At 67.4% G+C, this 55,341-nt stretch carries 64 protein-coding genes and 1 tRNA gene (2 of these 65 running past the window's edge); 11 read left to right on the forward strand and 54 right to left on the reverse strand.

Annotation, left to right across the window (positions count from 1 at the left end; genetic code table 11):
* The 6 genes from coaA to AB0436_RS23525 all read left to right on the forward strand — a co-directional run.
* Window positions 1-327 carry the end of a type I pantothenate kinase gene (gene coaA, locus AB0436_RS23500; RefSeq protein ID WP_366469908.1) on the forward strand. It extends 675 nt beyond the left edge of the window, so 327 of the gene's 1,002 nt are visible here — the last part of the coding sequence; the start codon falls outside the window, past its left edge; its stop codon occupies window positions 325-327.
* A gap of 18 nt (window positions 328-345) precedes the next feature.
* A complete protein-coding gene (locus tag AB0436_RS23505) occupies window positions 346-1,287 on the forward strand; it encodes a DUF389 domain-containing protein (RefSeq protein ID WP_366469909.1) in 942 nt (313 codons plus the stop codon).
* A gap of 297 nt (window positions 1,288-1,584) precedes the next feature.
* Entirely contained in the window at window positions 1,585-2,268 is a 684-nt protein-coding gene (locus AB0436_RS23510) for a hypothetical protein (protein WP_366469910.1), read from the forward strand.
* Window positions 2,269-2,424: 156 nt separating this feature from the next.
* Window positions 2,425-2,700 carry a hypothetical protein gene (locus tag AB0436_RS23515; RefSeq protein WP_366469912.1) on the forward strand — a complete coding sequence of 92 codons (276 nt, stop codon included), beginning with the start codon at window positions 2,425-2,427 and terminating at the stop codon, window positions 2,698-2,700.
* A gap of 217 nt (window positions 2,701-2,917) precedes the next feature.
* Window positions 2,918-3,199, forward strand: a complete 282-nt coding sequence (locus tag AB0436_RS23520; protein ID WP_366469913.1) for a hypothetical protein — start codon at window positions 2,918-2,920, stop codon at window positions 3,197-3,199.
* Window positions 3,200-3,291: 92 nt separating this feature from the next.
* Window positions 3,292-3,645 (forward strand): hypothetical protein, encoded by a 354-nt coding sequence (locus AB0436_RS23525; RefSeq protein WP_366469914.1) that lies wholly within the window; start codon window positions 3,292-3,294, stop codon window positions 3,643-3,645.
* Window positions 3,646-3,735: 90 nt separating this feature from the next.
* On the opposite strand, the gene AB0436_RS23530 is transcribed toward AB0436_RS23525, so the two are convergent.
* The 5 genes from AB0436_RS23530 to AB0436_RS23550 all read right to left on the reverse strand — a co-directional run bounded on the left by AB0436_RS23530 (window position 3,736) and on the right by AB0436_RS23550 (window position 9,241).
* Entirely contained in the window at window positions 3,736-4,668 is a 933-nt protein-coding gene (locus AB0436_RS23530) for an alpha/beta hydrolase (RefSeq protein WP_366469916.1), read from the reverse strand.
* Between the two features lie 198 nt (window positions 4,669-4,866).
* A complete protein-coding gene (gene glmM / locus AB0436_RS23535; protein WP_366469917.1) occupies window positions 4,867-6,225 on the reverse strand; it encodes a phosphoglucosamine mutase in 1,359 nt (452 codons plus the stop codon).
* A 131-nt stretch (window positions 6,226-6,356) separates the two neighbouring features.
* On the reverse strand, window positions 6,357-6,884 hold the full coding sequence (rpsI, locus tag AB0436_RS23540; RefSeq protein WP_365851754.1) for a 30S ribosomal protein S9: 528 nt from the start codon (window positions 6,882-6,884) through the stop codon (window positions 6,357-6,359).
* Window positions 6,885-6,928: 44 nt separating this feature from the next.
* The gene (rplM, locus tag AB0436_RS23545) at window positions 6,929-7,372 is read right to left on the reverse strand and encodes a 50S ribosomal protein L13 (protein WP_366469918.1); all 444 of its coding nucleotides are present in this window, start codon (window positions 7,370-7,372) and stop codon (window positions 6,929-6,931) included.
* 249 nt (window positions 7,373-7,621) lie between these two features.
* Window positions 7,622-9,241 (reverse strand): ATP-binding cassette domain-containing protein, encoded by a 1,620-nt coding sequence (locus AB0436_RS23550; protein WP_366469919.1) that lies wholly within the window; start codon window positions 9,239-9,241, stop codon window positions 7,622-7,624.
* Between the two features lie 95 nt (window positions 9,242-9,336).
* Between AB0436_RS23550 and AB0436_RS23555 the strand changes: the two genes are divergently transcribed.
* On the forward strand, window positions 9,337-10,185 hold the full coding sequence (locus tag AB0436_RS23555; RefSeq protein WP_366469920.1) for a hypothetical protein: 849 nt from the start codon (window positions 9,337-9,339) through the stop codon (window positions 10,183-10,185).
* Window positions 10,186-10,232: 47 nt separating this feature from the next.
* Here the strand turns inward: AB0436_RS23555 and truA are convergent, their stop codons facing one another.
* From truA to AB0436_RS23720, 33 genes are all read right to left on the reverse strand, one after another.
* On the reverse strand, window positions 10,233-11,084 hold the full coding sequence (gene truA / locus AB0436_RS23560; RefSeq protein ID WP_366469921.1) for a tRNA pseudouridine(38-40) synthase TruA: 852 nt from the start codon (window positions 11,082-11,084) through the stop codon (window positions 10,233-10,235).
* An 89-nt stretch (window positions 11,085-11,173) separates the two neighbouring features.
* Window positions 11,174-11,668 (reverse strand): 50S ribosomal protein L17, encoded by a 495-nt coding sequence (gene rplQ / locus AB0436_RS23565; RefSeq protein ID WP_327295852.1) that lies wholly within the window; start codon window positions 11,666-11,668, stop codon window positions 11,174-11,176.
* 220 nt (window positions 11,669-11,888) lie between these two features.
* Window positions 11,889-12,911: a DNA-directed RNA polymerase subunit alpha gene (locus AB0436_RS23570; protein ID WP_365851760.1), complete on the reverse strand. Its 1,023-nt coding sequence runs from the start codon at window positions 12,909-12,911 to the stop codon at window positions 11,889-11,891.
* Window positions 12,912-13,048: 137 nt separating this feature from the next.
* Complete coding sequence (gene rpsK / locus AB0436_RS23575) at window positions 13,049-13,453, reverse strand: 30S ribosomal protein S11 (protein WP_125496499.1); 405 nt, start codon at window positions 13,451-13,453, stop codon at window positions 13,049-13,051.
* A gap of 96 nt (window positions 13,454-13,549) precedes the next feature.
* Window positions 13,550-13,930 carry a 30S ribosomal protein S13 gene (gene rpsM, locus AB0436_RS23580; protein ID WP_164264459.1) on the reverse strand — a complete coding sequence of 127 codons (381 nt, stop codon included), beginning with the start codon at window positions 13,928-13,930 and terminating at the stop codon, window positions 13,550-13,552.
* A 191-nt stretch (window positions 13,931-14,121) separates the two neighbouring features.
* Window positions 14,122-14,235, reverse strand: a complete 114-nt coding sequence (gene rpmJ, locus AB0436_RS23585; RefSeq protein ID WP_003956441.1) for a 50S ribosomal protein L36 — start codon at window positions 14,233-14,235, stop codon at window positions 14,122-14,124.
* Between the two features lie 62 nt (window positions 14,236-14,297).
* Window positions 14,298-14,519: a translation initiation factor IF-1 gene (gene infA / locus AB0436_RS23590; RefSeq protein WP_014047798.1), complete on the reverse strand. Its 222-nt coding sequence runs from the start codon at window positions 14,517-14,519 to the stop codon at window positions 14,298-14,300.
* A 155-nt stretch (window positions 14,520-14,674) separates the two neighbouring features.
* Window positions 14,675-15,529, reverse strand: a complete 855-nt coding sequence (gene map / locus AB0436_RS23595) for a type I methionyl aminopeptidase (RefSeq protein WP_366469922.1) — start codon at window positions 15,527-15,529, stop codon at window positions 14,675-14,677.
* A gap of 109 nt (window positions 15,530-15,638) precedes the next feature.
* Window positions 15,639-16,304, reverse strand: a complete 666-nt coding sequence (locus tag AB0436_RS23600; RefSeq protein WP_366469923.1) for an adenylate kinase — start codon at window positions 16,302-16,304, stop codon at window positions 15,639-15,641.
* The gene (gene secY / locus AB0436_RS23605; protein ID WP_366469924.1) at window positions 16,304-17,617 is read right to left on the reverse strand and encodes a preprotein translocase subunit SecY; all 1,314 of its coding nucleotides are present in this window, start codon (window positions 17,615-17,617) and stop codon (window positions 16,304-16,306) included. The genes AB0436_RS23600 and secY overlap by 1 nt, the downstream gene beginning before the upstream one ends.
* A 213-nt stretch (window positions 17,618-17,830) precedes the next feature.
* A complete protein-coding gene (gene rplO, locus AB0436_RS23610) occupies window positions 17,831-18,286 on the reverse strand; it encodes a 50S ribosomal protein L15 (protein ID WP_365851764.1) in 456 nt (151 codons plus the stop codon).
* Between the two features lies 1 nt (window position 18,287).
* Entirely contained in the window at window positions 18,288-18,470 is a 183-nt protein-coding gene (rpmD, locus tag AB0436_RS23615) for a 50S ribosomal protein L30 (RefSeq protein ID WP_093594204.1), read from the reverse strand.
* Window positions 18,470-19,072, reverse strand: coding sequence for a 30S ribosomal protein S5 (rpsE, locus tag AB0436_RS23620; RefSeq protein WP_366469925.1), 603 nt, complete (start codon window positions 19,070-19,072; stop codon window positions 18,470-18,472). The genes rpmD and rpsE overlap by 1 nt, the downstream gene beginning before the upstream one ends.
* Before the next feature lie 46 nt (window positions 19,073-19,118).
* Window positions 19,119-19,502: a 50S ribosomal protein L18 gene (gene rplR / locus AB0436_RS23625; protein ID WP_327295855.1), complete on the reverse strand. Its 384-nt coding sequence runs from the start codon at window positions 19,500-19,502 to the stop codon at window positions 19,119-19,121.
* Between the two features lie 3 nt (window positions 19,503-19,505).
* Entirely contained in the window at window positions 19,506-20,045 is a 540-nt protein-coding gene (gene rplF / locus AB0436_RS23630; protein ID WP_328537214.1) for a 50S ribosomal protein L6, read from the reverse strand.
* Between the two features lie 21 nt (window positions 20,046-20,066).
* Window positions 20,067-20,465, reverse strand: coding sequence for a 30S ribosomal protein S8 (gene rpsH / locus AB0436_RS23635; RefSeq protein WP_164264452.1), 399 nt, complete (start codon window positions 20,463-20,465; stop codon window positions 20,067-20,069).
* Window positions 20,466-20,676: 211 nt separating this feature from the next.
* The gene (locus AB0436_RS23640) at window positions 20,677-20,862 is read right to left on the reverse strand and encodes a type Z 30S ribosomal protein S14 (RefSeq protein ID WP_024491590.1); all 186 of its coding nucleotides are present in this window, start codon (window positions 20,860-20,862) and stop codon (window positions 20,677-20,679) included.
* 2 nt (window positions 20,863-20,864) lie between these two features.
* A complete protein-coding gene (gene rplE, locus AB0436_RS23645) occupies window positions 20,865-21,422 on the reverse strand; it encodes a 50S ribosomal protein L5 (RefSeq protein WP_365851765.1) in 558 nt (185 codons plus the stop codon).
* Window positions 21,422-21,745 carry a 50S ribosomal protein L24 gene (gene rplX, locus AB0436_RS23650; protein WP_365851766.1) on the reverse strand — a complete coding sequence of 108 codons (324 nt, stop codon included), beginning with the start codon at window positions 21,743-21,745 and terminating at the stop codon, window positions 21,422-21,424. The genes rplE and rplX overlap by 1 nt, the downstream gene beginning before the upstream one ends.
* Before the next feature lie 2 nt (window positions 21,746-21,747).
* Complete coding sequence (gene rplN / locus AB0436_RS23655) at window positions 21,748-22,116, reverse strand: 50S ribosomal protein L14 (RefSeq protein WP_003966950.1); 369 nt, start codon at window positions 22,114-22,116, stop codon at window positions 21,748-21,750.
* Window positions 22,117-22,216: 100 nt separating this feature from the next.
* Window positions 22,217-22,513 (reverse strand): 30S ribosomal protein S17, encoded by a 297-nt coding sequence (gene rpsQ, locus AB0436_RS23660; RefSeq protein WP_365851767.1) that lies wholly within the window; start codon window positions 22,511-22,513, stop codon window positions 22,217-22,219.
* Window positions 22,513-22,737, reverse strand: a complete 225-nt coding sequence (gene rpmC, locus AB0436_RS23665; protein WP_028812369.1) for a 50S ribosomal protein L29 — start codon at window positions 22,735-22,737, stop codon at window positions 22,513-22,515. Before rpmC ends, rpsQ begins: the two co-directional genes overlap by 1 nt.
* Window positions 22,737-23,156: a 50S ribosomal protein L16 gene (gene rplP / locus AB0436_RS23670; protein WP_164264448.1), complete on the reverse strand. Its 420-nt coding sequence runs from the start codon at window positions 23,154-23,156 to the stop codon at window positions 22,737-22,739. Before rplP ends, rpmC begins: the two co-directional genes overlap by 1 nt.
* 5 nt (window positions 23,157-23,161) lie before the next feature.
* Window positions 23,162-24,019 carry a 30S ribosomal protein S3 gene (rpsC, locus tag AB0436_RS23675; RefSeq protein ID WP_365851769.1) on the reverse strand — a complete coding sequence of 286 codons (858 nt, stop codon included), beginning with the start codon at window positions 24,017-24,019 and terminating at the stop codon, window positions 23,162-23,164.
* Window positions 24,019-24,366, reverse strand: coding sequence for a 50S ribosomal protein L22 (gene rplV / locus AB0436_RS23680; RefSeq protein ID WP_006604878.1), 348 nt, complete (start codon window positions 24,364-24,366; stop codon window positions 24,019-24,021). The genes rpsC and rplV overlap by 1 nt, the downstream gene beginning before the upstream one ends.
* Window positions 24,367-24,407: 41 nt before the next feature.
* Window positions 24,408-24,689: a 30S ribosomal protein S19 gene (gene rpsS / locus AB0436_RS23685; protein ID WP_164264446.1), complete on the reverse strand. Its 282-nt coding sequence runs from the start codon at window positions 24,687-24,689 to the stop codon at window positions 24,408-24,410.
* Between the two features lie 12 nt (window positions 24,690-24,701).
* Window positions 24,702-25,538 (reverse strand): 50S ribosomal protein L2, encoded by an 837-nt coding sequence (gene rplB, locus AB0436_RS23690; protein WP_365851770.1) that lies wholly within the window; start codon window positions 25,536-25,538, stop codon window positions 24,702-24,704.
* Between the two features lie 39 nt (window positions 25,539-25,577).
* A complete protein-coding gene (rplW, locus tag AB0436_RS23695; RefSeq protein ID WP_327295858.1) occupies window positions 25,578-25,901 on the reverse strand; it encodes a 50S ribosomal protein L23 in 324 nt (107 codons plus the stop codon).
* Window positions 25,901-26,551 carry a 50S ribosomal protein L4 gene (gene rplD / locus AB0436_RS23700; protein ID WP_366469926.1) on the reverse strand — a complete coding sequence of 217 codons (651 nt, stop codon included), beginning with the start codon at window positions 26,549-26,551 and terminating at the stop codon, window positions 25,901-25,903. Before rplD ends, rplW begins: the two co-directional genes overlap by 1 nt.
* A 7-nt stretch (window positions 26,552-26,558) precedes the next feature.
* The gene (gene rplC / locus AB0436_RS23705; RefSeq protein WP_250299280.1) at window positions 26,559-27,203 is read right to left on the reverse strand and encodes a 50S ribosomal protein L3; all 645 of its coding nucleotides are present in this window, start codon (window positions 27,201-27,203) and stop codon (window positions 26,559-26,561) included.
* 13 nt (window positions 27,204-27,216) lie between these two features.
* Window positions 27,217-27,525 carry a 30S ribosomal protein S10 gene (gene rpsJ, locus AB0436_RS23710; protein ID WP_003948644.1) on the reverse strand — a complete coding sequence of 103 codons (309 nt, stop codon included), beginning with the start codon at window positions 27,523-27,525 and terminating at the stop codon, window positions 27,217-27,219.
* 799 nt (window positions 27,526-28,324) lie between these two features.
* Entirely contained in the window at window positions 28,325-28,531 is a 207-nt protein-coding gene (locus AB0436_RS23715; protein WP_366469927.1) for a DUF397 domain-containing protein, read from the reverse strand.
* The gene (locus AB0436_RS23720) at window positions 28,528-29,400 is read right to left on the reverse strand and encodes a helix-turn-helix transcriptional regulator (RefSeq protein WP_366469928.1); all 873 of its coding nucleotides are present in this window, start codon (window positions 29,398-29,400) and stop codon (window positions 28,528-28,530) included. Before AB0436_RS23720 ends, AB0436_RS23715 begins: the two co-directional genes overlap by 4 nt.
* 144 nt (window positions 29,401-29,544) lie before the next feature.
* Between AB0436_RS23720 and AB0436_RS23725 the strand changes: the two genes are divergently transcribed.
* Window positions 29,545-29,979 carry an ATP-binding protein gene (locus AB0436_RS23725; protein WP_366469929.1) on the forward strand — a complete coding sequence of 145 codons (435 nt, stop codon included), beginning with the start codon at window positions 29,545-29,547 and terminating at the stop codon, window positions 29,977-29,979.
* Window positions 29,980-30,261: 282 nt separating this feature from the next.
* On the opposite strand, the gene gdhA is transcribed toward AB0436_RS23725, so the two are convergent.
* Window positions 30,262-31,653: an NADP-specific glutamate dehydrogenase gene (gdhA, locus tag AB0436_RS23730; protein ID WP_366470044.1), complete on the reverse strand. Its 1,392-nt coding sequence runs from the start codon at window positions 31,651-31,653 to the stop codon at window positions 30,262-30,264.
* A gap of 405 nt (window positions 31,654-32,058) precedes the next feature.
* Here gdhA and AB0436_RS23735 point away from each other — a divergent pair, with 405 nt between their 5' ends.
* Entirely contained in the window at window positions 32,059-34,056 is a 1,998-nt protein-coding gene (locus AB0436_RS23735) for a PIG-L family deacetylase (protein ID WP_366470045.1), read from the forward strand.
* A gap of 139 nt (window positions 34,057-34,195) precedes the next feature.
* Here the strand turns inward: AB0436_RS23735 and tuf are convergent, their stop codons facing one another.
* From tuf to AB0436_RS23805, 14 genes are all read right to left on the reverse strand, one after another.
* The gene (gene tuf, locus AB0436_RS23740) at window positions 34,196-35,389 is read right to left on the reverse strand and encodes an elongation factor Tu (protein WP_366469930.1); all 1,194 of its coding nucleotides are present in this window, start codon (window positions 35,387-35,389) and stop codon (window positions 34,196-34,198) included.
* A 150-nt stretch (window positions 35,390-35,539) separates the two neighbouring features.
* Window positions 35,540-37,669 carry an elongation factor G gene (gene fusA / locus AB0436_RS23745; protein WP_366469931.1) on the reverse strand — a complete coding sequence of 710 codons (2,130 nt, stop codon included), beginning with the start codon at window positions 37,667-37,669 and terminating at the stop codon, window positions 35,540-35,542.
* Window positions 37,670-37,707: 38 nt separating this feature from the next.
* A complete protein-coding gene (gene rpsG / locus AB0436_RS23750; protein WP_365851787.1) occupies window positions 37,708-38,178 on the reverse strand; it encodes a 30S ribosomal protein S7 in 471 nt (156 codons plus the stop codon).
* Between the two features lie 2 nt (window positions 38,179-38,180).
* Window positions 38,181-38,552 carry a 30S ribosomal protein S12 gene (rpsL, locus tag AB0436_RS23755; RefSeq protein ID WP_003948652.1) on the reverse strand — a complete coding sequence of 124 codons (372 nt, stop codon included), beginning with the start codon at window positions 38,550-38,552 and terminating at the stop codon, window positions 38,181-38,183.
* A 328-nt stretch (window positions 38,553-38,880) separates the two neighbouring features.
* On the reverse strand, window positions 38,881-42,780 hold the full coding sequence (locus tag AB0436_RS23760; protein ID WP_366469932.1) for a DNA-directed RNA polymerase subunit beta': 3,900 nt from the start codon (window positions 42,778-42,780) through the stop codon (window positions 38,881-38,883).
* Between the two features lie 128 nt (window positions 42,781-42,908).
* A complete protein-coding gene (gene rpoB / locus AB0436_RS23765; RefSeq protein ID WP_366469933.1) occupies window positions 42,909-46,391 on the reverse strand; it encodes a DNA-directed RNA polymerase subunit beta in 3,483 nt (1,160 codons plus the stop codon).
* A 594-nt stretch (window positions 46,392-46,985) separates the two neighbouring features.
* Window positions 46,986-47,369 carry a 50S ribosomal protein L7/L12 gene (gene rplL, locus AB0436_RS23770; RefSeq protein ID WP_366469934.1) on the reverse strand — a complete coding sequence of 128 codons (384 nt, stop codon included), beginning with the start codon at window positions 47,367-47,369 and terminating at the stop codon, window positions 46,986-46,988.
* A gap of 81 nt (window positions 47,370-47,450) precedes the next feature.
* Entirely contained in the window at window positions 47,451-48,008 is a 558-nt protein-coding gene (rplJ, locus tag AB0436_RS23775; protein WP_365851792.1) for a 50S ribosomal protein L10, read from the reverse strand.
* A 319-nt stretch (window positions 48,009-48,327) separates the two neighbouring features.
* Entirely contained in the window at window positions 48,328-49,224 is an 897-nt protein-coding gene (locus tag AB0436_RS23780; RefSeq protein ID WP_366469935.1) for a DUF1396 domain-containing protein, read from the reverse strand.
* 142 nt (window positions 49,225-49,366) lie between these two features.
* Window positions 49,367-50,089, reverse strand: coding sequence for a 50S ribosomal protein L1 (rplA, locus tag AB0436_RS23785; protein WP_365851794.1), 723 nt, complete (start codon window positions 50,087-50,089; stop codon window positions 49,367-49,369).
* Between the two features lie 89 nt (window positions 50,090-50,178).
* Entirely contained in the window at window positions 50,179-50,613 is a 435-nt protein-coding gene (gene rplK, locus AB0436_RS23790; RefSeq protein ID WP_365851795.1) for a 50S ribosomal protein L11, read from the reverse strand.
* A 164-nt stretch (window positions 50,614-50,777) separates the two neighbouring features.
* A complete protein-coding gene (gene nusG / locus AB0436_RS23795; RefSeq protein ID WP_366469936.1) occupies window positions 50,778-51,650 on the reverse strand; it encodes a transcription termination/antitermination protein NusG in 873 nt (290 codons plus the stop codon).
* Between the two features lie 73 nt (window positions 51,651-51,723).
* On the reverse strand, window positions 51,724-52,008 hold the full coding sequence (secE, locus tag AB0436_RS23800) for a preprotein translocase subunit SecE (RefSeq protein ID WP_365851797.1): 285 nt from the start codon (window positions 52,006-52,008) through the stop codon (window positions 51,724-51,726).
* A 107-nt stretch (window positions 52,009-52,115) separates the two neighbouring features.
* Window positions 52,116-52,188 (reverse strand) — tRNA-Trp (locus AB0436_RS23805).
* 225 nt (window positions 52,189-52,413) lie between these two features.
* On the opposite strand from AB0436_RS23805, the gene AB0436_RS23810 reads away from it, so the two are divergent.
* Both AB0436_RS23810 and AB0436_RS23815 read left to right on the forward strand, forming a co-directional pair.
* Window positions 52,414-53,640 carry a pyridoxal phosphate-dependent aminotransferase gene (locus AB0436_RS23810; RefSeq protein WP_366469937.1) on the forward strand — a complete coding sequence of 409 codons (1,227 nt, stop codon included), beginning with the start codon at window positions 52,414-52,416 and terminating at the stop codon, window positions 53,638-53,640.
* Between the two features lie 148 nt (window positions 53,641-53,788).
* On the forward strand, window positions 53,789-54,838 hold the full coding sequence (locus AB0436_RS23815) for an adenosine deaminase (protein WP_366469938.1): 1,050 nt from the start codon (window positions 53,789-53,791) through the stop codon (window positions 54,836-54,838).
* Here AB0436_RS23815 and AB0436_RS23820 read toward each other — a convergent pair.
* Window positions 54,828-55,341 carry the 3' portion of a TetR/AcrR family transcriptional regulator gene (locus AB0436_RS23820; RefSeq protein ID WP_366469939.1) on the reverse strand. It continues 86 nt past the right edge of the window, so the window shows 514 of its 600 coding nt (coding positions 87-600); its start codon lies beyond the right edge, outside the window — the gene reads right to left on this strand; the stop codon is at window positions 54,828-54,830. The genes AB0436_RS23815 and AB0436_RS23820 overlap by 11 nt on opposite strands.

A 55,341-nucleotide genomic window follows, 5' to 3' on the forward strand; every position in this document is an offset into this window, starting at 1 on the left:
GGCAGCGACGGCCGCACCCGGGTGGGGCTTGCCGACTACTTCGACTTCTCGGTGTATGTCGACGCACGCGCCGAGGACATCGAGAGCTGGTACCTGAACCGCTTTCGCAGGCTGCGGGAGACGGCGTTCCAGGACCCTTCCTCGTACTTCCGGAAGTACACCCAGGTCTCGGAGGACGAGGCGCTGGACTACGCGCGCACCATGTGGCGCACCATCAACAAGCCGAACCTGGTGGAGAATGTGGCCCCGACCCGCAGCCGTGCCACCCTCGTGGTGCGCAAGGGGGCGGACCACAAGGTCCAGCGGATCTCGCTGCGCAAACTGTGAGCCGAGGAGTTCCCGAGCGTGCTGCATCTGCGTCTGATCGTCCCCACCGACCGGACGAACGAGGTCGTACGGGCGGTGGAGGCCACCGTCGGGACCGCGCATCTGGTGGTGCTCCCCGGGGCGGCCCGTGACCCGGCCGGCGACCTGGTGCTGTGTGATGTGGCCCGCGAGGCCGGTGACGAGCTGATCGGGCAGCTGCGGAAGCTCCGGATCGACCAGGACGGGGCCATCTCCGCCGAGGAGGTGGAGCTTTCGCTGTCGCGCCGGGCCGACGAGGCCGAGCAGGCGGCACCGGGCGAGGGCGCGGACGCGGTGCTGTGGGACCAGTTGACGGAAGCCACCAGCGAGGAGTCCACGCTCACCATCACCTATCTGGCGTTCCTGACCATAGCCACGATGATCGCGGCCTGCGGTGTGGTGCTGGACAACGCGATCCTGATCGTGGGCGCGATGGCGGTGGGCCCGGAGTTCGGCCCGCTCGCCGGGGTGTGCACGGCGGTGGTGCGGCGCGCGCCACGGCTGGCCTGGCGCTCACTGATCGCGCTGGTGGTCGGCTTCGTGTTCGCGATGGTGGTGACGGTGGGCTTCAGCTCGTTCATGAACGCGGTCGGTCTGTTCACCGAGCACCAACTCAACGGCAAGCGGCCCAACACCGGCTTCGTGTACGCGCCCGACTGGTTCTCCGTCGTCGTCGCGGTTCTGGCCGGCGTGGCCGGGGTGTTGTCGCTGACGTCCGCCAAGTCGGGAGCACTGGTCGGGGTGGCGATCTCGGTGACCACCGTGCCGGCCGCGGCCAACGCGGCGGTGGCGCTCTCGTACGGGGACTTCGGCCAGACCCAGGGCTCCCTGAAGCAACTGCTGCTGAACCTGCTGGGGATTCTGCTCGCCGGGACCCTCACGCTGCTCGCCCAGAAACGGCTGTGGGCGAGTCAGCTGGTACGCAAACGGGCGCAGGCGTAGCCGAGCCTGCCGACCGCGTCAAGGCGCCCGCGCCCGAGCGTTCGGCCACGCGTGGGGTTTTGGCGGCATCAGGTTGACCGGCCCGGCGACGGCGGAGGGCTCGAACGGGGGCGCCACCGCCACAGGCGGAGCAGGGCGGAAGTCCGCGTGGACGGTCCCCGGACAGCGCCGTTGACCTTCCGACACGAAGCGGCGCGGGATAAATCCCACCGGTAACTACTGTTAGCGTTCACGCACTCACGGCGGGTGACAGCAACCCGCATGTACCCATGCACCCAGTCGAAGGGCCAACGTTTCATGCGCAAGCTTCAGCAGGTGGCGGCCGTCACCTTCGCGATCGGCAGCCTGTCCGCCTTCGGAGCCGGCGTCGGCTTCGCCGATGCTCCCGCCCCCGCCCCCCAGGGCCAGGCCATGTCGCAGCCCGACATGGCACCCCAGCAGCAGGCCCCCCAGCAGGACCCGCAGGCCGCACCGCAGCAGGCACCCCAGCAGGCCCCGCAAGCCGACCCGCAGCAGGCACCGCAGCAGGCACCGCAGCAGGCACCCCAGCAGGACCCGCAGGCCGCACCGCAGCAGGCGCCCCAGCAGGCCCCGCAAGCCGACCCGCAGCAGGCGCCCCAGCAGGCACCGCAGGCCGCTCCCCAGCAGGCCCCGCAGCAGGCGCCCCAGCAGGCCGCTCCCCAGCAGGCCCCGCAGGGAGCCCAGGTCTCCCCGCAGGTCTCGCCGCAGATCTCGCCCGACGTGTCTCCGGTGGCGACGCTCCCGCAGCGCCTCCCGCAGTCCGGCCCGCAGCAGGCACCGCAGGCCGCGCCCGCGTCGGCACCCCGGTCCGCGCCGCAGGAGCAGAACAACGTCTTCCACCCGTACCAGGAGTGCAGCCCGCAGACGGTGCTCAACGCCAACTTCCCGGTCGCGCTGCTCGGTTACGCCTCGACCCAGGGCGACACCTGCACCCAGGTCAACGACGCCTTCAAGGACTGAGTCCACTCAGCCCCGAACGCCCCACCCCGTGGCAGGCGTTCCACGCCACGGACCCCGGCGCGGCGTTGAGCCTTACTGGACATTCTCCTCTAATGTCACAAACTGTACGTACACGGTCGCTAACGGACCGCATCGCACTACCCAAACGGAGAAGAAATGCGCAAGTTCCAGAAGGCTGCCGTCGTGGCCGCCATGCTCGGCAGTGTCGCCTTCCTCGGCGCCGGCACCGCTTCCGCCCACGACGACGGCGGTCCGGACATCGGCGTGAAGCAGAGCGCCTCGTGCAAGTCGCACGACCTGAACCTCGACGTCCTCGGCGAGGTCGGCGTCCTCAACGGCCTGCTGGGCAACGCCCTCAACGGTGAGGGCGACCCGGGCGCCCAGGCCACCAGCCAGGGTTCGTCGATGGGCTGCAACAACAGCGCCCTCTGAGCATCAGCGGGCAGTTGACCGCCTGAAGCGCGGTACGGCGGCGGGTCACCCTTCGAGGGCGGCCCGCCGCTTTCGCGTGCGCTCGGTCGAATGGAGTGCGCCATCTCCGCGCACCAGCGCGCCGTTGACCGGTGCGGAGCGTTGTGGCGTTAACCTCTCGTAGCTGAAGGTACTCATTCCATCACGGAATGTAGTGAGCTCGACAAACGGAGAAAAAATGCGCAAGTTCCAGAAGGCTGCTGTCGTGGCCGCCATGCTCAGCAGTGTCGCCTTCCTCGGCGCCGGCACTGCTTCCGCCAACGACGGCGGCCCGAGCATGGACGTCCAGCAGAGCACGTCCTGCAAGTCGCACGACCTGAACCTCGACCTGCTCGGCGAGGTCGGCCTCCTCAACGGAGTGCTGGGCAACGCGCTCAACGGCGAGGGCAACCCCGGCGCCCAGGCCACCAGCCAGGGTTCGACCATGGGCTGCAACAACAGCGCCCTCAACAGCCACTGATCAGCCGAGTCAGCATCCGATAACGGGTCCCGGTTCCCGAGCCATGTGCCCGGCAACCGGGCCCGTTTTCTCATCGTGAAGGAACGCAGCACATGTTCAGTGGGAAGAAGTTGGCAGTCGCTTCGATGCTCATGGGCGGCCTCGCCCTGAGCGGGCTGGGCGCCGCCCAGGCCCACGCCGAAGGGCCACGGGTGCACTGCGCGTTCGACGCGCAGGCCAACCTTGTCTGCAGCCGCAAGAGCAGCACCACATACACCAGCGACGACGGTACGTACCACCTGCAGCAGACGCAGGACTGCTCGACGGTCGCGCCCCTGCCCGGGGACCAGCCGCGGCGCGTGGTCGCTGTGGGGAGGCCCGGAACGACCAAGGTCGGCGCCACGGTGGGCTGCTCCAACAACGCGCCCGCACCGGACGGCTTCGTGGCTCCCAGCGTCCCGCGCTGAGCGCGGGCGGGCTGTGGACGGACGGATGGCCGGACCCGATCGACCCGGGCCCGGCCATCCGTCTGTCCGTGGGTGCTTCAGCGCACCGCGTCACGTCCTCGCAGGTGCCGCCGCGCCGGCAGCGACCGGCGCGGGGACGACGGGCCGCCGCACGCCGGTACCCAGCATCTCGACCGGGTTGCAGTACGACAGTCCGGTGAGCGGTCGGCCGGTGCAGAACCTGACCATCAGGTCGGAGAACTCCTCCATCCGTTCCACCGGGGCCAGATGGTCGGCCTCCTTGATGGTCGTGAAAGCCGCCGCGGGCAGCGAGGAGGCGACCTCGCGCCCCATGGCCGGCGTGCAGAGCGTGTCGTACTCGCCGGTGCAGACCAGCGACCGCACCGCGGGCACCGGCTCGTCCCGGTACCAGTCATGGCTCATCAGGCGCGCGTTGTGCTCCACCGACATCCTGATCTCGTCATCGGACTGCGCCATGAACTGCCTGAAGAGCAGCCGGGAGACGACCTGGTGCTTACGGACGGCACCCGTACCGGCCGGCGACATGAACCGTTCGACCAGTTCCTCGGCGATCCCGGCGCGATCGCCGGATGCCAGCATCCGGGTCCAACGCGGTACCGCGTCGGCGTAGTCGTCCGGGATGACCTTGGTCATCCCGACCAGCCCGAGCGCGGCCACGAAACCGGGGTACTGCTGGGCGAAGCGCAGCGCGATGGCGCCGCCGAAGCAGCTACCGACGAGATTGACCCGGGGCATGGCCAACTCCACCAGCATGTGCCGCACGGTGGCGGCGAGAAAGTCGATGCCGTGGTCCACCGGAAGGAAATCCGCCGCACCGTAACCCGGCAGGTCCACGGTGACCGTCGTGCAGTGCTCGGCCAGCCACTTCTCGTGCCGCAGCCACGCGTAACGGTTCTGCGAGGAACCGCCCAGCAGCACCAGCGGCTCGGCCTGCGGGCGGTCCTGGTGGACGATGCGGCAGTGGTAGGTGAACCCCTCGAAGAGGAGCGTCCGTTCTTCCACCCGTGCATCAGCCGAGGGCAACGAGCCGGAAGTTGTCAGGGAAGTGTCCTGTGCGGTGCCGATGTCAGAGCGCATGGTGCCCCCCTGGGGGAGAGTGGGATAAGTGAGACAGAATGTCACGATCCTCCCCTCACGCCCTGCTTCACGCTGATCAGCCCATGGTGGGCGTGTCGGCGGCCCCGGGGGGGCGGACAGGACCTAACCCAGCGCGGACTTGACCACATCGGCCAGCCGGGCCGCCACCGCTTTCGCCTGCTCGGTGTCGGCGGCCTCGACCATGACCCGCACCAGCGGCTCGGTGCCGGAGGGGCGCAGCAGGACCCGTCCGGTGGAGCCCAGCTCCCGCTCGGCCTCAACGACCGCGGTGACCAACTCGGGTGACGTGGCGACCCGGGACTTGTCCACGTCGGGCACATTGATCAGGACCTGCGGCAGCCGCTCCATGACCCCCGCGAGATCGGCCAGCGTGCGGCCGGTGGCGGACACCCGGGCGGCCAGCATCAGGCCGGTCAGGGTGCCGTCGCCGGTGGTCGCGTGGTCGAGCACGATGACGTGGCCGGACTGCTCGCCGCCGAGTGCGTAGCCGTGCTCCTTCATCGACTCCAGGACGTAGCGGTCGCCGACCGAGGTCTGGATCAGTTCGATGCCCTCGCGCTCCATGGCGATCTTGAAGCCCAGGTTGGACATCACGGTGCCCACCACGGCGTTGCCGCGCAGCGTGCCCGACTCGCGCATGGCGAGGGCCAGTACGGCGAGGATCTGGTCGCCGTCCACCTCCGCGCCGGACGCGTCCACGGCGAGGCAGCGGTCGGCGTCGCCGTCGTGCGCGATGCCGAAGTCGGCCCGGTGCTCGACCACGGCGGCCTTGAGCAGCTCCAGGTGGGTCGATCCGCAGCCGTCGTTGATGTTCAGCCCGTCCGGCTCGGCGCCGAGCGTGATGACCTCGGCCCCGGCCCGGGTGAACGCCTCGGGCGACACCCGGGAGGCCGCGCCGTGCGCCTCGTCGAGTACCACCGTCAGGCCGTCCAGTCGGTTGGGCAGTACGGCGATCAGATGCGCGACGTACTGGTCGAAGCCCTGGTCGTAGTCACGGACGCGGCCCACCCCGGCGCCGGTCGGGCGGTCCCACGGCTCGCCGGTGCGGTGCTGGTCGTAGACCGTCTCGATGCGGTCCTCCAGCTCGTCGGCGAGCTTGTGGCCGCCACGGGCGAAGAACTTGACACCGTTGTCCGGCATGGCGTTGTGGCTGGCGGAGAGCATCACCCCGAAGTCGGCGCCCAGCGCACCGGTGAGATACGCCACCGCGGGGGTGGGCAGCACACCGACGCGCAGGACGTCCACCCCGGCGCTCGCGAGGCCCGCCACCACCGCGGCCTCCAGGAACTCCCCGGACGCGCGCGGATCACGTCCCACCACCGCCTTCGGCCGATGGCCCTCGAACGTCCCCGCTTCCGCGAGTACGTGCGCCGCGGCGACCGAGAGACCGAGCGCCAGCTCGGCCGTCAGATCCACGTTGGCGACACCGCGCACACCGTCCGTGCCGAAGAGTCGTCCCACTGCTGTCCTCCGAGAAAAAGCTTTATAGGCGTGTGGTCCTGATAAACGAACGCCCCGACAGCACAGAAGGTGCCGCCGGGGCGAACGTCGTACACACAGGTCGTGCAGGCACAGCAGACCCGCAAGCGGGTTTAGCGCTTGCTGTACTGCGGGGCCTTACGGGCCTTCTTGAGACCGGCCTTCTTGCGCTCGACCGCACGGTCGTCGCGGGAGAGGAAGCCGGCCTTCTTCAGCGTGGCGCGGTTGTTGTCCACGTCCGCCTCGTTGAGCGAGCGGGCCACACCGAGACGCAGGGCGCCGGCCTGGCCGGAGACGCCGCCACCCGAGATGCGGGCGATGACGTCGTAACGGTTGTCGAGCTCGAGCACCTTGAAGGGCTCGTTGACTTCCTGCTGGTGCACCTTGTTGGGGAAGTAGTCCTCAAGGGTGCGACCGTTGATCTTCCACTTGCCGGTGCCCGGAACGATCCGGACGCGGGCAATGGCGTTCTTGCGACGGCCCAGGCCGGCCGCCGGCTGCGGGTCGCCGAAGCGGCCCGCGAGCGACTCGCTGGTGTACTCGCCCTCGACGGGAACCTCCGACTCGAAGGTGGTCACCTCGGCGAAGGTCTCTTCGCCCTCGGTGCCCTCGACGGGGGTCTCTGCAGTGGTCTCGGCCACGATTCTCCTCAGATCTTTCTGTACGTCTTAGGTGGTGGCCGGAGCTACTGCGCGACCTGGGTGATCTCGAACGGGACAGGCTGCTGAGCAGCGTGCGGGTGCTGGTCTCCCGCGTAGATCTTCAGCTTCGAGAGCACCTGACGGCCCAGGGTGTTCTTGGGGATCATGCCCTTGATGGCCTTCTCGACGGCCTTCTCGGGGTTCTTCTCGAGAAGCTCGTCGTAGCGGACGGAACGCAGACCACCCGGGTAGCCCGAGTGGCGGTACGCCATCTTCTGGGTCTTCTTGTTGCCGGAGAGGTGAACCTTCTCGGCGTTGATGATGATGACGAAGTCGCCCATGTCCATGTGCGGGGCGTAAGTCGCCTTGTGCTTGCCCCGCAGGAGGTTGGCGGCGGTCGACGCCAGACGGCCCAGGACGATGTCCTGCGCGTCGATGATGTGCCACTGGCGAGTGACATCGCCGGGCTTGGGGCTGTACGTACGCACTTCGTAGCCTTCGCTTCTTCAGTGGATGGGGTCCAGACACATGGCACCGCTGAAGCGATCATGCAGCTGGGGCTCACAGTGCCGGGGACGCTGCCCGTATGCGAACCACTGGTAACTGCTCCAGGGAACCTACGTAAGGGCCCTTCGCGTGAGAACGACGAAGCCAATACGTATAACAATCGCTGAGACTACCCGCCCCGCCCCGGGTGGGTCAAAACAGCCGGTCCGGGCCCGCACCGTCCGCCCCGCCTACCGCGCCCGCATCACGCGCCGCTCGTCCCACACCGGCTCCGCCGTCTCCCGTACGACACCGTCCGAGCCGAAGACCAGGTAGCGGTCGAAGGACTTCGCGAACCAGCGGTCATGGGTGACCGCGATCACCGTGCCCTCGTACGCCTCCAGGCCGTCCTGCAGGGCCTCGGCGGACTCCAGGTCCAGGTTGTCCGTCGGCTCGTCCAGCAGCAGCGCGGTGGTGCCTGCCAGCTCCAGGAGCAGGATCTGGAAGCGGGCCTGCTGCCCGCCCGACAGCTTCTCGAAGCGCTGGTCGCCCTGGCCCTCCATCTCGTACCGGCGCAGCACCGACATCGCCGCGCCACGGTCCTTGGCGTGCTCGGTCCACAGGATGTCGACCAGCGTGCGGCCCAGCAGCTCCGGATGCGCGTGGGTCTGGGCGAAGTGACCGGGGACCACCCGGGCGCCGAGCTTCCACCGGCCGGTGTGGGCGACCTCGCCGTCGGCCAGCAACCGCAGGAAGTGCGACTTGCCGGAACCATTGGAGCCCAGCACGGCGACCCGTTCGCCATAGAAGATCTCCAGCGAGAACGGCTTCATCAGCCCGGTCAGCTCGAGGTCCTCGCAGGTCACGGCCCGGACCCCGGTGCGACCGCCGCGCAGCCGCATCCTGATCTCCTGCTCGCGCGGGGGCTCCGGCGGCGGCCCGGCCTCTTCGAACTTCTGGAAGCGGGTCTGCATCGCCCGGTAGCGGGACGCCATGTCGGGGCTGATCGCCGCCTGGTTCCGCAGCCGCAGCACCAGCGCCTTCAGCCGGGCGTGCTCCTCGTCCCAGCGCCGCTTCAGCTCCTCGAACCGCGCGAAGCGTTCCTTGCGGGCGGCGTGGTACGTGTCGAAACCGCCGCCGTGCACCCAGACGTCCGAGCCCGCCGGGCTCGGCTCGACGCTGACGATCTTCTCGGCGGCGCGGGACAGCAGCTCCCGGTCGTGCGAGACGAAGAGGACCGTCTTACGGGTCTCCTTGAGCCGGTCCTCCAGCCATCGCTTGCCGGGCACGTCGAGATAGTTGTCCGGCTCGTCGAGCAGCAGCACCTCGTCGGGGCCGCGCAGCAGCGCCTCCAGGACCAGCCTCTTCTGCTCACCGCCGGACAGCGTCCGCACCTCGCGGAACTGGGCCTTCTCGTACGGCACGCCGAGCGCCGCCATGGTGCACATGTCCCAGAGGGTCTCGGCCTCGTAGCCCTGGACCTCCGCCCAGTCGCTGAGCGCCTGCGCGTACCGCATCTGCGCGGCCTCGTCGTCCACGGTCATGATCAGATGCTCGGCCGCGTCCACCGCATCGGCGGCATGCCGGATCCTCGGCTGGGCGACCGAGACCAGCAGGTCCCTGACCGTACGTTCGTCGCGGACCGAGCCGACGAACTGCCGCATCACGCCGAGCCCACCGCTCACCGCGACCGTCCCGCCGTGCGGCTGCAGCTCCCCCGCGATCAGCCGCAGCAGGGTGGTCTTGCCCGCGCCGTTCGCACCCACCAGGGCCACCACGGCGCCTTCCCCCACCCGGAACGAGGCGTCACCGAGCAGCACCCGCCCGTCCGGCAAGTAGTACTCGAGATGGCCTGCCTCAAGATGTCCCATGGAACGGATTGTCGCGCACACCCGCCGCCCTGCGGCAACTCAATTCCGGATGCCCGCGGGAACCGGGGCATCGGCGCCGGATTAGGATGCGCGCCATGAGCTTTGGGCAAGGGGGGCCCTCCTGGGGGCCAGGGGATTCGCAGACGCCTGACTGGGCGGCGCTCGCCGATATCAGTGCCGCGCGCAACCGCCGCCGGAAGTGGCTGTTCATCGGCGGTGGCGTGGTCGCGACCGCCGTGGTCGGCGCGCTCGTGGCGGCGGTCGTCGTAGCGGCCGGAAACGGGTCCGATGCCTCGGACAAGAACGCCACTCAGCTGCCGTCGCCGCAGGCCCTGCCGAGCGAGTCCAGCGCGCCGGCGCCGTCGTTCACCACGAAGGCGCCGCCTCCGCCGCCCGACCCGAAGGACTTCATCTCCAGCTCGAAGAAGGACAAGGCGCCGCTCAACGCGGGCACGCTCTTCCCCGGAGCGAAGCTGACGGTGGCCAACCGTTCGTACGCCAAGCACGCCACCCACCACACCACCGGCTGCGCATCCGTCACCCAGGGCGCACTCGGCTCCATCCTGGTGAACAACGGCTGCCGGCAGGTCATCCGCGCCACCTACAGCAAGGCGGGGGTCGCCGCCACGGTGGGCGTCGCGGTGTTCGACACCGAGGCGCAGGCGCAGAAGGCCATGAAACAGTCGGCCGGCGGCATCGCCTCGCTCAGCGGCGCCGGCGTCCCCACCTTCTGCCGCAACGGCTCGATCTGCCGCCGGACCGCCAACTCCTACGGCCGCTACGCCTACTTCACCGTCGCCGGCTTCCTCAGCGGCAAGAACGTCACCAACGCCTCCGCCGACGTCTTCACGGCCGGCGACGACGTGGCGGAGTTCACCTTCCGTCAGATCGTCGCGCGCGGCCAGGCCCAGGCCTCCGCGGCGGCCGCCGCCCCGGCGAGCTGAGCCGGGCGGGCGGCTGCTCGCCGTCCGCCCCGCGCCCACGCCACCGCTCAGCAGCAGCCCGCACCCGGCAGGGTCCGCATCCGGCGCGCCTGCCTGCTGCGCTCGGCGAGCAACTCGTCGGCCGGGTAGCCGACCTCCTCCAGGGTCAGCCCGTGCGGCCGCACCACGTGCACCCCGGGGTCCCGGATGCCGACGGCCAGCACCTTGCCCGGCCAGTCCGCCGGCCTGCGACCGTCCCCGACGAACAGCAGCGCGCCCACCAGCGACCGCACCATGTTGTGGCAGAAGGCGTCGGCCCGGACCGTCCCGGTGATGACGCCGTCCGTGCCCCGCTCCCAACTCAACTGCTGCAGCGTGCGGATAGTGGTCGCGCCCTCGCGCTTCTTGCAGTACGCCGCGAAATCGTGCTCACCGAGCAGCGCCTGCGCGGCCTCGTTCATCGCGGTGACGTGCAACTCGCGTTCGTGCCACAGCACATGGCCGCGCAGCAGTGGATCGGCGCCGCCCGGAGCGTCGGTCACCCGGTAGGCGTACCGCCGCCAGACCGCCGAGAACCGGGCGTTGAAACCGGCCGGTGCCTCGACAGCCCGCCACACCCGCACATCGCGCGGCAGCCGTCCGGCCAGTCGGCGCAGCAGCTTCTCCCGGTGCTCGTCCCAGACCTCCTCGGGCAGATCCACCTGGGCGACCTGGCCGCGTGCGTGCACCCCGGCGTCGGTGCGCCCGGCGACGGTCAGGTCATAGGTACGCGCCGAGCGGGTCACCGTACGGATCGCCGACTCCAGCTCGCCCTGCACGGTGCGCCGCTCGGTCTGTTTGGCCCAGCCGGAGAAGTCCTTCCCGTCGTACGAAAGGTCCAGCCGCACCCGTACGAAACCGGGCTCCACCTCGTCACTCACCCGTGCATCCTTTCCGACCCGATACAAGCAGAACGGGCCCGCACCACCCCGAAGGGAGATACGAGCCCGTGCGGCTGTCTTCAGAACGCTCAGGCGTCCTTGGACTCGGCCTCGACCGGCTTGGCGTCCTCGACGACCTCGGCCGGGGCCTCGGTCTTGGGCGCCGCGTCCTTGGCCGCACGCTTGGTGGCGGCCTCGGCCTCACCGGTGGCCTGCTGCGCCACGGTCAGCGCCTCGACCAGCTCGATGACCGCCATCGGGGCGTTGTCGCCACGACGGTTGCCGATCTTGGTGATACGCGTGTAACCACCGGGGCGGTTCTCGTACCGGGGAGCGATCTCGGTGAAGAGCGTGTGGACGACGCCCTTGTCCGTGATCGACTTCAGCACGAGGCGACGGTTGTGGATGTCGCCCTTCTTCGCCTTGGTGATGAAACGCTCCGCGACCGGACGCAGGCGACGAGCCTTGGCCTCGGTCGTGGTGATGCGGCCGTGCTCGAACAGCGACTTCGCGAGGTTCGCGAGAAGCAGCCGCTCGTGCGCGGCACTGCCGCCCAGACGGGCACCCTTGGCAGGCTTCGGCATGGTGTTTCTCCTTGTGATCTGCACCGGCCGTATCAGGTACCGGTGTCAGTGCCCGGACGGACGTTTGCCCGCCGGAACCCGGACTCGGGAGCCCGGAGGTCTGCGTCCGGCAGGCGTGACCACGGCATCAGCCGTATCAAGCCCGTCCGGCGATTGAGGACAAAGCCTCAGCCCCGGCCCGGGGCGCCAGGTCACAACCCGGCACCCCCGCCGGAGGCGATCAGTACTGCTCGGTCTCCACGAAACCCGCATCCGCATCGTCATCCGCGCCGAAGGCGTCCGCCGCGGCGGTCGGGTCGAATCCGGGCGGGCTGTCCTTGAGCGCCAGGCCCATGCCGGCCAGCTTCGCCTTGACCTCGTCGATCGACTTCGCGCCGAAGTTGCGGATGTCGAGCAGGTCCGCCTCGGACCGTGCCACGAGCTCACCCACCGAGTGGATGCCCTCGCGCTTGAGGCAGTTGTACGAACGGACCGTGAGCTCGAGCTCCTCGATCGGCAGCGCCAGATCCGCGGCGAGCGCGGCGTCCGTCGGGGACGGGCCCATGTCGATGCCCTCGGCGTCGATGTTGAGCTCGCGGGCCAGACCGAACAGCTCGACCAGGGTCTTACCGGCCGACGCCATGGCGTCACGCGGACGCATGGCCTGCTTGGTCTCGACGTCGACGATCAGCTTGTCGAAGTCGGTGCGCTGCTCGACTCGGGTCGCCTCGACCTTGTAGGTGACCTTGAGGACCGGGCTGTAGATCGAGTCGACCGGGATACGACCGATCTCCTGGCCCAGCTGCTTGTTCTGCACGGCGGAGACGTAGCCGCGACCGCGCTCGACGGTCAGCTCCATCTCCAGCTTGCCCTTGCTGTTCAGCGTGGCGAGCACCAGGTCGGGGTTGTGCACCTCGACCCCGGCCGGCGGGGCGATGTCAGCAGCGGTGACCAGGCCGGGGCCCTGCTTGCGCAGGTACATCACGACCGGCTCGTCGTGCTCCGAGGAGACGACCAGCTGCTTGATGTTGAGGATGAGGTCGGTCACGTCCTCCTTGACGCCCGGCACGGTGGTGAACTCGTGCAGGACACCGTCGACGCGGATGCTGGTGACAGCGGCGCCGGGGATGGAGGAGAGCAGGGTGCGACGGAGAGAGTTGCCGAGGGTGTAGCCGAAGCCGGGCTCCAGCGGCTCGATGACGAACCGGGAGCGGTACTCGTCGACGACCTCTTCGGTCAGCGAAGGGCGCTGAGCGATAAGCATGGTGATCCTTCAGTTTCGTGGGCGCCCACTATTTGACGCCCCCAAGTCCTTCAAGAGTACGGCCTACGCGGGCACGGGCGGCACGGCGCCGAAGCGCCGTACCGCCCGAGAGTCCAGCGAAGTCCGGCCCCGAAGGGTCAGACGCGGCGGCGCTTGGGCGGGCGGCAGCCGTTGTGCGGGGTGGGCGTGACGTCCTGGATCGAGCCGACCTCGAGGCCGGTGGCCTGGAGGGAGCGGATCGCGGTCTCACGGCCGGAGCCGGGACCCTTGACGAAGACGTCGACCTTGCGCATGCCGTGCTCCTGCGCCCGGCGGGCGGCCGACTCGGCGGCCATCTGCGCGGCGAAGGGGGTGGACTTGCGCGAGCCCTTGAAGCCGACGTGGCCGGCGGAGGCCCAGGAGATCACGTTGCCCGAGGGGTCCGTGATCGAGACGATGGTGTTGTTGAACGTGCTCTTGATGTGGGCGTGCCCGTGAGCGACGTTCTTCTTTTCCTTGCGGCGCACCTTCTTGGTGGCACCCTGACGGCCCTTAGGAGGCATGTCTTACTCCCGTTGGAGTGGAGGTGATCGGTCCCACAGCGAAGACCGCTGAACAGCGTCCGTGAGCGGTGTCCATGGACACCACCTGGCTGAGGACTACTTCTTGCCCGGCTTCTTCTTACCGGCGATCGCGCGACGCGGGCCCTTGCGGGTACGAGCGTTCGTGCTGGTGCGCTGACCGTGGACCGGAAGCCCACGACGGTGGCGCAGACCCTGGTAGCAGCCGATCTCGACCTTGCGGCGGATGTCGGCCTGGATCTCGCGGCGGAGGTCACCCTCGGTGCGGAGGTTGGCGTCCACGTACTCGCGGATCTTGACCAGGTCCTCTTCGGCCAGATCACGAACGCGGGTGTTGGGGTCAACACCGGTGGCGGCCAGGGCCTCCTTGGACCGGGTGCGCCCGATGCCGAAGACGTAGGTGAGGGCAACCTCCACGCGCTTTTCGCGCGGGATGTCAACACCTGAAACGCGTGCCATTCAATGGCTCCTGTTGATATCGGGGGTCTTCCACAAAGCCGTTCCCGGACGAAAGTGCCTACGGATGCGTAGGCACCTTTCAGGGTCCCCGGCCCCCGCCGGAGGTGTCGCCCGCTGGGTGAGCGGACGGGCTCTGCGTATGTACGTATTTACGTGCGTCGCGCGAAGAACTGCGAGGTGCAGGTCGTGCTTCAGCCCTGGCGCTGCTTGTGGCGCAGGTTGTCGCAGATGACCATGACCCGACCGTGACGGCGGATCACCTTGCACTTGTCGCAGATCTTCTTGACGCTCGGCTTGACCTTCATGGGATGTCAGGTTCTCCGGGTCGGTGCCACCACCACGCCGTACGGCGGGATGCGGGCAAGATCTACTTGTAGCGGTAGACGATCCGACCACGCGTCAGGTCGTAAGGAGACAGCTCCACGACGACCCGGTCATCCGGGAGGATGCGGATGTAGTGCATACGCATCTTGCCGCTGATGTGCGCTAGGACCTTGTGACCGTTCTGAAGTTCCACCCGGAACATAGCGTTCGGGAGGGACTCGATCACGGTGCCCTCGATTTCGATGGCACCTTGCTTCTTGGCCACGCTTCGCCCTTCGAATCGGCTACCTTGATCAGCTCCGTGCAGCACGCATATGGACATGCGGGTACACCGGAGCCGACGAGTCAGTCTACGTCAGGGCATCCGTAAAGACGAATCGAGGGAGAATGCCCAGCTGCGCAGCTTCTCATGCGCAGATCTCAGACACCCGAGTCCAGCGGATCCGGCGCCACCGTGACACCCAGCTCGGCCAGCTTCGCCCGGCCGCCGTCGGGGGCCGTCAGGACGATCAGGCCCTGCTCGGTCAGCGCGATCGAGTGCTCCCAGTGCGAGGACCGGGTCCCGTCGGTGGTGATGACCGTCCAGTCGTCCTCGAGCACCTGGGTGCGGGGGGTGCCCAGCGAGATCATCGGCTCGATGGCCAGGCAGAAGCCGGGGACCAGCTTCGGGTTGTGGCGGCCGATGAGGCGCCGCTTGTCGACGTAGTTCAGCAGGTGCGGGTCCATGTGCATCTCGGAGCCGATGCCGTGGCCGCCGTAGTCCTCGATGATCCCGTACTTGCCGGAGGCCGGGCGGGGCTGGCGGCGGATGTAGCCCTCGATCGCCCGCGACACCTCGGCGAGCCTGGCGCCCTTCTTCATCGCCGCGATACCGGCCCACATCGACTCCTCGGTCACCCGGGAGAGCTCGACCAGCTCCGGTGCGTGCCCGGTGCCGACGAAGGCGGTGTACGCCGCGTCGCCGTGCCAGCCGTCGATGATGGCGCCGCAGTCGATCGAGATGATGTCGCCGTTCTTGAGGACCGTCTTCTCGTCCGGGATGCCGTGGACCACGACCTCGTTCACCGACGTACAGATGGTGGCGGGGAAACCGCCGTACCCCAGGAAGTTCGGCTTCGCGCCGTGGTCGGCGAGGACCTTGCGGGCCACCTGGTCCAGGTCGTGCGTGGTGGACCCGGGCACCGCGGCCTCCCGGGTCGCGGCGTGGATCGCGGCGACGACCAGCCCCGCCTCACGCATCTTCGCGATCTGCTCGGGAGTCTTGATCTCCACCATCGACATGCGCCTTCCGCATCGGCTGGGGTAACCAGCACTGATCTGTGTACTCAACAGTACGGCCGCGGTGTCCCGGGGACACCGCGGCCGTGTACATCCGTACTGTGTGTCAGGCCTGCTCGGCCTGCTCCATCTGGAGGGCCTGCATGGCCCGCTCGGTCACCTCGGTGACCTTGCCGAGCGCGGAGATCGTCGCCACCAGCCCCTGGCCCTTGTAGTGGTCGATGATCGGCTCGGTCTGCGTGTGGTAGACCTCGAGACGGGTACGCACCGTGTCCTCGGTGTCGTCACCGCGCTGGTAGAGCTCGCCGCCACAGGTGTCGCAGACTCCGTCCTTCTTCGGGCGGCTGTACTCCACGTGAAAGACGTGGCTCGAATCGTTACGGCAGATGCGCCGGCCGGCGATCCGCTTCACGACCTCGTCCTCGGGGACCTCAAGATCCAGCACCGCGTCCAGCTTCTGTCCCTCGGCGTTCAGCCACTCGTCGAGCGCCTGGGCCTGCACGACATTGCGCGGGAAGCCGTCGAGGAGAAATCCGCCCTCGGCGTCCGGCTGGGACATGCGATCCTGCGCCATCCCGATGGTGACCTCGTCCGGAACCAGCTTGCCGGCGTCCATGAGCGCCTTGGCCTGCTTGCCCAGCGCCGTGCCCTCGCTGATATTGGCACGGAAGAGGTCGCCCGTGGAGATGTGCGGGATCGCCAGGTTCTTGGCGAGGTACGCGGCCTGCGTTCCCTTGCCCGCCCCTGGCGGTCCGACGAGGACGATACGCATCAGCGGAGGAACCCTTCGTAATTACGCTGCTGGAGCTGGCTCTCGATCTGCTTCACGGTCTCCAGACCCACACCCACGATGATCAGGATGCTCGTCCCGCCGAACGGGAAGTTCTGGTTCGCACCGAAGCCCACCAACGCCATCGTCGGCACAAGAGCGATCACACCCAGATACAGCGACCCCGGCCAGGTGATCCGGTTGAGTACGTAACTCAGGTACTCAGCGGTCGGTCGGCCAGCCCGGATGCCCGGGATGAAGCCACCATACTTCTTCATGTTGTCGGCGACTTCCTCGGGGTTGAACGTGATCGCCACATAGAAGAAGGCGAAGAACACGATCAACAGGAAGTACGTGATGATGTAAGCAGGGTGGTCGCCCTTGACCAGGTTGTCCTTCACCCAGGTCGCCCAGCCCGCGGTGGAACCGCTGAACTGAACGATCAGCCCCGGGATGTAGAGCAGCGAGGAAGCGAAGATGACCGGAATCACACCGGCCTGGTTCACCTTGAGCGGGATGTAGGTCGACGTTCCGCCGTAGGCCCGGCGGCCGATCATCCGCTTCGCGTACTGAACCGGGATCCGGCGCTGGGCCTGCTCGACGAAGACCACCAGGCCGACCATGATCAGGCCGATGATGATCACCGCGCCGAACTCGATCCAGCCGTCGGCGAGCTTCCCCTGCTGCTTGATCGCCCAGAGCGAGCCGGGGAAGCCGGCCGCGATCGAGACGAACATCAGGATGGACATGCCGTTGCCGATGCCGCGGTCGGTCACCAGCTCACCGAGCCACATGACCACGCAGGTGCCCGCGGTCATGCAGATGACCATGGTGGCGGTGATGAAGATCGACTGGTCGGGCACGATCTGGTTGGCCACCGGGCAGTTGCCGAACAGCGCGCCGGTACGAGCGGTCGCCACGAGGCCGGTGCCCTGGAGGACGGCCAGCGCCACGGTCAGGTAACGCGTGTACTGCGTGACCTTCCCCTGCCCTGCCTGCCCCTCCTTCTTGAGGGCCTCCAGCCGTGGGATCACCACGGTCAGCAGCTGCAGGATGATGCTCGCCGTGATGTACGGCATGATGCCGAGCGCGAAGATGGTGATCTGCAGCAGTGCGCCACCACTGAACATGTTGACCAGTCCGAAGAGACCCTGGTTGGTCTTCGTCTGGTCCATACACGTCTGGACGTTCGTGTAGTCCACGCCGGGGATGGGGACGTGCGTCCCGGCCCGGTAGATCACGATGATGGCGAGAGTGAACAGCAGCTTCTTGCGCAGGTCGGGCGTCTTGAACGCTCGGGCGAACGCGGTGAACACGGTGCCTCCTGCGACCCCGGCGCGTCTGCGTCAAGGGTGACGGTCTTGAGGATCAATGAATACGTATCAGTCAAAAGCCACATGGGTTTCACCACGTGGCCACAGACAGTGGACGCCACCTTACCGGCGACCCTGCTCCCTGAGAACGACCAACCGGGGATGCCCCTTGTCACAAGGGCATCCCCGGTTGGGTGTTCAGGCCATCGAGTCGTCTCAGACGAGCTCGGTGACGGTGCCGCCGGCAGCGGCAATCTTCTCCTTGGCGGAGCCGGAAACGGCGTCAACCGTCACCGTCAGCGCCACCGAGATCTCGCCCTGGCCCAGGACCTTGACGAGGCTGTTCTTGCGCACCGCGCCCTTGGCGACCAGGTCGGCCACCGTGACCTCGCCACCCTCGGGGTAGAGAGCGCCGAGCCGGTCCAGGTTCACGACCTGGAACTCGGTGCGGAACGGGTTCTTGAAGCCCTTGAGCTTCGGGAGGCGCATGTGGAGGGGCATCTGCCCGCCCTCGAAGCGCTCCGGAACCTGGTAACGGGCCTTGGTGCCCTTGGTACCACGACCTGCGGTCTTACCCTTCGACGCCTCACCACGGCCCACACGGGTCTTGGCGGTCTTGGCGCCCGGGGCGGGCCGGAGGTTGTGGACCTTCAGCGGGTTGTTCTCCGCCATGTCAGTCGACCTCCTCAACCGTCACGAGGTGGCGGACGGTGTGCACCATTCCGCGGAACTCGGGGCGGTCATCCTTGACAACCACGTCGTGCAGGCGCTTGAGCCCGAGCGAACGCAGGGTGTCGCGGTGGTTCTGCTTGCTGCCGATGTACGACTTCGTCTGCGTGATCTTGAGGCGAGCCATTACGCACCCGCTCCCGCACGCGCACGCAGCAGAGCCGCGGGGGCGACGTCCTCGAGGGGCAGACCACGGCGAGCCGCGATCTCCTCGGGACGCTGCAGGCCCTTGAGGGCCGCCACGGTCGCGTGCACGATGTTGATCGCGTTGTCGGAGCCGAGCGACTTCGACAGGATGTCGTGAACGCCGGCGCACTCCAGAACGGCGCGCACCGGGCCACCGGCGATCACACCGGTACCGGGGGAAGCAGGCTTCAGCAGGACGACGCCCGCAGCCTTCTCGCCCTGGATCGGGTGAGGGATGGTGCCCTGAATGCGCGGAACCTTGAAGAAGCTCTTCTTGGCCTCTTCAACGCCCTTGGCGATGGCCGCGGGAACTTCCTTGGCCTTGCCGTATCCGACACCCACGGTGCCGTCACCGTCGCCCACCACGACCAGCGCGGTGAAGCTGAAACGACGACCACCCTTGACAACCTTGGCAACGCGGTTGATCGCGACTACGCGCTCAACGTAAGCGGTCTTCTCGGCGGCAGCGCCACCGTCGCGACCCTTCCGGTCCCGCCGCTCGCCGCCACCGGCACCGCTTCCGCGGCGCTGGGGTCCAGCCATTGGATTTACCTCTCTCTGTTACGTCCGTTAGTCCCGGAACCGGGGCCTAGAACTTCAGCCCGGCTTCGCGGGCGGCGTCAGCCAGAGCGGCAATGCGCCCGGCGTACCTGTTGCCACCACGGTCGAACACGACGGTCTCGACACCTGCGGCCTTCGCACGCTCTGCGACGAGCGCGCCGACCTGCTGTGCCTGGGCGCTCTTGTCGCCCTCGCCACCGCGGATCGAGGTGTCCAGCGTCGACGCCGAAGCGAGCGTGTGGCCCGCGATGTCGTCGATGACCTGCGCAACGATGTTGCGGTTGGAGCGCGTGACGACCAGGCGAGGACGCTCCGGCGTACCGGAGACGTGCTTGCGGACGCGGACGTGGCGGCGCTTGATGGCAGCGCGCTTGTACGCGTCGCCCTTGGCGATCTTTACACCGTATGCCATGGCTTACTTACCCGCCTTTCCGACCTTGCGGCGGATAACCTCGCCGGCGTACTTGACGCCCTTGGCCTTGTACGGGTCGGGCTTCCGCAGCTTGCGGATGTTCGCGGCGACCTCGCCGACCTTCTGCTTGTCGATGCCCTCGACGCTGAGCTTCGTGGGCGACTCGACCTTGAAGGTGATGCCCTCGGGGGCCTCGACGATGATCGGGTGGCTGTAGCCCAGGGCGAACTCCAGGTTGGAGCCCTTCGCCTGGACACGGTAACCAACACCGCTGATCTCGAGCGCCTTGACGTAACCCGTGGTCACGCCGGTGATCATGTTCGCCACCAGCGTGCGGGACAGGCCGTGAAGGGCCTTGTTCTGACGCTCGTCGTTCGGGCGAACGACGTTGAGCACGCCGTCCTCGCCCTTGGTGACCTCGATCGGCGCGGCAACGGTGTGCGTGAGGGAACCCTTGGGGCCCTTCACCGCAACCGTGCGGCCGTCGATGGTGACGTCCACACCGGCGGGAACCTGGATGGGGAGCTTGCCGATTCGCGACATGAGCTTTTCCTCCGTTCCCGACTACCAGACGTAGGCGAGGACTTCCCCACCTACGCCCTTCTTGCTGGCCTGCTGGCCGGTCAGGAGACCGTGGGACGTGGAGATGATCGCCACGCCCAGGCCGCCGAGAACCTTCGGCAGGTTGGTGGACTTCGCGTAAACACGCAGACCCGGCTTCGAAATCCGCTTGATGCCGGCGATCGAGCGCTCGCGGTTCGGGCCGAACTTCAGCTCGAGAACGAGGTTCTTGCCGACCTCGGCGTCCTCGGTCTTCCAGCCGGTGATGAAGCCCTCCTGCTGGAGGATCTCCGCGATGTGCGACTTGATCTTGCTGTGCGGCATCACGACGGAGTCGTGGTACGCCGAGTTTGCGTTACGCAGACGCGTGAGCATGTCTGCGATGGGATCAGTCATGGTCATGAATTGGCCTTCGGCCTCTCTCGCCGGGGTTTCCTGTATGCGCCATCCCTCTCCCCGCTCAGTGGCGGGACGGGTGCGGTGCGGGGACCTACGGCGTAGTAAGTCGTTGCAGGGCGGCAGACGCCCAACCCGGCAAGCCTACGGCATGCGGGGAGGGGCTTCTGCCGACCAGATACTTACCGAGAGTCCTGGCTGGTTCTCGAGAAGAGAATTACCAGGAGCTCTTGGTCACGCCCGGCAGCTCGCCACGGTGGGCCATCTCACGAAGGCACACGCGGCACAGGCCGAACTTGCGGTAGACGGAGTGGGGCCGGCCGCAGCGCTGGCAGCGGGTGTACCCGCGGACGCCGAACTTCGGCTTGCGGGCGGCCTTAGCGATCAGGGACTTCTTCGCCACGGTCAGTTCTCCTTGAACGGGAAGCCGAGGTGACGAAGGAGGGCACGACCCTCGTCGTCATTGGTCGCCGTGGTGACCACGGTGATGTCCATGCCCCGGACCCGGTCGATCTTGTCCTGGTCGATCTCGTGGAACATGACCTGTTCCGTGAGACCGAAGGTGTAGTTGCCACGGCCGTCGAACTGCTTCGGCGACAGGCCACGGAAGTCACGGATACGCGGCAGCGCGAGCGACAGCGTACGGTCCAGGAACTCCCACATGCGGTCACCGCGAAGGGTGACGTGGCAGCCGATCGGCTGCCCCTCGCGCAGCTTGAACTGCGCGATCGACTTGCGGGCCTTGGTGACGGCCGGCTTCTGGCCGGTGATCGTGGTGAGGTCCTTGATGGCACCGTCGATCAGCTTGGAGTCGCGGGCGGCGTCGCCCACACCCATGTTGACCACGATCTTGACGAGACCGGGGATCTGCATGACGTTCTCGTAGGAGAACTCGTCGCGCAGCTTGCCGGCGATTTCCTCGCGGTAGCGCGTCTTGAGACGCGGCGCAGTGGTGGCAGTCATCAGATGTCCTCACCAGTCCGCTTGGCAACGCGGATCTTGTTGCCCTCGTCGTCGAAGCGGTAACCGACGCGGGTGACGACCTTGTTGCCGTCCTTCTCCACCACCAGCTGAACATTGCTGACGTGGACAGGGGCTTCGGTCGTCACAATGCCACCGGTCTGCGAACCGCGAGCGGTCTGACCGGCCTTGGTGTGCTTCTTGACCCGGTTGACACCCTCGACGAGGACACGGTTCTGCGTGGGGTAGGCCACGATGACCTTGCCCTGCTTGCCGCGGTCCTTACCGGTGATGACCTGAACCAGGTCGCCCTTCTTGATCTTCATGCTTACAGCACCTCCGGCGCGAGCGAGATGATCTTCATGAACTTCTTCTCGCGCAGCTCACGGCCCACCGGGCCGAAGATACGGGTGCCGCGGGGGTCGCCGTCGTTCTTGAGAATGACGGCGGCGTTCTCGTCGAAGCGGATGTACGAGCCGTCCTGACGACGACGCTCCTTGACGGTGCGAACGATGACCGCCTTGACGACGTCACCCTTCTTCACGTTGCCACCGGGGATCGCGTCCTTGACGGTGGCGACGATGACGTCACCGATACCCGCGTAGCGGCGACCCGAGCCACCGAGAACACGAATGGTGAGAATTTCCTTCGCACCCGTGTTGTCGGCGACACGAAGTCGCGACTCCTGCTGGATCACGTCTATCTCCTGATCGTCTGCCGGTTCCCGCCGGGGGACTTCCGTGGAGGTCCCCCGGCGAGCCTGGCGGAACTGACCTGAGCGATGAGCTCAGGGATTCTTACTTGGCCTTCTCGAGGATCTCGACGATGCGCCAGCGCTTCGTCGCGGAAAGCGGCCGCGTCTCCATGATGACGACACGGTCGCCCACGCCTGCGGCGTTGGCCTCGTCATGCGCCTTGAGCTTGTTCGTACGGCGGATGACCTTGCCGTACAGAGCATGCTTCACGCGGTCCTCGACAGCGACGACGACGGTCTTGTCCATCTTGTCGCTGACGACCAGACCCTCACGGGTCTTACGGAAACCGCGGTCGCCCGTCTTGCTTTCAGTCGTCTCAGTCACAGTCTTCTCGCTCATCAGGCGCTCTCCACCGTCTCGATGCCCAGCTCGCGCTCACGCATCAGGGTGTAGATCCGGGCGATGTCCTTACGGACGGACTTGAGCCGACCGTGGTTCTCGAGCTGCCCGGTCGCCGCCTGGAAGCGGAGGTTGAACAGCTCTTCCTTGGCCTCACGGAGCTTCGCGACGAGATCCTCGTCGTTCAGCTCACGCAGCTCGGTCGCCTTGGTACCGGCCGCCATCACGACTCACCTGCCTCGCGCCGCACGATGCGGCACTTCATCGGAAGCTTGTGGGCGGCGCGGGTCAGCGCCTCCTTAGCGACCTTCTCGTTCGGGTAGGACAGCTCGAACATCACCCGACCGGGCTTGACGTTCGCGATCCACCACTCCGGGGAACCCTTACCGGAACCCATGCGGGTCTCGGCAGGCTTCTTGGTGAGCGGACGGTCCGGGTAGATGTTGATCCAGACCTTGCCGCCACGCTTGATGTGGCGGGTCATCGCGATACGAGCAGCTTCGATCTGACGGTTCGTCACGTACGCCGGCGTCAGAGCCTGGATGCCGTACTCACCGAATGCGACCTCAGTGCCACCCTTCGCCATACCACTGCGCTTGGGGTGGTGCTGCTTGCGGTGCTTGACCCTACGAGGGATCAGCATGTCGGTCAGGCCTCCGTTCCGGCGCTGTTCGTTGTCGCGGCCTCGGCCGGAGCAGCCGCCGCGGGAGCGTCGGCCTTGGGGGCCTCGGCTGCCGGTGCGCCCTGCTGCGGCTTGCGTCCACGACCGCCACGCTCGCCGCCACGACCACCGCGGCCACCGGCCGGACGGTCGTTGCCGCCGCCACGGGCCGGGCGGTTGCCGGCACGGGCCGCGGCGTTCTCGGCGCGCACCTCGGCGATGTTCTTGACGTTGCCCTTGTAGATCCAGACCTTCACGCCGATACGGCCGAAGGTCGTCTTGGCCTCGAAGAAGCCGTAGTCCACGTTCGCGCGGAGCGTGTGCAGCGGCACACGGCCCTCGCGGTAGAACTCCGAGCGGGACATCTCGGCGCCGCCGAGACGGCCACCGCACTGGATCTTGATGCCCTTGGCGCCGGCCTTCATCGTCGACTGCATGCTCTTACGCATGGCGCGACGGAAGGAGACACGCGAGGACAGCTGCTCGGCGACGGCCTGGGCCACCAGCTGAGCGTCCGTCTCGGGGTTCTTGACCTCGAGGATGTTCAGCTGGACCTGCTTGCCGGTCAGCTTCTCCAGCTCGCCGCGGATGCGGTCGGCCTCGGCGCCGCGGCGGCCGATGACGATGCCCGGACGTGCAGTGTGGATGTCGACGCGGACGCGGTCGCGGGTGCGCTCGATCTCCACCTTCGAGATACCGGCGCGCTCCATGCCCTTCGTCATCATGCGACGAATGGCGACGTCTTCCTTGACGTAGTCCTTGTACAGCTTGTCGGCGTACCAGCGGGACTTGAAGTCCGTGGTGATGCCGAGCCGGAACCCGTGCGGGTTAACCTTCTGGCCCATTACCGGGTTCCTTCCTTGCTGCTGACGACCACGGTGATGTGGCTGGTCCGCTTGCGGATCCGGTAGGCACGGCCCTGGGCGCGCGGACGGAACCGCTTCAGGGTCGGGCCCTCGTCGACGTACGCCTCGGAAATGACGAGGCTGCCGGCGTCGGTGTGGTCGTAGTTGTGTGCGGCGTTGGCAATGGCGCTGTCAAGCACCTTGCCGACCGGCACGCTCGCGGCCTGCGGGGCGAAACGCAGGACCGCCTGAGCCTCCGTGGCATCCATGCCACGGATAAGGTCCACCACGCGGCGGGCCTTCATGGGCGTGACGCGGATGTACCGCGCCTGGGCCCTGGCTTCCATGGTTGTCCCTTCGGTGTCGTTCATAGTCATCGCACCCCGCCTCAGCGGCGCTTCGACTTGCGGTCGTCCTTGACGTGGCCGCGGAAGGTGCGGGTCGGCGCAAACTCGCCGAGCTTGTGGCCGACCATCGACTCGGTGACGAACACCGGGACGTGGATCTTGCCGTTGTGCACCGCGATGGTGTGTCCCAGCATGTCCGGGATGATCATCGAGCGCCGGGACCAGGTCTTGATGACGTTCTTGGTGCCTGCTTCGTTCTGTACGTCCACCTTCTTGACGAGGTGTCCGTCGACGAAAGGCCCCTTCTTGAGACTGCGCGGCATCTGAACCCGCTCCTAGCGCTTCTTGTTCGACTTGCGGCGGCGGACGATGTACTTGCTCGAAGCCTTCTTCGGCGAGCGAGTACGACCCTCCTTCTGACCCCACGGGCTGACCGGGTGGCGACCACCTGAAGTCTTGCCCTCACCACCACCGTGCGGGTGGTCGACCGGGTTCATCGCGACACCGCGGACGGAGGGGCGAACGCCCTTCCAGCGCATACGGCCGGCCTTGCCCCAGTTGATGTTCGACTGCTCGGCATTGCCGACCTCGCCGATGGTGGCGCGGCAGCGGATGTCGACCAGGCGGACCTCACCGGACGGCATGCGAAGGTGCGCCATGGCGCCTTCCTTCGCGAGCAGCTGGACCGAAGCACCCGCGGAACGGGCGATCTTCGCTCCGCCACCGGGACGCATCTCGATCGCGTGCAGCGTGGTACCGACCGGGATGTTGCGCAGCGGCAGGTTGTTGCCGGGCTTGATGTCGGCGCCCGCGCCGTTCTCCACCCTGTCGCCCTGGCCCAGCTTGGCCGGGGCGAGGATGTAGCGCTTCTCGCCGTCTGCGTAGTGCAGCAGCGCGATGCGCGCGGTGCGGTTCGGGTCGTACTCGATGTGCGCGACCTTGGCCGGCACGCCGTCCTTGTCGTGACGACGGAAGTCGATCACGCGGAAGGCGCGCTTGTGTCCGCCGCCCTGGTGGCGAACGGTGATCCGGCCGGTGTTGTTACGGCCGCCCTTGCTGTGCAGAGGGCGAACCAGCGACTTCTCCGGCGTGGACCGCGTGATCTCGACAAAGTCGGCGACGCTGGAGCCACGACGGCCCGGGGTCGTCGGCTTGTACTTGCGGATACCCATTTCTCAGTCCTCGTCCGATTCCGGACGACTCGGACTCCGTTAGGAGACCGGGCCGCCGAAGATGTCGATACGGTCGCCCTCGGCAAGGGTCACGATGGCGCGCTTGGTGTCAGCGCGCTTTCCGAACCCGGTGCGGGTGCGCTTGCGCTTGCCCTGGCGGTTGATCGTGTTGACTCCGGTGACCTTGACCGAGAAGACCGCTTCCACGGCCTGCTTGATCTGGGTCTTGTTGGAGCCCGGCGCGACGATGAACGTGTACTTGTTCTCGTCGAGCAGCGCGTAGCTCTTCTCGGAAACAACCGGCTTGACGAGGACGTCGCGCGGGTCCGTGAAGGTCTTGCTGGTAACGGTCGCCTCAGCCATCAGACGTCGCTCCCTTCGGTCTCAGCGGCCTTGGGGCCAGACACGAAGGACTCGAGGGCGGCCTTGGTGAAGACCACGTCGTCGGAGACGAGCACGTCGTACGTGTTCAGCTGGCCCGGCTCCAGGATGTGCACCTGGGGCAGGTTGCGGGCGGAGAGCCACGCGGCCTCGTCCGAACGCTCGGCGACCAGGAGCACGTGCTTGCGCTCGCTGACCTTGCCCAGCAGGGACTTGGCGGCCTTCGTGGACACTGCGCCCTCGACCACGCCGGAGACGACGTGGATGCGAGCGTTGCGGGCCCGGTCGGTGAGGGCACCGCGCAGCGCGGCGGCCTTCATCTTCTTCGGGGTCCGCTGCGAGTAGTCACGCGGCTGCGGGCCGTGGACGACGCCACCGCCGGCGAACTGCGGCGCACGGGTCGAACCCTGGCGCGCGCGGCCGGTGCCCTTCTGACGGTAAGGCTTCTTACCGCCACCACGGACTTCACCGCGGGTCTTGGTCTTGTGCGTGCCCTGTCGGGCCGCGGCCAGCTGTGCGACAACGACCTGGTGGATCAGCGGGATGCTGACCTTGGCGTCGAAGATCTCCGAGGGGAGTTCGACGGTCCCGGCCTTGTCGCCTGCCGGCGAAAGGATGTCAATGGTGCTCATCGGTTCCTCAAGCCCCCTTGGCCGCGGTACGGACCAGGACGAGGCCGCCGTTCGGACCGGGGACCGCGCCCTTGATGAGCAGCAGACCCTTCTCCGCGTCAACGGCGTGGACGGTCAGGTTCTGGGTGGTGACCCGCTCGTTGCCCATGCGGCCCGCCATGCGCATGCCCTTGAAGACACGGCCCGGGGTGGCACAGCCACCGATGGAGCCAGGCTTGCGGTGCACGCGGTGGGCACCGTGGGAAGCCTTGCCACCCTTGAAGTTGTGGCGCTTCATGACACCGGCGAAGCCCTTGCCCTTGCTCTTGCCCGTGACATCAACCTTGATGCCGGACTCGAACACCTGAGCAGTGATCTCCTGGCCCAGCGTGTACTCGCTGGCGTCAGGGGTGCGGAGCTCCACCAGGTGGCGGCGCGGAGTCACGTCGGCCTTGGCGAAGTGGCCCTTGAGGGGCTTGTTCACCTTGCGCGGGTCGATCTCGCCGAAGGCGATCTGGACCGACTCATAGCCGTCGATGTCGTTCGTACGGACCTGCGTCACGACGCACGGCCCGGCCTTGACGACGGTCACCGGGACGACCCGGTTGTTCTCGTCCCAGACCTGGGTCATGCCGAGCTTCTCGCCCAGGACGCCCTTGATGTTCTTGGTCATCTCGCGCGTCACCTCAGAGCTTGATCTCGATGTCGACGCCGGCCGGCAGGTCGAGACGCATCAGCGAGTCAACCGTCTTCGGCGTGGGGTCGAGGATGTCGATGAGGCGCTTGTGCGTGCGCATCTCGAAGTGCTCGCGCGAGTCCTTGTACTTGTGCGGCGACTTGATGACGCAGTACACGTTCTTCTCAGTGGGCAGCGGCACCGGGCCTGCGACCGACGCACCAGTGCGCGTCACCGTCTCGACGATCTTCTTGGCCGAAGAGTCGATGACCTCGTGGTCGTAGGCCTTGAGCCGGATGCGGATCTTCTGTCCCGCCATGGCTACTCAGTAGTCCTGTCTCTCGTAACGCTCTGGGACCCGGCGGGTACTGCGTTCTTCTCCGACCCACGCGGTCGGGCGTGTCGCATTCCCTCTTCGTAGATCTCCCGAAGGATTTCCCAACCAAGGGGTGCGGGCCGTGACCGCGAGCCGGGGGAAAACACCCACCGGGCGCCTGGCCGGTACCCCGCTGACGCTTCCCGGAAGATTCCCGTACGTCCGCCCCAGCGCTGCCTTACGGCAGTTGGGACGACGAGTACTGTGGGACTTGCTTCCAGTCCTCCCGACGGGAGGCGCGCAGCATCGGCACTCAACCGAGCAACCCCGATAGTCTGCCATAGCGGACCTGGCCCTGGCCAATCGGGGCCGGAGATCCTACTCCTCGCGATCCTCGGGTCAAACGCAGGCGGTCGCCGGCCGGCGACTTCTCAGGAACGACCGGGTCCGACGATGCCGGCCGGCGCGCGCAGGCCGGCCACGATGTCGGCGCCGGCAGGGGCCTGGCCGGGGTCGGTCAGCCACTGCGCCATCAGTCAGGTGAGCAGGGCCATCTGGACGGCGCCCAGCGTGCGGGCGGTGACGCCGCCTGGCCCCCGGCGAGATAGCGGCGGAGGGCCACCGGCCCCATCCGTATCGGCCCACCGGAATGGCCCTCACTCACGGTGCGGCCCCTGGTCCTCGGCCCGCACAACGCCCATGGTGGAGAACGATGCGGCGGCTTGGCCTGCCTCGACTCGGGTCTGACAGCAACGCGCCCCGACGCCTGGACCGACCAGGCTCGGGGCGTGCGTGCTCAGGATCACTCACCGGACGCGTACGTCACGAAGTCCGTCCATGCGTCGGATGTGAAGCCGAGTTGCGGCCCCAGCACGTTCTTGGAGTCACGGACGCGGACGGTGCCGATGACCGCCGCAACCTCGACGCACTCAGGGCCGTCGTTGCTGCTGTAGCTGCTCTTGATCCACTCCAGCGCGGTGTTGTCTCCGACCGAGGTCTTGCGGGTCATGTCTCTCCCAGCGCTTTCTCGATGAAGGTCAGGGACTCCCGTGGGGTGAGAGCCTGAGCCCGGATGATTCCGTACCGCAGCTCGATGATCCGGACCTCCTTGGGGTCGGAGATCAGGCGGTTGGACAACTGGCCTTCCCAGTGCCCCACCGCCGTGCCGTCGTCGAACTTCAACAGTTGGAGCTGACCACCCATGCCGGCGTGGTCCTCCCGGTCCGTCGGCATCACCTGGATCTCGACGTTCCGCAACTGACCGACCTCCAACAGGCGTTCGAGCTGTCGTCGTGCAACCATTCTGCCCCCGAGTGGGCGCTTGATCGTCACTTCTTCCTGGACAAATGTCAGCATGGTCAAGGGCTGCCGCTCGAAGATCTCCTGCCGACCCATCCGAGCTGCCACGTGCCGCTCGATCTCCTCCGGTGCGAACGACGGCCGCCGCATTTCGAAGAGTGCCCGTGCGTACTCTTCGGTCTGCAGGAGGCCGTGCACGTTGTGATTGCCGTACGCGCCCAGTTCGACCGCGTCCCGCTCCAGCTTCGCCAGGTCCCGTACCTTCTTCGGATACCTGGCCTCCGCCACATCCTTCTTCATCGCGGCGAGCTTGCCGCCCGCGCCGAGCACCTCGTCCGCCCGGTCCAGGAACTCCGGTTTCGGGATCCGTTTCCCGGCCTCCACCTTGTAGACCTGGTTCTCCCCGTACCCGATGGCCGCGCCCAGCTCCGCCGCGCGCAAGCCCGCCGATTCACGCCAGAGCCGGATCTGCCGGCCGACCGTCGCGATCACCGCGCCCGAGTCGTCCTCCAGCTCGACGTCCCGGTCCGCGTCGTCCCCGCCGTCCGCCGTGTACTCCTGGCCGCCCTCGCCCGCCATGCGCCACCCGCCTCCACCCGTGCCCGTACCGCTTCGCGCTCGACGCCGTACTGGATGGACAGGCCCGGACCATCCCTGGACAGTCACTCTCCGTACGCGCTCAAGTACTTCTCAGCGTAGACACATCCGGCCACGCTGAGTGACGTGAACCGAGAAATCACCCGAACCGAACATTCCGCTCCCACCCGGCAGTTCACCGTGCTGCTCTCCCCCACCCGCCGGGGCGCCAGGCTCGCCCGCTTTCTCACCACCGCGCACCTGCTCCACTGGGGACTCCCCTCGGCGTCAGCCGCGCAGATCGTCGCCGAACTGGCGAGCAACGCCACGGTGCACGGACGCGTACCGGGACGGGACTTCCGACTGAGCCTCACCGTGCGCGGCGATGTGCTGCGGATCGAGGTGAGCGACGCCCGGGGCGAGCGCCTTCCGCCCGGCCCCGGTACGGCGGTCCCGCCGGGCGGTGACGCGGAGCGCGGGCGGGGGCTGCTGATCGTCGAGGCGTACGCCGACCGGTGGGGCGTCGAGCACGGGCCGGTACCCCGTAAAACGGTCTGGGCGGAGCTCGATCTCCTGCCGTGACGCCGCTCCCACCGGATCGCGGGAGTCCACGATCCGGTGCGCCGCGACCCGGCCTCACGCGACGTAAACACGGTGGCACGACATCCGCCGCCTCACCCCCGCTGTACGCGTCCACCGCGGCACTGACAGCGTGGATGGCCGTCCGCAGGGGATGGGGGTCGCTACGGCAGGCCCGGATGAGCGGGACGGGCGCCGAGCGGGCCCGCCGCTGACCCGTACGACCGCAGCCCGGTGGTCCGGAGGTGTTCCGGCGCCCGGGCCGACCCGGGCGCCGGGTCTGCGTCAGATGACGCCCTGCGCCAGCATCGCGTCCGCGACCCGCTCGAAGCCGGCGATGTTGGCGCCGGTCACGTAGTCGCCGGGGGCGCCGTAGCGTTCGGCGGTTTCGTAGCAGGTGTGGTGGATGTCGCGCATGATGCGCAGGAGCTCCTCCTCGACGCGGGCGGGCGTCCAGGTGTCGCGGGCCGCGTTCTGCGACATCTCCAGGGCGCTGACCGCGACGCCGCCCGCGTTGGCGGCCTTGCCGGGGCCGAAGGCCACGCCCGCCGCGGTCAGCAGGTGGACCGCGTCGGGGGTGGTCGGCATGTTGGCGCCCTCGGAGACCGCCTTGACGCCGTTGCGGATCAGGGTGGTGGCGGCGTCGGCGCCGAGTTCGTTCTGGGTGGCCGAGGGGAGCGCGATGTCCGCGGGTACGTCCCAGACGCTGCCGCCGGCGACGTAACGGGCCGAGCCGCCGCGCCGGGTCGCGTACTCGCTGATCCGGCCGCGCTCGACCTCCTTGATCTGCTTGAGAAGGTCGACGTCGATGCCCTTGTCGTCCACCACGTAACCGCCGGAGTCCGAGCAGGTCAGTGGGTTCGCGCCGAGGGCCTTGAGCTTCTCGATGGTGTAGATGGCGACGTTGCCGGAACCGGACACGACGGCGGTTTGGCCCTGTACGTCCTCACCGCGCCGGTGCAGCATCTCGGCGGCGAAGTACACGTTGCCGTAGCCGGTCGCCTCGGGGCGGATCGCGGAGCCGCCCCACGAGGAGCCCTTGCCGGTGAGGACGCCGGCTTCCCAGCGGTTGGTGATGCGGCGGTACTGGCCGAACAGGTAGCCGATCTCCCGGCCGCCGACGCCGATGTCGCCGGCCGGTACGTCGGTGTGCTCGCCGATGTGGCGCTGCAACTCGGTCATGAAGGACTGGCAGAAGCGCATGACCTCCGAGTCGGAGCGGCCGTGCGGGTCGAAGTCACTGCCGCCCTTGCCGCCGCCGATGCCGAGGCCGGTCAGCGCGTTCTTGAAGATCTGCTCGAAACCGAGGAACTTCACGATGCCCAGATTGACGCTGGGGTGGAAGCGCAGGCCGCCCTTGTAGGGGCCCAGCGCGCTGTTGAACTCCACCCGGAAGCCGCGGTTGACGTGCACCTTCCCCCGGTCGTCCTGCCAGGGCACCCGGAAGAGGATCTGCCGCTCCGGCTCGCAGAGCCGCTCGACGATCGCGGCCTGCGCGTAGTCCTCGCGGGCGGCCAGCACCGGCGCCAGGCTCTCGAGTACTTCGTGGACGGCCTGGTGGAACTCGGGCTGGGCCGGGTTGCGGTGCTCGATCTCGGCGCGCAGCGAAGCGAGCCTGTCGTGCGAGGACTTCGAGACCGTCGACGAAGAAGTGGTCGGCGAAGTCGAGGTGGGCAGTGTCACAGGGGTGTCCCTTTCTGTCCGGCGCGTGCGTCGGCTGCCCGGTTGTGCGGCACGGCGGGCGGTCGGCCGCCCCAGTCTGCCCTCTGCCGGACGTACTCCGCGAGCAGCCCTCCGTTGATCCGTCCAGCTCTTGAGATGCCGAGCCGGGAGCAGGGCTGGTTCTCGGCCCGGACGGCGGCGGGAAGACACGAGGACTGCGGTAACAGACGGGTAATGAGACGTGTCAGGCGTGTGGTGAACGTGTGACGTAACACGGCACACCACACACCGGCCGCAGGCAACCGCCATCCGAAGTTCCCCGTCAAGCAGATCGAAAGCGCACGGGACGGCCCGTGCGGGGGGATCGGACGGAGCACCGCCTTGCACACGCCACCTCGATCCGGCCTGACCCGACGGCTTCTGCTGGCGGGTTTCGGCACGGGCGCCGCTTCTCTGGCACTGTCCGCCTGTTCGGTCCCCGAGACTCCGCGCCGGGGCACCCAAGCGGCCGATCCCCTGCCGGGCAAGGCGATATCCATAGCCCGGCACGAACGGCTGATGCAGATACTGGCGCATCCCGACGACGACCTGTACTTCATGAACCCGGACACCCAGCGGATGCTGGAATCCGGTACTCCGCTGGTCTGCGTGTACGTCACGGGGGGCGAGGCGACCGGCATCAATGTGATCGCCGGCCACCCGCGTCCCCGCCCCGACAAACCCGCCTACTCGTCGGCCCGCCACCAGGGACTGCGCCAGGCCTACGCCACCCTGCTCGGTCTGCCCGTCTTCACACCGTGGAGCAAGGGCGTCACCGAACTGCGCGGCGGGCACCGGGCCGAGATCAACACCCTGGTCAGTAATGGCCGACGGGTCGAGCTGATATTCCTCAACCTCGCCATGCACACCGCCCGCGGAGGACATCTCGGCCTCCCGTCGCTCTGGACCTACCGGGGCCTGAATCTGCGGACCGTGGTCGCCGAGGGCTCCCCGCTGGAGACGTCGGGAACGTACACCTATGACGCCCTGGTGGACGTGCTCACCGGCCTGCTGACCCAGTACCGGCCGACCGTCGTGCACACCATGGACCCGGACCCCGACATCCAGCACAGCCCGACCGCGGTCCGCCGCAAGGACAGCGAACAGGTCGGCTACTCCGACCACGCCGACCACACCGCCACCGCCTCCTTCAGCTGGGCCGCGCTGATCCGCTGGGTCGCCGAAGCCACCGCCGGGGGCGGCGACATACCGGCCTTCGTCACCACGGCCTACCGGGGCTACTACAACCGGCACTGGCCGAAGAACCTGTCGCGCAAGGTGCTCCTGGAGAAGGCCTCTCATCTGGTCCCGTACGGCGGCGGTGCCGACTGGCAGTGCGGAAATCCGGGCGGCTGCGGCGACTACAACGTGGGCGTGGGCCGTCCGCTGACCAACAAGAAGGGCTGGGTCCGCTCGACCCACTACCGCTATCCGGGGCCGCGCCCCCTGCTGACCGCCGAGGCCGACGGTCGGCTGGTCGGCTACGGGGTGCTCGGGCTGCGCGCGGTGCGCTGGCGGGAGACGACGCCCGGCAGCGGCCAGTGGGGCCCACCGGACGACCTGGGCGGCGGACCGCTGGCGCCCACCCTGGGCGGGGCGGCACTCGCCGACGGGACGCAACTGCTGTTCGCGCTGCGGTTCGACTCGCTCGCCGGACACGGCGCGTCCAACACCCGGGAGATCGCGCTGCTGCAACAGAACGCTCCCGGGGGGAAGTTCAGCGCCTGGACCGGCCTGGGGAATCCCGAGACCGAACCGGACAAGGGCCGCCGGATCGGGGTGCCGGTCGCCGTGACCGCCGCGGACGGGCAGGTCCACCTCTTCGTACGCAACGCGGCCCAGGGCATCAGCAGCCGAGTACGCGACACCACCGGACACTGGGGCGACTGGCGCGACCTGGGCGGCGAGCAGATACAGGACGGCCTCTCCGCGGCGGTGGACACGGCCGGGCTCGTCCATGTCTTCGCCGCCGGGCGCGACACCGTCCACCACTGGGCGCAGGGCTCCCCCGGCGGCCGGCTCGCGCTGCACCCGGAACCGGGGCTGCCGCTGCCCGGCGACTCGCCCACCGCGGTCGCCGCCCGGGACGGCGGTATCGACGTGTACTACCCGCGGCCCGCCTCGGCGCGGACCGACGCCGTGCACCTCGGCGGTACGCAGCCCGGCGCCCGGCCCACGACTCCGGTGCTGCCGGGCAAGGACGATCGCGGCCGGGTCCGGCTGCTGCTGAACGGACGGGTGACCGTCCGGAGCACCGGGGTGGTCCCGCTCCAGGGCACCGCGCTGCACGTCGCGAGCAGCCGGGACGGCGAGCCGACCGTCGCCGGTCTCGGGCCGGGCGCGCTGCCGTGGATGTGGCGGCCGGTGCGGGCCGTGTGAGAGCCCGGAGCACCACGCAGAGGGCCCCCGGTCCGCCGCGAACGGCGGGCCGGGGGCCCTCTTCATGCTCTGCGCTGGATGCTGAGCGCTTCGTGCGATGCGCTGAGCTGCCAGGTCAGACCGTCAAGTACGAACGTACTTACTTGAGGATCTTGGTGACCTGGCCGGCGCCCACGGTCCGGCCACCCTCACGGATGGCGAACTTCAGGCCCTCTTCCATGGCGACGGGCTGGATCAGCGAGACGTTCATGAGGGTGTTGTCGCCCGGCATGACCATCTCGGTGCCCTCGGGAAGGGTCACCACGCCCGTTACGTCCGTGGTACGGAAGTAGAACTGCGGGCGGTAGTTGTTGAAGAAGGGGGTGTGACGGCCACCCTCGTCCTTCGACAGGATGTAGGCCTGGGCCTCGAACTCGGTGTGCGGCGTGACCGAACCGGGCTTGATGATGACCTGGCCGCGCTCGACGTCCTCGCGCTTGATGCCACGAAGCAGCAGACCGACGTTCTCACCGGCCTGGCCCTCGTCGAGCAGCTTGCGGAACATCTCGATGCCGGTGACCGTGGTGGTGGTCTTCTCCTGCTTGATGCCCACGATGTCAACGGTCTCGTTGACCTTGAGGACACCGCGCTCGATACGACCGGTGACGACGGTGCCACGACCGGTGATCGTGAAGACGTCCTCGATCGGCATCAGGAACGGCTTCTCGACGTCACGCTCGGGCTGCGGGATGGCCTCGTCGACAGCCTTCATCAGGTTGAGGACGGACTCACCCCACTCCTTGTCGCCCTCGAGCGCCTTGAGCGCCGAGACCTTGACGACCGGAACGTCGTCGCCCGGGAACTCGTACTCGGAGAGGAGCTCACGGACCTCGAGCTCGACGAGCTCCAGGATCTCCTCGTCGTCCACCATGTCGGCCTTGTTCAGCGCGACAACGATGTAGGGAACGCCGACCTGGCGGGCCAGGAGCACGTGCTCCTTGGTCTGCGGCATCGGGCCGTCGGTGGCGGCGACCACGAGGATGGCGCCGTCCATCTGCGCGGCACCCGTGATCATGTTCTTGATGTAGTCCGCGTGACCGGGGCAGTCGACGTGCGCGTAGTGACGCGACTCCGTCTGGTACTCGACGTGCGCGATCGAGATCGTGATACCGCGCTGGCGCTCCTCAGGAGCCTTGTCGATCTGGTCGAAGGCCGAGGCCTCGTTCAGGTCCGGGTACGCGTCGTGCAGCACCTTGGTAATGGCGGCCGTGAGGGTCGTCTTACCGTGGTCGATGTGACCGATGGTGCCGATGTTGACGTGCGGCTTAGTCCGCTCGAACTTCGCCTTCGCCACTGGGTCCTCCTGTGGAGTGGTTCTGTACGCCTTGCTTCATCGGCGCCAGGTGATCTTTGCTGGGATGCCGGGCCCCGGGGCATTCAATCCATTCTGCACTGAATGCCCCGGTGACTCCGGTAATAAGCCTAAAGCGTGAACTCCGAAGAGTTACTCGCCCTTGGCCTTCGCGATGATCTCCTCGGCGACGTTCCGCGGAACCTCGGCGTAGGAGTCGAACTGCATCGAGTAGCTTGCGCGACCCGAGGTCTTGCTGCGGAGGTCTCCGACGTAGCCGAACATCTCCGAGAGTGGCACGAGACCCTTCACGACGCGAGCGCCGCTGCGCTCCTCCATGGCCTGAATCTGGCCACGGCGGGAGTTGAGGTCACCGATGACATCGCCCATGTAGTCCTCGGGCGTGGTGACCTCGACGGCCATCATCGGCTCGAGCAGCACGGGGGACGCCTTGCGGGCACCCTCCTTGAAGGCCTGCGAACCGGCGATCTTGAAGGCGAGCTCCGAGGAGTCCACCTCGTGGTAGCCACCGTCGAGAAGGGTGATGCGGACACCCACCATCTCGTAACCGGCCAGGATGCCGAACTTCATGGCTTCCTGAGCGCCCGCGTCCACCGAGGGGATGTACTCACGGGGGATGCGGCCACCGGTGACCTTGTTCACGAACTCGTACGACGCGTCGCCGCCCTCGATGGGCTCCATCGCGATCTGCACCTTCGCGAACTGGCCGGTACCACCAGTCTGCTTCTTGTGCGTGTAGTCGATGCGGTCGACGGTCTTGCGGATCGTCTCGCGGTAGGCGACCTGCGGCTTGCCGACGTTCGCCTCGACGCGGAACTCGCGCTTCATGCGGTCGACGAGCACCTCGAGGTGAAGCTCACCCATACCGCCGATGACGGTCTGGCCGGTCTCCTCGTTGGTGTGCACCTGGAAGGAGGGGTCCTCCTCCGAGAGGCGCTGGATGGCGACACCCAGCTTCTCCTGGTCGCCCTTGGACTTGGGCTCGATCGCGACCTCGATGACCGGCGCCGGGAAGTCCATGGACTCCAGGATCACCGGGTTCTTCTCGTCGCACAGCGTCTCACCGGTGGTGGTCTGCTTCAGGCCCATCACGGCGATGATGTCGCCGGCGCCCACCGACGCGATCTCCTCACGCTTGTTCGCGTGCATGCGGTAGATCTTGCCGATGCGCTCCTTCTTGCCCTTGACCGAGTTCAGCACCGCGGTGCCGGCCTCGAGGCGGCCCGAATAAATCCGGACGAAGGTGAGCTTGCCGAGGTGCGGGTCGCTCGCGATCTTGAACGCAAGACCGGAGAACGGCTCCTCGTCGGACGGCTGGCGCTTGACGACGACCTCGGAGTCCTTGACGTCGTGGCCCTCGATGGCCTCGACGTCCAGGGGGGAGGGCAGGTAGCGGACGACCGCGTCGAGCAGGGGCTGCACGCCCTTGTTCTTGAACGCGGTACCGCAGAAGACGGGAGTGACGGTGACGGAGTCCGCGGTCCCCTTGGAAGCAAGGGTGATACGGCGGATCGCCGCGTGCAGCTGCTCCTCGGTGGGCTCCTGGCCCTCGAGGTACAGCTCCATCATCTCGTCGTCGTTCTCCGAAACGGCTTCGAGCAGCTTGCCGCGCCACTCGTCGGCAGCCTCGGTGTGGGTGTCCGGGATGTCGACGATGTCGTACATCTCGCCCTTGGTCGCCTCGGCGGACCAGACAAAGGCCTTCATCGTCACGAGGTCGACGACGCCCTTGAAGTCGGCCTCGGCACCGATCGGGAGCTGCATGACCAGCGGCACCGCACCGAGGCGGTCGACGATCATGTCGACGCAGCGGTGGAACTCGGCGCCGGTACGGTCCAGCTTGTTGACGAAGCAGATGCGCGGCACGCCGTAGCGGTCCGCCTGACGCCAGACGGTCTCGGACTGCGGCTCGACGCCCGCCACACCGTCGAACACGGTGACAGCGCCGTCGAGGACGCGGAGCGAACGCTCCACCTCGACGGTGAAGTCGACGTGACCCGGGGTGTCGATGATGTTGATCGTGTGATCGACATCGTTGAGCGGCCAGTGGCAGGTCGTCGCGGCGGACGTGATCGTGATGCCGCGCTCCTGCTCCTGCTCCATCCAGTCCATCGTGGCAGCGCCGTCGTGGACTTCACCGATCTTGTAGCTCACACCGGTGTAGAAGAGGATCCGCTCAGTGGTGGTCGTCTTGCCCGCGTCGATGTGGGCCATGATCCCAATATTGCGGACCTTGGCCAGGTCAAGCGAAGTGGTGGCCATAAGGCTCAATCTTCTCTCGGTCTCGAGGTGGGTAGCGACTACCAGCGGTAGTGCGCGAAGGCCTTGTTGGACTCGGCCATCTTGTGGGTGTCCTCGCGCTTCTTGACAGCAGCGCCAAGACCGTTGGAGGCGTCGAGCAGCTCGTTCATGAGGCGCTCGGTCATGGTCTTCTCACGACGGGCGCGGGAGTAACCCACGATCCAGCGCAGCGAGAGGGTGGCGGCGCGGCCGGGCTTGACCTCGATCGGCACCTGGTACGTGGCGCCACCGACACGGCGGGACTTGACCTCGAGGGACGGCTTGACGTTCTCGAGAGCGCGCTTCAGCGTGATGACCGGGTCAGCGCCGGTCTTCTCGCGGAGGCCTTCCATGGCGCCGTACACGATCCGCTCGGCAGTGGAACGCTTGCCGTTGAGCAGGATCTTGTTGATCAGCGAGGTGACAAGAGGAGAACCGTAGACCGGGTCGATGATGACCGGGCGCTTCGGGGCAGGGCCCTTACGAGGCATTCTTACTTCTCCTTCTTGGCGCCGTAGCGGCTGCGGGCCTGCTTGCGGTTCTTGACACCCTGGGTGTCGAGCGAACCGCGGATGATCTTGTAGCGAACACCGGGCAGGTCCTTCACACGGCCACCACGCACGAGCACGATGGAGTGCTCCTGCAGGTTGTGTCCCTCACCCGGGATGTAGGCCGTGACCTCGATGCCCGAGGTCAGGCGCACACGCGCGACCTTGCGGAGCGCCGAGTTGGGCTTCTTCGGGGTGGTCGTGAAGACGCGGGTGCAGACGCCACGACGCTGGGGCGAACCCTCGAGCGCGGGGGTCTTGTTCTTCTCGACCTTGTCCTGCCGGCCCTTGCGGACCAGCTGCTGGATCGTAGGCACTACTTCTCCGGTTTCTGTGTGCCGTGTAGTGAAACTAACCTGGAACATCTCCGACCCACGCGGTCGGGTGTGTCGAATACTGCGGACTTCCGCCGAGATGACGGAGAGGGCGCAGATTGCGGTGGCTGCTTACGGCTCGTCATGCGGTTGAAGACACGCACAGGAGCCAGGGCACACCCCAGGCACAAGGTCAGAGCGTACCTATCGCATCGGCTCCGGTCAAAACAGATACCGCCGCGACCACCGGCCGCCCCCGAAAACACGCCATGCTACGCCACTGGGCGGCCACCCGCGAGGGGTGACCGCCCAGTGGACCTGCTACGCGCTTCTACTGGTTGTACGGACCGTAGTCGTAGTCCTCCAGCGGGACGGCCTGGCCGGAGCCGGTGCCGAACGGCGAGTAGTCGATGTCGTCGTAGCCGACGGCCGAGTACATCGCGGCCTTGGCCTCCTCGGTGGGCTCCACCCGGATGTTGCGGTAACGGGAGAGACCCGTACCGGCCGGGATGAGCTTACCGATGATGACGTTCTCCTTGAGGCCGATCAGGGAGTCCGACTTGGCGTTGATCGCCGCGTCGGTCAGAACCCTGGTGGTCTCCTGGAAGGACGCCGCCGACAGCCACGACTCGGTGGCCAGCGAGGCCTTGGTGATACCCATCAGCTGCGGACGGCCGGAGGCCGGGTGGCCGCCTTCCGTAACCACACGACGGTTCTCGGTCTCGAACTTCGAGCGCTCGACGAGCTCGCCCGGCAGCAGCTCCGCGTCGCCGGACTCGATGATCGTCACCCGGCGCAGCATCTGCCGGATGATGATCTCGATGTGCTTGTCGTGGATCGACACGCCCTGCGAGTTGTAGACCTTCTGGACTTCGCCGACCAGGTGCACCTGGACCGCACGCTGGCCGAGAATGCGCAGCACGTCGTGCGGGTTGGTGGCACCCACGGTGAGCTTCTGGCCCACCTCGACCCTGTCGCCCTCGCCCACCAGCAGACGGGCGCGCTTGGAGATCGGGAACGGCGTCTCCTCGCTGCCGTCGTCCGGAGTGACGACGAGCTTCTTGGTCTTCTCGGTCTCCTCGATGCGGACGGTGCCCGCCGCCTCGGAGATCGGCGCGACACCCTTGGGCGTACGCGCTTCGAAGAGCTCGACGACACGCGGCAGACCCTGCGTGATGTCGTCACCGGCCACACCACCGGTGTGGAAGGTACGCATCGTCAGCTGGGTACCGGGCTCACCGATGGACTGGGCGGCGATGATGCCGACCGCCTCACCGATGTCGACCAGCTTGCCGGTGGCCAGCGAGCGTCCGTAGCAGAAGGCACAGGTGCCGACCGCGGACTCACAGGTCAGGACCGAGCGGGTCTTGACCTCCTCGACACCGGCGCCCACCAGCGCGTCGATCAGGACATCGCCCAGGTCGACGTTGGCCGGCGCGATGACCTTGCCGTCGATGACGACGTCCTCGGCGAGCATCCGGGCGTAGACCGAGGTCTCGACGTCCTCCGTCTTGCGGAGCACACCGTCCTCGCCCTTGACCGCGATCTTCAGCTTCAGACCACGCTCGGTGCCGCAGTCCTCCTCGCGGATGATCACGTCCTGCGAGACGTCCACCAGACGACGGGTCAGGTAACCCGAGTCGGCGGTACGCAGGGCGGTGTCCGCGAGGCCCTTACGGGCACCGTGGGTGGAGATGAAGTACTCCAGGACGGACAGACCCTCACGGAACGACGCCTTGATGGGACGCGGAATCGTCTCGTTCTTGGCGTTCGACACCAGACCGCGCATACCGGCGATCTGACGCATCTGCATCATGTTTCCTCGGGCACCCGAGTCAACCATCATGAAGATGGGGTTCGTCTTGGGGAAGTTCGCGTTCATCGCCTCGGCAACCTCGTTGGTCGCCTTGGTCCAGATCGCGATGAGCTCCTGGGTGCGCTCGTCCTTGGTGATCAGACCGCGCTCGTACTGCTTCTGGACCTTCTCGTCCTGGGCCTCGTAGCCCTGGACGATGGCCTTCTTGGCCTCCGGGACGACGATGTCCGAAACGGCCACGGTCACGCCGGAACGGGTCGCCCAGTGGAAGCCGGCCGCCTTCAGGTTGTCGAGCGTCGCCGCCACGATGACCTTGGGGTAGCGCTCGGCCAGGTCGTTGACGATCTCGGAGAGCTGCTTCTTGCCCACCGAGTAGTCGACGAACGGGTAGTCCTCGGGCAGCAGCTCGTTGAAGAGCGCGCGGCCCAGCGTGGTACGCAGCCGGAAGGTGTCGCCCGGCTGGTACTCCGGCTCGCCCGGCTCGGCGACCGGCGGCACCCAGCCACGCGGCGGGATGGTGCCCACCGGGAAGCGGATGTCGACCTTCGCCTGCAGCGACAGCTCGCGGTTGTCGAAGGCCATGATCGCCTCGGCCGCGGAACCGAAGCTCCGGCCCTCGCCGATGACCTTGCGCTCCGCCTCGTCGGTCGTGAGGAAGAACAGCCCGAGCACCATGTCCTGGGTCGGCATGGTGACGGGACGACCGTCGGCCGGCTTCAGGATGTTGTTCGAGGACAGCATCAGGATGCGGGCCTCGGCCTGCGCCTCTGCCGACAGCGGCAGGTGCACGGCCATCTGGTCACCGTCGAAGTCCGCGTTGAACGCGGTGCAGACGAGCGGGTGGATCTGGATGGCCTTGCCCTCGACCAGCTGCGGCTCGAAGGCCTGGATGCCCAGACGGTGCAGGGTCGGCGCACGGTTCAGCAGCACCGGGTGCTCGGCGATGACCTCTTCGAGGACGTCGTACACCACGGTGCGGCCACGCTCGACCATGCGCTTGGCCGACTTGATGTTCTGCGCGTGGTTCAGGTCGACCAGGCGCTTCATCACGAACGGCTTGAAGAGCTCCAGCGCCATGGCCTTCGGCAGACCGCACTGGTGCAGCTTGAGCTGCGGGCCGACGACGATCACGGAACGCGCGGAGTAGTCCACACGCTTGCCGAGCAGGTTCTGACGGAAACGGCCCTGCTTGCCCTTGAGCATGTCGCTCAGGGACTTCAGCGGACGGTTACCGGGTCCGGTGACCGGGCGACCGCGGCGGCCGTTGTCGAACAGCGCGTCGACGGCCTCCTGCAGCATCCGCTTCTCGTTGTTCACGATGATCTCGGGGGCACCGAGGTCAAGGAGACGCTTGAGGCGGTTGTTGCGGTTGATCACCCGGCGGTACAGGTCGTTCAGGTCGGAGGTCGCGAAGCGGCCACCGTCCAGCTGCACCATCGGACGCAGGTCCGGCGGGATGACCGGCACGCAGTCGAGCACCATGCCCTTGGGCTTGTTGGCCGTCTGCAGGAACGCGGAGACGACCTTCAGGCGCTTGAGCGCACGGGTCTTCTTCTGGCCCTTGCCGGTGCGGATGATCTCGCGAAGGCGCTCGGCCTCCTCGTCGAGGTCGAACGACTCCAGGCGCTTCTGCAGGGCAGCGGCACCCATGCAGCCGTCGAAGTACGTGCCGAAGCGGTCACGCAGCTCGCGGTAGAGCAGCTCGTCGCCCTCCAGGTCCTGGACCTTGAGGTTCTTGAAGCGGCTCCACACCTCGTCGAGACGGTCGATCTCGCGCTGCGCACGGTCGCGCAGCTGCTTCATCTCACGCTCGGCGCCTTCGCGCACCTTGCGGCGCACGTCGGCCTTGGCGCCCTCGGCCTCCAGCTCGGCCAGGTCGGTCTCGAGCTTCTTGGCGCGGGCCTCGAGGTCCGAGTCACGACGGTTCTCGACCTGCTGACGCTCGACGGAGACGTGCGCCTCCAGCGAGGGCAGGTCGCGCGTCCGGCGCTCCTCGTCCACGAAGGTGATCATGTATGCGGCGAAGTAGATGACCTTCTCGAGGTCCTTCGGCGCCAGGTCGAGCAGGTAGCCCAGCCGGGACGGGACGCCCTTGAAGTACCAGATGTGGGTGACGGGCGCGGCCAGCTCGATGTGGCCCATCCGCTCACGACGCACCTTGGCGCGAGTGACCTCGACGCCGCAGCGCTCGCAGATGATGCCCTTGAAGCGGACACGCTTGTACTTGCCGCAGTAGCACTCCCAGTCCCGGGTCGGACCGAAGATCTTCTCGCAGAAGAGTCCGTCCTTCTCGGGCTTGAGCGTGCGGTAGTTGATGGTCTCCGGCTTCTTCACTTCGCCGTGGGACCAGGTCCGGATGTCGTCCGCGGTGGCGAGGCCAATCCGCAGCTCGTCGAAGAAGTTGACGTCGAGCACTTGTCGTCAATCCCTCTTTCGGGGGTTCGAGCCCCTCCTCGCGCCAGCGAGGGAATGGGCACTTCAGCAATGGTCTGAACGGGTCCGGGGAGAGCCGGCCGGATCAGGCGATCCGGCCGGCCAACCCGTCAGACCTCTTCGACGCTGCTCGGCTCGCGCCGGGACAGGTCGATACCGAGCTCTTCCGCTGCACGGAAGACGTCCTCGTCCGTGTCGCGCATCTCGATGGACATACCGTCCGAGGACAGCACCTCCACGTTGAGGCAGAGCGACTGCATTTCCTTGATGAGCACCTTGAAGGACTCGGGAATGCCCGGCTCGGGGATGTTCTCGCCCTTGACGATGGCCTCGTACACCTTCACGCGGCCGGTCACGTCGTCGGACTTGATGGTCAACAGCTCCTGGAGTGCGTAAGCGGCGCCGTACGCCTCCAGCGCCCACACCTCCATCTCACCGAATCGCTGCCCACCGAACTGGGCCTTACCACCCAGCGGCTGCTGGGTGATCATCGAGTACGGACCGGTCGACCGTGCGTGCAGCTTGTCGTCGACCAGGTGGTGGAGCTTGAGGATGTACATGTACCCGACCGAGATCGGGTCCGGGAACGGCTCACCGGAGCGGCCGTCGAACATCCGCGCCTTGCCGGACGGGAGGACCATGCGGTCACCGTCGCGGTTGGGGATGGTGGACTCGAAGAGACCGGAGATCTCGTCCTCGCGGGCACCGTCGAAGACCGGGGTCGCGACGTTGGTACCGGGGGCGACATCGTCGGCGCCGATGGACTTGAGGCGCTCCATCCACTCCTCGTTGCCCTCGACCTTCCAGCCCTGGCTGGCGAGCCAGCCGAGGTGGATCTCCAGGACCTGTCCCGGGTTCATCCGGGACGGGACACCCAGCGGGTTGAGGATGATGTCGACCGGGGTGCCGTCCTCCAGGAACGGCATGTCCTCGATCGGAAGGATCTTCGAGATGACGCCCTTGTTGCCGTGCCGGCCGGCGAGCTTGTCACCATCGGTGATCTTGCGCTTCTGCGCCACGTAGACGCGAACCAGCTGGTTCACGCCCGGCGGCAGCTCGTCGCCCTCTTCGCGGTCGAAGACGCGGACGCCGATGACCTTGCCGATCTCGCCGTGCGGCACCTTCAGCGAGGTGTCGCGCACTTCGCGCGCCTTCTCACCGAAGATCGCACGGAGCAGACGCTCCTCCGGGGTCAGCTCGGTCTCGCCCTTGGGCGTGACCTTGCCGACCAGCACGTCGCCGGCGACGACGTCGGCACCGATACGGATGATGCCGCGCTCGTCGAGGTCGGCGAGGACCTCCTCGGAGACGTTCGGGATGTCCCGGGTGATCTCCTCGGGGCCGAGCTTGGTGTCACGGGCGTCGACCTCGTGCTCCTCGATGTGGATCGAGGAGAGGACGTCGTCCTGCACGAGGCGCTGCGACAGGATGATCGCGTCCTCGTAGTTGTGACCCTCCCACGGCATGAACGCGACCAGCAGGTTCTTACCGAGGGCCATCTCGCCGTCCTCGGTGGCGGGACCGTCGGCGAGCACCTGGTTCTCGATGACCCGGTCGCCCTCGTTGACGACGACCTTCTGGTTGACCGAGGTGCCCTGGTTCGAGCGGGAGAACTTGGCGATGCGGTACGTCGAGTACGTGCCGTCGTCGTTGGCGATGGTGATGTAGTCCGCGGATACCTCCTGGACCACACCGTCCTTCTCCGCCTTGAGCACGTCACCGGCGTCGACCGCACAGCGGTACTCCATGCCGGTGCCGACCAGCGGCGCCTCGGACTGGATCAGCGGCACGGCCTGACGCATCATGTTCGCGCCCATCAGGGCACGGTTGGCGTCGTCGTGCTCGAGGAACGGGATCATGGCGGTCGCGACCGACACCATCTGGCGCGGCGAGACATCCATGTAGTCGACGTCGTCGCCGGGGATGTAGTCGACCTCTCCGCCACGACGGCGGACCAGGACGCGCGGCTCCTGGAACCGCATGTCCTCGTTGAGCGTGGCGTTGGCCTGGGCGATGACGAAGCGGTCTTCCTCGTCAGCGGTCAGGTAGTCGACGTCGTCGGTGACCTGGCCCTCGACGACCTTGCGGTACGGCGTCTCGATGAAGCCGAACGCGTTGACCCGGCCGTAGGAGGCCAGCGAGCCGATCAGGCCGATGTTCGGGCCTTCCGGCGTCTCGATCGGGCACATGCGGCCGTAGTGCGACGGGTGCACGTCACGGACCTCGAAGCCGGCCCGCTCACGGGAGAGACCACCGGGGCCGAGGGCGTTGAGACGACGCTTGTGCGTCAGGCCCGACAGCGGGTTGTTCTGGTCCATGAACTGGGACAGCTGGCTGGTACCGAAGAACTCCTTGATGGAGGCGACGACCGGCCGGATGTTGATCAGGGTCTGCGGCGTGATCGCCTCGACGTCCTGGGTGGTCATGCGCTCGCGCACGACGCGCTCCATACGGGCGAGACCCGTACGGACCTGGTTCTGGATCAGCTCGCCGACGTTACGGATACGACGGTTGCCGAAGTGGTCGATGTCATCGGTCTCGACCATGATCGAGCGACCGGACTCGCCGACCGTCTCGGTCTCCCCGGCGTGCAGCTTGACCAGGTACTTGATGGTCGCGATGATGTCGTCGCTGGTGAGCACACCGGCGTCGAGCGGCTCTTCCGCGCCGAGCTTCTTGTTCACCTTGTAGCGGCCGACCTTGGCGAGGTCGTAACGCTTCGGGTTGAAGTAGAGGTTCTCGAGCAGCGTCTGAGCGGCTTCACGCGTGGGCGGCTCGCCCGGGCGCAGCTTGCGGTAGATGTCGAGCAGTGCGTCGTCCTGGCCCTGGGTGTGGTCCTTCTCCAGGGTGGCGCGCATCGACTCGTACTCGCCGAACTCCTCGAGGATCTGCTCGGTGGTCCAGCCGAGAGCCTTCAGGAGGACGGTGACGGACTGCTTGCGCTTGCGGTCGATGCGGACACCGACCATGTCGCGCTTGTCGATCTCCATCTCCAGCCAGGCACCCCGGGACGGGATGATCTTGGCGGAGAAGATGTCCTTGTCGGACGTCTTGTCGATGGAGGAGTCGAAGTAGACACCCGGCGAGCGCACCAGCTGGGACACCACGACACGCTCGGTGCCGTTGATGACGAAGGTGCCCTTGTTCGTCATGAGCGGGAAGTCGCCCATGAAGACCGTCTGGGACTTGATCTCGCCGGTCTCGTTGTTGGTGAACTCGGCGGTGACGAAGAGCGGCGCCGCGTACGTGAAGTCGCGGTCCTTGCACTCGTCGATCGAATTCTTCGGGGGCTCGAAACGGTGATCGCGGAACGTCAGCGACATCGACCCGGAGAAGTCCTCGATCGGCGAGATCTCTTCGAAGATCTCTTCCAGACCGGACTTGGTGGGGACGTCCTGTCCACTCTCGAGAGCGGCCTCGACGCGACCCTTCCAAGCGGGGTTCCCGAGCAGCCAGTCAAAGCTCTCGGTCTGCAGCGCAAGGAGGTTCGGAACCTCGAGGGGCTCCCTGATTTTTGCAAAGGAGATGCGCAGCGGGGCGGTGCTGGCGGCGTTGTTCGTATTGGAGGTCGAGGCGTTGCGCGAGGCGGCCAAGAGGGGGTCCTTCCGAGGGCTCGGACTCACTACGCGCGTACCGGTCCCAAGCCGGCAGAGAGACAGGCGTCCCGGGTCGGGGACGTCGGTCTCGATGCTTGAAGCGAGGGCATGCCCCTGGTGACGGGCAGGAGGCAGCTAACAGGCAGCGCAAAGGGACAGTGTAGCCAGAAGGCTCACTGATGTCCAGAGCGGGTTTTTTGGGACCCTCATTCTTCTTCTCAACACCTGCGGCAAAGCTTCCCTCTTCGTCGCCGATCCATGCCTCGGATACGGATCGAAGTGACGACGCGTCCTGAGAATTGCGCGCTCCGTGCCGTTCGTCAAGGCCCCCACTCGGTGGGGACCGCCCGCGGAGGGGCTGCGGGAGCACGAGAAGCCGCCAGGTCCGGCGCACAACGAAGATCACCCTACTCGCCACAACGGCAAGAGCAAGGCAGCCGTCAGGGGCGTCACCCTACGCCGAAGGGCGACCACCCGGATGGGTGATCGCCCTTCGTGATGACGTCGTACACCGTGCGGCGCGCGTCGTACGCCCTACGGCGTACTCAGCACGCCCTGCGGCGCACTCGGAGAGTCAGCAGACTCTCAGGGTCACTTGACCTCGACGGAGGCGCCGGCGCCCTTGAGGGACTCGGCAGCCTTCTCGGCGGCGTCCTTGGCGACCTTCTCGAGGACGGGCTTCGGGGCGCCGTCCACGAGGTCCTTGGCCTCCTTGAGACCCAGCGAGGTCAGCTCACGCACGACCTTGATGACCTGGATCTTCTTGTCGCCGGCACCGGTGAGGATGACGTCGAACTCGTCCTGCTCAGCAGCGGCCTCGGCGGGGGCGGCAGCGCCACCCTGCGCGGCAACGGCGACCGGGGCGGCAGCCTTGACGTCGAACTTCTCCTCGAAGGCCTTGACGAACTCGGAGAGCTCGATGAGGGTCAGGGTCTCGAACTGCTCGAGCAGCTCGTCCTGGGACAGCTTCGCCATGATGGCGTCCTTCCACTTTTTCGGCAGGTGCCGGGTGTATATGACGGCGGGCGTACGGGCCCGCTGTGACGCGAAACCGAATTACTCGGAGTCGGCCTCGGCGGGAGCCGGCGTACCGGCACCGCCCTGCTCGACCTTGGCGCGAAGGGCGTCCGCGGTGCGGACGAACTCCGACAGCGGGGCCTGGAAAGTCGCCGCGGCCTTGGCCATCGACGCCTTGATTCCACCGGCCACCTTGGCGAGCAGAACCTCGCGGGACTCGAGGTCCGCAAGCTTCTTGAACTCATCGGCGGACAGCGCCTTACCATCAAGGACACCGCCCTTGATGATGAGGTTGGGGTTCTCCTTGGCGAAGTCACGAAGACCCTTCGCCGACTCCACCGGGTCACCGGTGACGAAGGCAACCGCCGTCGGACCCGTGAACAGGTCGTCCAGCGTGTTGATCCCGGCCTCGTTGGCCGCGATCTTGGTCAGCGTGTTCTTCACCACGGCGTACTGGGCGTTCTCACCGAGCGAACGGCGCAGCTGCTTGAGCTGGGCCACGGTGAGACCCCGGTACTCGGTCAGCACAGCGGCGTTCGAGCTGCGGAACTGGTCCGTCAGCTCGGCTACCGCGGCAGCCTTGTCGGGCCTTGCCATAGAGCGTCGGCCTCCTTCCGGGTGATGAGGACCGCTCAGAAGGGGCTGGGTACAACGAAAACGCCCCGGCACAGGTGCACGGGGCGTGAGCTCGACCGGACAGAGTCCGGGAGCACTTCCACGAATCACCTGCGCAGGTCGCCCGCACCCAGCGGATCCTTCGGCCACCACGCCCCCTTACGAGAGCGCAGCAACGACCAGCGGTCTTTGGCTTCGTCGAGAGATTACGCGAACGGGGGCGCGGCAGGCAAATCGCCGCTGCGCCCCCCGACCCGGTGCGCCCGATCCGGTGCGCCCGATCCGGCGTTCCCGATCCGGCTCAGGCCGAGCCCGAGCCCTCCATCATCTGCGCCAGGTCCATCGTCTCGGCGGCCGGCGGGGTCCGCACCGTCACCGGCTTGTTGATGTTCACGAACTTGATCATCATGTCGAGGGGGCCCTTGGCCGCGGTGCCCCGGGTCCGGAACTGCTTGGTGTGGTCGCTGCCGTCGATCCACATGTCCATGGTGAGCTTGGTCAGGCCCATGTCCTGGTACGCCTTGATCGTCCGCTCGGCGCGCTTCTTGGCGTCCGCGCCCTTTCCGGCCGACTCCTTGCGCAGCGCGTCCAAGGTCACCGTGCCGCTGTAGTGCGTGGTGCTGACCCCGTCCACCGTCTCGTTACCGACCTTCTTCAGGTCCTTGGAGGCGGTCAGCGACGTGGACTCGTCCGCCGGATTGCCGCTCGCCTGCGAGCCGAGCCCGGCGAGCGGGTCCTGGCCGCCCTTGGCGCCCTCGCCGAGCGCACTGGTCGGAAACTTGATCCACTTCTTGCCGCCGGACTGGGCGGCCAGCGACGCACCACCGATGTACAGCCCGCTGCCGGTGAGACGGATCTCCATGTCACCGTTCTCCTGCGGATCGGCCGCCCCCGACGTCTTCGTCAGCATCCGCATCGCGAGCGGCTTCATGCTCATCGACGCATCGGCGTCGACCGTGCCGCTGCCGGGAATGCTGCCGTGCATCGTGTAGGTGAGCGAGGTGATCTTCCGGCTGTTGTCCGCGGCCTGCCGCACGGCGGCGAGCGGGCTCACCTCGACCGGCTTCTGCGCCGTCGTGCTGGACGCCGCGGGTTTCCCGGCGTGGTCACTGCTGCCGCCGCCCGAGCAGGCCGCCGTACCGCACAGCAGCACGCCGGTCACTACGGCCGCTGCGGCGTTTCGGTGCTTCGTGTTCATGATCCCCCCACAGGTGAACAGAAAATCCTCAATTCCGGTGACCCTACCGCCTGTCCAAAAAACGCCGGGCCCCGCGCCTCCGAGGAGGTGCGGGGCCCGGCTCAACACGCGCGCGAACCGCGGCTGCCTGCCGATCCTGGGATCAGACGGCGGCCGGGTCCTCCTCGACCAGGAGGTTGCGGGTGCGGTTGGCGTCCAGCGGGATGCCGGGGCCCATCGTGGTGGCCATCGTGGCCTTCTTGATGTAGCGGCCCTTGGCGGCCGACGGCTTCAGACGGAGGACTTCCTCCAGCGCCGCGGCGTAGTTCTCGACCAGCTTCGTCTCGTCGAAGGAAACCTTGCCGATGATGAAGTGCAGGTTCGAGTGCTTGTCGACGCGGAACTCGATCTTGCCGCCCTTGATGTCCGTGACAGCCTTCGTCACGTCGGGCGTGACCGTTCCGGTCTTCGGGTTGGGCATCAGACCACGCGGACCGAGCACGCGGCCGAGACGGCCGACCTTGCCCATGAGGTCCGGGGTGGCGACGACGGCGTCGAAGTCGAGGCGGCCCTTGGCGACCTCGTCGATGAGCTCGTCGGCGCCGACGATGTCGGCGCCCGCGGCCTCCGCGGCCGCAGCACGGTCACCGGTCGCGAAGACCAGGACCCGGGCGGTCTTGCCGGTGCCGTGCGGCAGGTTCACGGTGCCACGGACCATCTGGTCGGCCTTGCGCGGGTCCACACCCAGACGCATGGCGACCTCGACGGTGCCGTCGAACTTGGTCGTGGTGGTGTCCTTGGCGAGACGGACGGCTTCGAGCGGGGCGTACAGCTTGTCCGCGTCGACCTTGGCGTCCGCAGCGCGGAGAGTCTTGCTGCGCTTCACTTCTGCTCCTAGATGTGGAGTGGGAGTCGTGGTCCGGGCCTGCGCCGGCCCTGCCACTGTGGTGCTGGTGCTGGTACTGCGGGGCTCGATCAGCCCTCGACCGTGATGCCCATGGAACGGGCGGTGCCAGCGATGATCTTCGACGCGGAGTCGAGGTCGTTGGCGTTCAGGTCGGGGAGCTTGGTCGTGGCGATCTCGCGGACCTGCTCGGCCGTCAGCTTGGCGACCTTGGTCTTGTGCGGCTCGCCGGAGCCCTTCTCGACACCAGCGGCCTTGAGGATCAGCTTGGCGGCCGGCGGAGTCTTGGTGATGAAGGTGAAGGAACGGTCCTCGTAGACCGTGATCTCCACCGGCACGACCATGCCGCGCTGCGACTCGGTCGCGGCGTTGTAGGCCTTGCAGAACTCCATGATGTTGACGCCGTGCTGACCCAGCGCGGGACCGACCGGCGGAGCCGGGTTGGCCGCGCCGGCCTTGATCTGGAGCTTGATAAGCCCCGTGACCTTCTTCTTCTTGGGAGGCATGTGCTCTCTCCGGGTCCTAGTGAGAGTGTTTCGCCACTCGTCCGGTCATCCGGACGGAGGCATACCGCACAACGATAACGGGTATAGCTGCGCGACCAAAAACCGAGCAGGTCAGAAAGGCTGGGACAGCCGTTCTGACCTGCTCGGAAGGTTTGTGAAAGCGGTCAGTTCTTCTGGATCTGATCGAAGCTCAGCTCGACCGGGGTCTCCCGGCCGAAGATCTCGACGAGGCCCTTGACCTTCTTGGAGTCGGCGTTGATCTCGTTGATCGTCGCCTGCAGCGTTGCGAACGGGCCGTCGGTGACGGTGACCGAGTCGCCGACCTCGAAGTCCAGCACCTGGACCTCGACCTTGCGGGCCGGCACCGGCTTGCCCTCGGCCTCGGCCGCCTCGCGGGCCGCCTTCTCCTCGGCCTCGGGGGCGAGCATCTTGACGATCTCGTCCAGGGTCAGCGGGTACGGGTCGTACGCGTTGCCGACGAAGCCGGTGACGCCGGGGGTGTTGCGGACCACGCCCCAGGACTCGTTGGTGAGGTCCATACGGACCAGGACGTAGCCGGGAAGCTTGTTCTGGCGGACGTTCTTGCGCTCGCCGTTCTTGATCTGGACGATCTCTTCCTCGGGCACTTCGGCCTGGTAGATGAACTCCTCGACGTTCAGCGAGACGGCGCGCTGCTCCAGGTTGGCCTTCACGCGCTTCTCGTAGCCGGCGTACGTGTGGATGACGTACCACTCGCCGGGCAGTCCGCGGAGCTCCTGGCGCAGGGCCTCGACCGGGTCGACCGGGGGCACGTCCGCTGCCTCGGCGGGCTCCTCGTCGGTGGACTCGTCATCGGCCGACGCGTCCGCGGCGTCCTCGGCGGTCTCCGCCTCGGTGGGCGCTGCGGCCTCTTCGGTCGCCTCGCCGGCCGCGGCTTCGGCAGTTTCGGCCTGGTCCGGCTCCACAGCGTCCGCCGCCTCGACGATGTCGGGCCGGTCCTCTGCAGACTCGAAGCTTTCGCCCGGCTCGACGGCCTCGTTCAGATTCGGGTCAGACACGGTGGCTGCTTCTTCCTGGATCAAATGGGGTGGAACATGCGAAAGGGGCGCCGCTCAGGGCGCCCTTCGCGGATCAGCCAAAGACGTACTTGGCGGCTTCATTGAAACCATAGTCAATCAGCATCACGATGCCGATCATGATCACGACGAAGACGATGACCACGGAGGTGTAGGTCGACAGCTGGTTACGCGTCGGCCAGACGACCTTGCGCAGCTCGGCGACAATCTGGCGGTAGAAAAGAGCGAGTCGGGCCATAGGACCCTTCTTGCCACGCTTTCCGCCCTTGCGCGCCTTCTTCGACTCCGGCGCTTCATCCTGCGCATCAGGCACGTCGATGGAGCCGACGGCGTCCGTCACGATCTCTCACCTGATTCCCGGGTCGTGGCCGTGCCGCGCCCGGTGGAGCCGCACGGCGGTGCATTACGTACGTACATGCGCACACAGCCTGGCGAAGGTGTGTGTAGCAGGGCCGGAGGGACTTGAACCCCCAACCGCTGGTTTTGGAGACCAGTGCTCTACCAATTGAGCTACGACCCTTTGTGTTTTCCCCAACCTACCGCATCCGACCGAGCGCACCGAGTGCGTAGGACGGGACGGCTGGTGTGGGCCAACGACCAGTGAGTGTACGTGGTCGGGCGCCCGACGTCGAACAGCTAACCCCGGTCCGCTCGCTGGGCCATCGGTGACCGTCCGATTTCCGTTCGGTGTCCGCTCCTCGAAACCTGTGTGCCGAGTGGCTCCGAGGTCTGGGACGATGGCCGTATGAGCGCTGCAACTCCTCCGACCGAGCGCAGGGTCTCCGCCCGCATCGGTGCTATCTCCGAGTCCGCGACCCTTGCCGTCGACGCCAAGGCGAAGGCCCTCAAGGCCGCCGGCCGTCCGGTGATCGGCTTCGGTGCCGGTGAGCCCGACTTCCCGACGCCCGGCTACATCGTCGAGGCCGCGATCGAGGCCTGCCGCAACCCGAAGTACCACCGCTACACCCCGGCCGGCGGGCTCCCCGAGCTGAAGGCCGCCATCGCCGCGAAGACGCTGCGCGACTCCGGATACGAGGTCGACGCCTCCCAGGTGCTGGTCACCAACGGCGGCAAGCAGGCCATCTACCAGGCGTTCGCCGCGATTCTCGACCCGGGCGACGAGGTCATCGTGCCGGCCCCCTACTGGACCACCTACCCCGAGTCGATCCGACTGGCGGGCGGCGTTCCGGTCGAGGTCGTCGCCGACGAGAGCACCGGCTACCGGGTCTCCGTGGAGCAGCTCGAAGCAGCCCGTACGGAGAAGACGAAGGTCGTCCTCTTCGTCTCGCCGTCCAACCCGACCGGCGCCGTCTACAACGAGGCCGACACCGAGGCGATCGGCCGCTGGGCCGTCGAGCACGGGCTGTGGGTGCTGACCGACGAGATCTACGAGCACCTCGTCTACGGCTCCACCGAGTTCACCTCGCTGCCGGCGATCGTGCCCGAGCTGCGCGACAGGTGCATCGTGGTCAACGGCGTCGCCAAGACGTACGCCATGACCGGCTGGCGAGTCGGGTGGATCATCGGCCCGAAGGACGTCGTGAAGGCCGCGACCAACCTCCAGTCGCACGCCACATCCAACGTCGCCAACGTCTCGCAGGCCGCCGCGCTCGCCGCCGTCTCCGGGGACCTGGACGCGGTCGCCGAGATGCGCTCCGCGTTCGACCGGCGGCGCAGGACCATCGTGCGGATGCTCAACGAGATCGACGGCGTGGTCTGCCCCGAGCCCGAGGGCGCGTTCTACGTGTACCCGTCGGTGAAGGCGCTGCTCGGCAAGCAGATCCGCGGCAAGCGCCCGCAGACCTCCGTGGAGCTGGCCGCACTGATCCTGGACGAGGTCGAGGTGGCCGTGGTGCCCGGCGAGGCCTTCGGCACCCCCGGTTATCTGCGTCTCTCCTACGCGCTCGGTGACGAGGACCTGGCCGAGGGCGTCTCCCGGATGCAGAAGCTGCTGGGCGAGGCCACCGCCTGACCTACGCCCCTTGATGCGCCAGACGGGCCCCCGGCTGCTGCCGGGGGCCCGTCTCATGGGGTCTCACCGTTCGGGAAAATGTTCGCAGCCGTACTCATAGGGGGAAAGCGGCTACCGGACCACCGGGTACGTGCGGCAGGATCTTGGGATGGAGCACGTACGCGACATCCGGCTGCTGCCGAAGGCCCATCTGCATCTGCACTTCACCGGTTCGATGCGGCCGGCCACCCTGCTGGAACTGGCCGACCGGCACGGCGTGCACCTGCCCGAGGCACTGACCGGCGGCGAACCTCCCCCAGGCCCGAGGGGCCTGGGGGGTGCCCCCATTCGGCTCCGCGCCACCGACGAGCGGGGCTGGTTCCGTTTCCAGCGGCTCTACGACATCGCCCGCTCCTGCCTGCGCACCCCCGAGGACATCCAGCGGCTGGTGCGCGAGGCGGCCGAGGAGGACGTCCGGGACGGCTCCGGCTGGCTGGAGATACAGGTCGACCCCACTTCGTACGCACCGCTGCTCGGTGGGCTGATCCCGGCGCTGGAGATCATCCTGGACGCGGTGCACGCCGCCTCCCGGGAGACCGGGCTCGGCATGCGTGTCGTGGTCGCGGCGAACCGGATGAAGCACCCGCTCGATGCCCGGACCCTGGCCCGTCTCGCGGTGCGGTACACGGACGCGGGCGTGGTGGGCTTCGGCCTCTCCAACGACGAGCGCCGGGGCATGGCCCGCGACTTCGACCGGGCCTTCGCCATCGCCCGCGACGGCGGCCTGCTCGCCGCACCGCACGGCGGGGAGCTCAGCGGGCCGTCCTCGGTCCGGGACTGCCTGGACGACCTGCACGCCGCCCGCATCGGGCACGGCGTACGAGCGGCCGAGGACCCCCGGCTGCTGCGGCGGCTCGCCGAGCGCGGGGTGACCTGCGAGGTCTGCCCCGCGTCCAATGTGGCGCTCGGCGTCTACGAGAAGCCCGAGGACGTACCCCTGCGACGTCTGTACGAGGCGGGGGTGCCGATGGCGCTCGGAGCCGACGACCCGCTGCTCTTCGGATCGCGGCTCGCCGACCAGTACGAGCTGGCGCGCGCCCAGGGGTTCACCGACGCGGAACTCGCCGAGCTGGCCAGGCAGTCGGTACGCGGATCGGCCGCACCCGCCGACGTACAGCGGAAGTTGCTGGCCGGCGTCGACGACTGGCTCAGCGGCTGATCCCGCGCAGCACGGCGCGGGCGATCGACACGGCGAACTCGTCGAGGGACTGCGGGGGTTCGCCTTCCTCGGTCATGTCGTAGGCGAAGGCCCGCTGGGAACAGGCGCCCAGGAGCAGCGAGGCCGCCGCGTAGGTGTCGGCCTCGGCATCGATGCGTCCGGCCAGCCGTTCGGCACCGAGGTAGGCGTCCACGCCCCTGATGGGCAGGTGCGGTCCGGCGCCTATCAGGCGCATGGCCGCCTCGTGGCGCTTCTTGAGTCCGGGGTCGGCGTAGAGCGAGGCGGCGATCGGGAAGCTCTGCTGATAGAAGAGCGCCGCCGTGCGGGCGATCGCGGTGAGATTCGCCTCGACGCTCTGTTGCTGAGGATCGCGGGTCAGACCGCGCACCAGCGGGGTCAGCTCCGGCAGCCGCTCGTGCAGCACGGCCACGAACAGCTCCTCCTTGCCGGTGAAGTGCTTGTAGAGCGCCGCCTCCGAGCACCCTGCCGCCTTGGCGATCGCC

Source organism: Streptomyces sp. NPDC051322, assembly GCF_040689485.1.
GTDB lineage: Bacteria > Actinomycetota > Actinomycetes > Streptomycetales > Streptomycetaceae > Streptomyces.

Coding starts and splice junctions, on each gene's coding strand:
- AB0436_RS23510 (WP_366469910.1), top strand. CDS start 1,585: ATGCGCAAGCTTCAGCAGGTGGCGGCCGTCACCTTCGCGATCGGCAGC.
- AB0436_RS23515 (WP_366469912.1), top strand. CDS start 2,425: ATGCGCAAGTTCCAGAAGGCTGCCGTCGTGGCCGCCATGCTCGGCAGT.
- AB0436_RS23520 (WP_366469913.1), top strand. CDS start 2,918: ATGCGCAAGTTCCAGAAGGCTGCTGTCGTGGCCGCCATGCTCAGCAGT.
- AB0436_RS23525 (WP_366469914.1), top strand. CDS start 3,292: ATGTTCAGTGGGAAGAAGTTGGCAGTCGCTTCGATGCTCATGGGCGGC.
- AB0436_RS23550 (WP_366469919.1), bottom strand. CDS start 9,241: ATGGGACATCTTGAGGCAGGCCATCTCGAGTACTACTTGCCGGACGGG.
- AB0436_RS23555 (WP_366469920.1), top strand. CDS start 9,337: ATGAGCTTTGGGCAAGGGGGGCCCTCCTGGGGGCCAGGGGATTCGCAG.
- rplQ (WP_327295852.1), bottom strand. CDS start 11,668: ATGCCGAAGCCTGCCAAGGGTGCCCGTCTGGGCGGCAGTGCCGCGCAC.
- AB0436_RS23570 (WP_365851760.1), bottom strand. CDS start 12,911: ATGCTTATCGCTCAGCGCCCTTCGCTGACCGAAGAGGTCGTCGACGAG.
- rpsK (WP_125496499.1), bottom strand. CDS start 13,453: ATGCCTCCTAAGGGCCGTCAGGGTGCCACCAAGAAGGTGCGCCGCAAG.
- rpsM (WP_164264459.1), bottom strand. CDS start 13,930: ATGGCACGCGTTTCAGGTGTTGACATCCCGCGCGAAAAGCGCGTGGAG.
- rpmJ (WP_003956441.1), bottom strand. CDS start 14,235: ATGAAGGTCAAGCCGAGCGTCAAGAAGATCTGCGACAAGTGCAAGGTG.
- map (WP_366469922.1), bottom strand. CDS start 15,529: ATGGTGGAGATCAAGACTCCCGAGCAGATCGCGAAGATGCGTGAGGCG.
- AB0436_RS23600 (WP_366469923.1), bottom strand. CDS start 16,304: ATGCGTATCGTCCTCGTCGGACCGCCAGGGGCGGGCAAGGGAACGCAG.
- rplO (WP_365851764.1), bottom strand. CDS start 18,286: ATGGCGGAGAACAACCCGCTGAAGGTCCACAACCTCCGGCCCGCCCCG.
- rpmD (WP_093594204.1), bottom strand. CDS start 18,470: ATGGCTCGCCTCAAGATCACGCAGACGAAGTCGTACATCGGCAGCAAG.
- rpsE (WP_366469925.1), bottom strand. CDS start 19,072: ATGGCTGGACCCCAGCGCCGCGGAAGCGGTGCCGGTGGCGGCGAGCGG.
- rplR (WP_327295855.1), bottom strand. CDS start 19,502: ATGGCATACGGTGTAAAGATCGCCAAGGGCGACGCGTACAAGCGCGCT.
- rplF (WP_328537214.1), bottom strand. CDS start 20,045: ATGTCGCGAATCGGCAAGCTCCCCATCCAGGTTCCCGCCGGTGTGGAC.
- rpsH (WP_164264452.1), bottom strand. CDS start 20,465: ATGACCATGACTGATCCCATCGCAGACATGCTCACGCGTCTGCGTAAC.
- rplE (WP_365851765.1), bottom strand. CDS start 21,422: ATGACTGCCACCACTGCGCCGCGTCTCAAGACGCGCTACCGCGAGGAA.
- rplX (WP_365851766.1), bottom strand. CDS start 21,745: ATGAAGATCAAGAAGGGCGACCTGGTTCAGGTCATCACCGGTAAGGAC.
- rpsQ (WP_365851767.1), bottom strand. CDS start 22,513: ATGAGCGAGAAGACTGTGACTGAGACGACTGAAAGCAAGACGGGCGAC.
- rpmC (WP_028812369.1), bottom strand. CDS start 22,737: ATGGCGGCCGGTACCAAGGCGACCGAGCTGCGTGAGCTGAACGACGAG.
- rplP (WP_164264448.1), bottom strand. CDS start 23,156: ATGCTGATCCCTCGTAGGGTCAAGCACCGCAAGCAGCACCACCCCAAG.
- rpsC (WP_365851769.1), bottom strand. CDS start 24,019: ATGGGCCAGAAGGTTAACCCGCACGGGTTCCGGCTCGGCATCACCACG.
- rplV (WP_006604878.1), bottom strand. CDS start 24,366: ATGGAAGCCAGGGCCCAGGCGCGGTACATCCGCGTCACGCCCATGAAG.
- rpsS (WP_164264446.1), bottom strand. CDS start 24,689: ATGCCGCGCAGTCTCAAGAAGGGGCCTTTCGTCGACGGACACCTCGTC.
- rplB (WP_365851770.1), bottom strand. CDS start 25,538: ATGGGTATCCGCAAGTACAAGCCGACGACCCCGGGCCGTCGTGGCTCC.
- rplW (WP_327295858.1), bottom strand. CDS start 25,901: ATGGCTGAGGCGACCGTTACCAGCAAGACCTTCACGGACCCGCGCGAC.
- rplD (WP_366469926.1), bottom strand. CDS start 26,551: ATGAGCACCATTGACATCCTTTCGCCGGCAGGCGACAAGGCCGGGACC.
- rplC (WP_250299280.1), bottom strand. CDS start 27,203: ATGACCAAGAACATCAAGGGCGTCCTGGGCGAGAAGCTCGGCATGACC.
- rpsJ (WP_003948644.1), bottom strand. CDS start 27,525: ATGGCGGGACAGAAGATCCGCATCCGGCTCAAGGCCTACGACCACGAG.
- AB0436_RS23715 (WP_366469927.1), bottom strand. CDS start 28,531: ATGACCCGCAAGACCTCGGTCGGAGACAACACCGCGCTGGAGTGGATC.
- AB0436_RS23720 (WP_366469928.1), bottom strand. CDS start 29,400: ATGGCGGGCGAGGGCGGCCAGGAGTACACGGCGGACGGCGGGGACGAC.
- fusA (WP_366469931.1), bottom strand. CDS start 37,669: ATGGCCACCACTTCGCTTGACCTGGCCAAGGTCCGCAATATTGGGATC.
- rpsG (WP_365851787.1), bottom strand. CDS start 38,178: ATGCCTCGTAAGGGCCCTGCCCCGAAGCGCCCGGTCATCATCGACCCG.
- rplL (WP_366469934.1), bottom strand. CDS start 47,369: ATGGCGAAGCTGTCCCAGGACGAGCTGCTCGAGCAGTTCGAGACCCTG.
- rplJ (WP_365851792.1), bottom strand. CDS start 48,008: ATGGCAAGGCCCGACAAGGCTGCCGCGGTAGCCGAGCTGACGGACCAG.
- AB0436_RS23780 (WP_366469935.1), bottom strand. CDS start 49,224: ATGAACACGAAGCACCGAAACGCCGCAGCGGCCGTAGTGACCGGCGTG.
- rplK (WP_365851795.1), bottom strand. CDS start 50,613: ATGCCTCCCAAGAAGAAGAAGGTCACGGGGCTTATCAAGCTCCAGATC.
- AB0436_RS23810 (WP_366469937.1), top strand. CDS start 52,414: ATGAGCGCTGCAACTCCTCCGACCGAGCGCAGGGTCTCCGCCCGCATC.
- AB0436_RS23815 (WP_366469938.1), top strand. CDS start 53,789: ATGGAGCACGTACGCGACATCCGGCTGCTGCCGAAGGCCCATCTGCAT.